The 54,172-nt window shown below is 64.7% G+C and carries 56 protein-coding genes and 2 pseudogenes (1 of these 58 cut by a window edge); 30 read left to right on the top strand and 28 right to left on the bottom strand.

The features are described 5' to 3' along the window. From EVC45_RS32910 to EVC45_RS32900, 3 genes are all read left to right on the top strand, one after another. On the top strand, nt 1–254 hold the end of the coding sequence (locus EVC45_RS32910) for an SDR family NAD(P)-dependent oxidoreductase (protein WP_129962340.1). Its footprint begins 499 nt before the window's first position; 254 of the gene's 753 nt are visible here — the last part of the coding sequence; the start codon falls outside the window, past its left edge; its stop codon occupies nt 252–254. 99 nt (nt 255–353) lie between these two features. Then, nucleotides 354–1,532 (top strand): L-rhamnonate dehydratase, encoded by a 1,179-nt coding sequence (rhmD, locus tag EVC45_RS32905; protein WP_129962339.1) that lies wholly within the window; start codon nt 354–356, stop codon nt 1,530–1,532. Nucleotides 1,533–1,589: 57 nt separating this feature from the next. Further along, the gene (locus tag EVC45_RS32900) at nt 1,590–2,372 is read left to right on the top strand and encodes an SDR family NAD(P)-dependent oxidoreductase (protein WP_129962338.1); all 783 of its coding nucleotides are present in this window, start codon (nt 1,590–1,592) and stop codon (nt 2,370–2,372) included. A gap of 19 nt (nt 2,373–2,391) precedes the next feature. Here EVC45_RS32900 and EVC45_RS32895 read toward each other — a convergent pair whose 3' ends face one another. Beyond that, nucleotides 2,392–3,387 carry a LysR family transcriptional regulator gene (locus EVC45_RS32895; protein WP_129962337.1) on the bottom strand — a complete coding sequence of 332 codons (996 nt, stop codon included), beginning with the start codon at nt 3,385–3,387 and terminating at the stop codon, nt 2,392–2,394. Nucleotides 3,388–3,508: 121 nt separating this feature from the next. Between EVC45_RS32895 and rhaM the strand changes: the two genes are divergently transcribed. From rhaM to EVC45_RS32855, 8 genes are all read left to right on the top strand, one after another. Further along, the gene (rhaM, locus tag EVC45_RS32890) at nt 3,509–3,826 is read left to right on the top strand and encodes an L-rhamnose mutarotase (RefSeq protein WP_129962336.1); all 318 of its coding nucleotides are present in this window, start codon (nt 3,509–3,511) and stop codon (nt 3,824–3,826) included. A gap of 64 nt (nt 3,827–3,890) precedes the next feature. After that, nucleotides 3,891–4,784: an amidohydrolase gene (locus tag EVC45_RS32885; RefSeq protein ID WP_129962335.1), complete on the top strand. Its 894-nt coding sequence runs from the start codon at nt 3,891–3,893 to the stop codon at nt 4,782–4,784. A gap of 76 nt (nt 4,785–4,860) precedes the next feature. Continuing rightward, nucleotides 4,861–6,390, top strand: coding sequence for a sugar ABC transporter ATP-binding protein (locus tag EVC45_RS32880; RefSeq protein ID WP_129962334.1), 1,530 nt, complete (start codon nt 4,861–4,863; stop codon nt 6,388–6,390). Further along, complete coding sequence (locus EVC45_RS32875) at nt 6,387–7,442, top strand: ABC transporter permease (RefSeq protein ID WP_129962333.1); 1,056 nt, start codon at nt 6,387–6,389, stop codon at nt 7,440–7,442. Before EVC45_RS32880 ends, EVC45_RS32875 begins: the two co-directional genes overlap by 4 nt. Continuing rightward, nucleotides 7,435–8,463, top strand: a complete 1,029-nt coding sequence (locus EVC45_RS32870) for an ABC transporter permease (protein ID WP_129962332.1) — start codon at nt 7,435–7,437, stop codon at nt 8,461–8,463. Before EVC45_RS32875 ends, EVC45_RS32870 begins: the two co-directional genes overlap by 8 nt. Nucleotides 8,464–8,542: 79 nt before the next feature. Next, nucleotides 8,543–9,553, top strand: a complete 1,011-nt coding sequence (gene rhaS / locus EVC45_RS32865; protein ID WP_129962331.1) for a rhamnose ABC transporter substrate-binding protein — start codon at nt 8,543–8,545, stop codon at nt 9,551–9,553. 414 nt (nt 9,554–9,967) lie between these two features. Beyond that, nucleotides 9,968–10,216 carry an AbrB/MazE/SpoVT family DNA-binding domain-containing protein gene (locus EVC45_RS32860; RefSeq protein WP_129962330.1) on the top strand — a complete coding sequence of 83 codons (249 nt, stop codon included), beginning with the start codon at nt 9,968–9,970 and terminating at the stop codon, nt 10,214–10,216. Then, nucleotides 10,210–10,530 (top strand): type II toxin-antitoxin system PemK/MazF family toxin, encoded by a 321-nt coding sequence (locus EVC45_RS32855; RefSeq protein WP_129962329.1) that lies wholly within the window; start codon nt 10,210–10,212, stop codon nt 10,528–10,530. Before EVC45_RS32860 ends, EVC45_RS32855 begins: the two co-directional genes overlap by 7 nt. Nucleotides 10,531–10,631: 101 nt before the next feature. On the opposite strand, the gene EVC45_RS32850 is transcribed toward EVC45_RS32855, so the two are convergent. From EVC45_RS32850 to EVC45_RS32840, 3 genes are all read right to left on the bottom strand, one after another. Continuing rightward, nucleotides 10,632–11,783 (bottom strand): CmpA/NrtA family ABC transporter substrate-binding protein, encoded by a 1,152-nt coding sequence (locus EVC45_RS32850; RefSeq protein WP_129962328.1) that lies wholly within the window; start codon nt 11,781–11,783, stop codon nt 10,632–10,634. A gap of 7 nt (nt 11,784–11,790) precedes the next feature. After that, complete coding sequence (locus EVC45_RS32845) at nt 11,791–12,366, bottom strand: ANTAR domain-containing response regulator (RefSeq protein ID WP_129962327.1); 576 nt, start codon at nt 12,364–12,366, stop codon at nt 11,791–11,793. A gap of 287 nt (nt 12,367–12,653) precedes the next feature. After that, on the bottom strand, nt 12,654–13,895 hold the full coding sequence (locus tag EVC45_RS32840) for a cyanate transporter (protein WP_129962326.1): 1,242 nt from the start codon (nt 13,893–13,895) through the stop codon (nt 12,654–12,656). A gap of 204 nt (nt 13,896–14,099) precedes the next feature. Between EVC45_RS32840 and EVC45_RS32835 the strand changes: the two genes are divergently transcribed. After that, complete coding sequence (locus EVC45_RS32835; RefSeq protein WP_129962325.1) at nt 14,100–14,852, top strand: GntR family transcriptional regulator; 753 nt, start codon at nt 14,100–14,102, stop codon at nt 14,850–14,852. Nucleotides 14,853–15,124: 272 nt separating this feature from the next. On the opposite strand, the gene infA is transcribed toward EVC45_RS32835, so the two are convergent. From infA to EVC45_RS32820, 3 genes are all read right to left on the bottom strand, one after another. Continuing rightward, nucleotides 15,125–15,403, bottom strand: a complete 279-nt coding sequence (gene infA / locus EVC45_RS32830; protein ID WP_008924062.1) for a translation initiation factor IF-1 — start codon at nt 15,401–15,403, stop codon at nt 15,125–15,127. 135 nt (nt 15,404–15,538) lie between these two features. Further along, on the bottom strand, nt 15,539–15,820 hold the full coding sequence (locus tag EVC45_RS32825) for a hypothetical protein (RefSeq protein ID WP_129962324.1): 282 nt from the start codon (nt 15,818–15,820) through the stop codon (nt 15,539–15,541). A gap of 584 nt (nt 15,821–16,404) precedes the next feature. Continuing rightward, entirely contained in the window at nt 16,405–16,623 is a 219-nt protein-coding gene (locus EVC45_RS32820) for a hypothetical protein (RefSeq protein WP_129962323.1), read from the bottom strand. A 241-nt stretch (nt 16,624–16,864) separates the two neighbouring features. On the opposite strand from EVC45_RS32820, the gene EVC45_RS32815 reads away from it, so the two are divergent. Genes EVC45_RS32815 through EVC45_RS32805 form a run of 3 tightly spaced genes read left to right on the top strand, consistent with a single transcriptional unit; the run spans nt 16,865 to nt 18,032 of the window. Continuing rightward, on the top strand, nt 16,865–17,509 hold the full coding sequence (locus EVC45_RS32815; RefSeq protein ID WP_129962322.1) for a transcriptional regulator: 645 nt from the start codon (nt 16,865–16,867) through the stop codon (nt 17,507–17,509). Between the two features lie 58 nt (nt 17,510–17,567). Then, nucleotides 17,568–17,795, top strand: coding sequence for a DUF1653 domain-containing protein (locus EVC45_RS32810; RefSeq protein WP_129962321.1), 228 nt, complete (start codon nt 17,568–17,570; stop codon nt 17,793–17,795). A 36-nt stretch (nt 17,796–17,831) separates the two neighbouring features. Beyond that, nucleotides 17,832–18,032 (top strand): YqaE/Pmp3 family membrane protein, encoded by a 201-nt coding sequence (locus tag EVC45_RS32805; RefSeq protein ID WP_129962320.1) that lies wholly within the window; start codon nt 17,832–17,834, stop codon nt 18,030–18,032. Between the two features lie 60 nt (nt 18,033–18,092). Here EVC45_RS32805 and EVC45_RS32800 read toward each other — a convergent pair whose 3' ends face one another. Beyond that, nucleotides 18,093–18,401: a 2Fe-2S iron-sulfur cluster-binding protein gene (locus tag EVC45_RS32800; protein ID WP_129962319.1), complete on the bottom strand. Its 309-nt coding sequence runs from the start codon at nt 18,399–18,401 to the stop codon at nt 18,093–18,095. A 305-nt stretch (nt 18,402–18,706) separates the two neighbouring features. Here EVC45_RS32800 and EVC45_RS32795 point away from each other — a divergent pair, with 305 nt between their 5' ends. Beyond that, entirely contained in the window at nt 18,707–18,997 is a 291-nt protein-coding gene (locus EVC45_RS32795; RefSeq protein ID WP_129962318.1) for a DUF1488 domain-containing protein, read from the top strand. Nucleotides 18,998–19,154: 157 nt separating this feature from the next. On the opposite strand, the gene EVC45_RS32790 is transcribed toward EVC45_RS32795, so the two are convergent. From EVC45_RS32790 to EVC45_RS32760, 7 genes are all read right to left on the bottom strand, one after another. After that, the gene (locus EVC45_RS32790; RefSeq protein ID WP_129962317.1) at nt 19,155–19,688 is read right to left on the bottom strand and encodes a cytochrome b; all 534 of its coding nucleotides are present in this window, start codon (nt 19,686–19,688) and stop codon (nt 19,155–19,157) included. Nucleotides 19,689–19,871: 183 nt separating this feature from the next. Further along, nucleotides 19,872–21,173, bottom strand: coding sequence for an NCS2 family permease (locus EVC45_RS32785; RefSeq protein ID WP_129962316.1), 1,302 nt, complete (start codon nt 21,171–21,173; stop codon nt 19,872–19,874). 163 nt (nt 21,174–21,336) lie between these two features. Further along, on the bottom strand, nt 21,337–21,831 hold the full coding sequence (locus tag EVC45_RS32780) for a YaiI/YqxD family protein (RefSeq protein ID WP_129962315.1): 495 nt from the start codon (nt 21,829–21,831) through the stop codon (nt 21,337–21,339). A 155-nt stretch (nt 21,832–21,986) separates the two neighbouring features. Then, on the bottom strand, nt 21,987–22,253 hold the full coding sequence (locus EVC45_RS32775) for a DUF4148 domain-containing protein (RefSeq protein ID WP_129962314.1): 267 nt from the start codon (nt 22,251–22,253) through the stop codon (nt 21,987–21,989). A 218-nt stretch (nt 22,254–22,471) separates the two neighbouring features. Beyond that, nucleotides 22,472–23,242, bottom strand: a complete 771-nt coding sequence (locus EVC45_RS32770) for a slipin family protein (RefSeq protein WP_129962313.1) — start codon at nt 23,240–23,242, stop codon at nt 22,472–22,474. Next, nucleotides 23,239–24,924, bottom strand: coding sequence for a nodulation protein NfeD (locus tag EVC45_RS32765; protein WP_129962312.1), 1,686 nt, complete (start codon nt 24,922–24,924; stop codon nt 23,239–23,241). Before EVC45_RS32765 ends, EVC45_RS32770 begins: the two co-directional genes overlap by 4 nt. Nucleotides 24,925–25,008: 84 nt before the next feature. After that, nucleotides 25,009–26,055: an AraC family transcriptional regulator gene (locus tag EVC45_RS32760; RefSeq protein WP_129962311.1), complete on the bottom strand. Its 1,047-nt coding sequence runs from the start codon at nt 26,053–26,055 to the stop codon at nt 25,009–25,011. Between the two features lie 221 nt (nt 26,056–26,276). On the opposite strand from EVC45_RS32760, the gene EVC45_RS32755 reads away from it, so the two are divergent. The 10 genes from EVC45_RS32755 (at nt 26,277) to EVC45_RS32710 (ending at nt 38,821) form a co-directional block, all read left to right on the top strand. Then, nucleotides 26,277–27,410, top strand: coding sequence for an acyl-CoA dehydrogenase family protein (locus tag EVC45_RS32755; protein WP_129962310.1), 1,134 nt, complete (start codon nt 26,277–26,279; stop codon nt 27,408–27,410). A gap of 113 nt (nt 27,411–27,523) precedes the next feature. After that, complete coding sequence (locus EVC45_RS32750) at nt 27,524–29,215, top strand: AMP-binding protein (protein WP_129962309.1); 1,692 nt, start codon at nt 27,524–27,526, stop codon at nt 29,213–29,215. Between the two features lie 150 nt (nt 29,216–29,365). After that, nucleotides 29,366–30,907, top strand: a complete 1,542-nt coding sequence (locus tag EVC45_RS32745; protein ID WP_129962308.1) for a CoA-acylating methylmalonate-semialdehyde dehydrogenase — start codon at nt 29,366–29,368, stop codon at nt 30,905–30,907. Between the two features lie 32 nt (nt 30,908–30,939). Continuing rightward, complete coding sequence (gene mmsB, locus EVC45_RS32740) at nt 30,940–31,857, top strand: 3-hydroxyisobutyrate dehydrogenase (RefSeq protein ID WP_129962307.1); 918 nt, start codon at nt 30,940–30,942, stop codon at nt 31,855–31,857. Further along, complete coding sequence (locus EVC45_RS32735; protein WP_129962306.1) at nt 31,854–32,654, top strand: enoyl-CoA hydratase; 801 nt, start codon at nt 31,854–31,856, stop codon at nt 32,652–32,654. The genes mmsB and EVC45_RS32735 overlap by 4 nt, the downstream gene beginning before the upstream one ends. Continuing rightward, on the top strand, nt 32,651–33,814 hold the full coding sequence (locus EVC45_RS32730) for an enoyl-CoA hydratase/isomerase family protein (RefSeq protein ID WP_129962305.1): 1,164 nt from the start codon (nt 32,651–32,653) through the stop codon (nt 33,812–33,814). The genes EVC45_RS32735 and EVC45_RS32730 overlap by 4 nt, the downstream gene beginning before the upstream one ends. 324 nt (nt 33,815–34,138) lie before the next feature. After that, entirely contained in the window at nt 34,139–35,839 is a 1,701-nt protein-coding gene (locus EVC45_RS32725) for a hypothetical protein (protein ID WP_129962304.1), read from the top strand. Then, a complete protein-coding gene (locus EVC45_RS32720) occupies nt 35,839–37,116 on the top strand; it encodes a hypothetical protein (protein ID WP_248295351.1) in 1,278 nt (425 codons plus the stop codon). Before EVC45_RS32725 ends, EVC45_RS32720 begins: the two co-directional genes overlap by 1 nt. Before the next feature lie 179 nt (nt 37,117–37,295). Further along, entirely contained in the window at nt 37,296–37,478 is a 183-nt protein-coding gene (locus EVC45_RS32715; protein WP_129962302.1) for a CsbD family protein, read from the top strand. A 248-nt stretch (nt 37,479–37,726) separates the two neighbouring features. Continuing rightward, nucleotides 37,727–38,821 (top strand): AI-2E family transporter, encoded by a 1,095-nt coding sequence (locus EVC45_RS32710; RefSeq protein ID WP_129962301.1) that lies wholly within the window; start codon nt 37,727–37,729, stop codon nt 38,819–38,821. A 76-nt stretch (nt 38,822–38,897) separates the two neighbouring features. On the opposite strand, the gene EVC45_RS32705 is transcribed toward EVC45_RS32710, so the two are convergent. After that, entirely contained in the window at nt 38,898–39,287 is a 390-nt protein-coding gene (locus EVC45_RS32705; protein WP_248295350.1) for a hypothetical protein, read from the bottom strand. Between the two features lie 32 nt (nt 39,288–39,319). Then, entirely contained in the window at nt 39,320–39,508 is a 189-nt protein-coding gene (locus tag EVC45_RS32700; protein ID WP_129962300.1) for a hypothetical protein, read from the bottom strand. A gap of 143 nt (nt 39,509–39,651) precedes the next feature. Here EVC45_RS32700 and EVC45_RS32695 point away from each other — a divergent pair, with 143 nt between their 5' ends. Beyond that, nucleotides 39,652–40,149, top strand: a complete 498-nt coding sequence (locus tag EVC45_RS32695; RefSeq protein WP_129962299.1) for an aminoacyl-tRNA deacylase — start codon at nt 39,652–39,654, stop codon at nt 40,147–40,149. Nucleotides 40,150–40,276: 127 nt separating this feature from the next. Here EVC45_RS32695 and EVC45_RS32690 read toward each other — a convergent pair whose 3' ends face one another. Genes EVC45_RS32690 through EVC45_RS32680 form a run of 3 tightly spaced genes read right to left on the bottom strand, consistent with a single transcriptional unit; the run spans nt 40,277 to nt 43,040 of the window. After that, a complete protein-coding gene (locus EVC45_RS32690; protein ID WP_129962298.1) occupies nt 40,277–41,818 on the bottom strand; it encodes a CHASE2 domain-containing protein in 1,542 nt (513 codons plus the stop codon). A 38-nt stretch (nt 41,819–41,856) separates the two neighbouring features. Beyond that, entirely contained in the window at nt 41,857–42,474 is a 618-nt protein-coding gene (locus EVC45_RS32685; RefSeq protein ID WP_129962297.1) for an OmpA family protein, read from the bottom strand. Beyond that, nucleotides 42,471–43,040, bottom strand: coding sequence for a FecR domain-containing protein (locus tag EVC45_RS32680; RefSeq protein WP_248295349.1), 570 nt, complete (start codon nt 43,038–43,040; stop codon nt 42,471–42,473). Before EVC45_RS32680 ends, EVC45_RS32685 begins: the two co-directional genes overlap by 4 nt. 365 nt (nt 43,041–43,405) lie before the next feature. Between EVC45_RS32680 and EVC45_RS32675 the strand changes: the two genes are divergently transcribed. After that, a complete protein-coding gene (locus EVC45_RS32675) occupies nt 43,406–45,262 on the top strand; it encodes a beta-galactosidase (RefSeq protein WP_129962296.1) in 1,857 nt (618 codons plus the stop codon). A gap of 19 nt (nt 45,263–45,281) precedes the next feature. Here EVC45_RS32675 and EVC45_RS32670 read toward each other — a convergent pair whose 3' ends face one another. The 5 genes from EVC45_RS32670 to EVC45_RS32650 all read right to left on the bottom strand — a co-directional run bounded on the left by EVC45_RS32670 (nt 45,282) and on the right by EVC45_RS32650 (nt 50,033). After that, nucleotides 45,282–47,246: an enterotoxin gene (locus EVC45_RS32670; protein ID WP_211193512.1), complete on the bottom strand. Its 1,965-nt coding sequence runs from the start codon at nt 47,244–47,246 to the stop codon at nt 45,282–45,284. A gap of 79 nt (nt 47,247–47,325) precedes the next feature. Further along, the gene (locus tag EVC45_RS32665) at nt 47,326–48,519 is read right to left on the bottom strand and encodes an arabinose transporter (protein WP_129962295.1); all 1,194 of its coding nucleotides are present in this window, start codon (nt 48,517–48,519) and stop codon (nt 47,326–47,328) included. Between the two features lie 10 nt (nt 48,520–48,529). Next, nucleotides 48,530–48,757: a tautomerase family protein gene (locus EVC45_RS32660; RefSeq protein ID WP_129962294.1), complete on the bottom strand. Its 228-nt coding sequence runs from the start codon at nt 48,755–48,757 to the stop codon at nt 48,530–48,532. 60 nt (nt 48,758–48,817) lie between these two features. Beyond that, nucleotides 48,818–49,522: a carboxymuconolactone decarboxylase family protein gene (locus tag EVC45_RS32655; RefSeq protein ID WP_373683099.1), complete on the bottom strand. Its 705-nt coding sequence runs from the start codon at nt 49,520–49,522 to the stop codon at nt 48,818–48,820. Nucleotides 49,523–49,622: 100 nt separating this feature from the next. Beyond that, the gene (locus EVC45_RS32650; protein ID WP_129962293.1) at nt 49,623–50,033 is read right to left on the bottom strand and encodes a cupin domain-containing protein; all 411 of its coding nucleotides are present in this window, start codon (nt 50,031–50,033) and stop codon (nt 49,623–49,625) included. A 120-nt stretch (nt 50,034–50,153) separates the two neighbouring features. On the opposite strand from EVC45_RS32650, the gene EVC45_RS32645 reads away from it, so the two are divergent. Next, entirely contained in the window at nt 50,154–51,056 is a 903-nt protein-coding gene (locus EVC45_RS32645; RefSeq protein ID WP_129962292.1) for a LysR family transcriptional regulator, read from the top strand. A gap of 185 nt (nt 51,057–51,241) precedes the next feature. On the opposite strand, the gene EVC45_RS32640 is transcribed toward EVC45_RS32645, so the two are convergent. From EVC45_RS32640 to EVC45_RS32630, 3 genes and pseudogenes are all read right to left on the bottom strand, one after another. Next, nucleotides 51,242–52,078, bottom strand: coding sequence for a siderophore-interacting protein (locus EVC45_RS32640; protein WP_129962291.1), 837 nt, complete (start codon nt 52,076–52,078; stop codon nt 51,242–51,244). Nucleotides 52,079–52,140: 62 nt separating this feature from the next. Beyond that, entirely contained in the window at nt 52,141–52,989 is an 849-nt protein-coding gene (locus EVC45_RS32635; protein ID WP_129962290.1) for a PadR family transcriptional regulator, read from the bottom strand. Nucleotides 52,990–53,390: 401 nt separating this feature from the next. Then, nucleotides 53,391–53,654 (bottom strand): annotated as a pseudogene (locus EVC45_RS32630) (IS3 family transposase); the annotation flags it as partial. A 331-nt stretch (nt 53,655–53,985) separates the two neighbouring features. Here EVC45_RS32630 and EVC45_RS32625 point away from each other — a divergent pair. Further along, nucleotides 53,986–54,102 (top strand): annotated as a pseudogene (locus tag EVC45_RS32625) (DDE-type integrase/transposase/recombinase); the annotation flags it as partial. Between the last annotated feature and the right edge of the window lie 70 nt (nt 54,103–54,172).

The following is a 54,172-nucleotide window of genomic DNA, read 5'->3' as shown; positions in this document are numbered from 1 at the left end:
TCACCAAGTCGCTCGGCAAGGAACTCGCGACTAAAAACATCCTCGTCAATGCGGTCACGCCGGCCGCGGCCAAGACCGAAATCTTCGATTCGATGTCGCAGCAGCACATCGACTACATGCTGTCGAAGATTCCGATGAACCGCTTCCTGCTGCCGGAAGAAGCGGCGTCGCTGATCCTGTGGCTGTCTTCCGAAGACTGCGCATTCAGCACCGGCTCGGTGTTCGACCTGTCCGGCGGCCGCGCCACCTACTGAGCGCGCTGCTCGCGCATTGTTCACGTACCGCGGCGCATTGCACACGCGTCGAACGCGCGTTGTCGAGCCGCTTCGACGCCTCTCTCACGGAGCCCTTTCATGGCCATGCCTACCATCCGGCACGTGCGTGCCTTCATCGTTCGCGGCGGCGGCGCGGACTATCACGACCAGGCCGGCGGACACTGGATCGACGATCACATCGCGACGCCGATGGCGCGTTATCCCGAGTACCGCCAGAGCCGCCAGTCGTTCGGCATCAACGTGCTCGGCACGCTGGTCGTCGAGATCGAGGCGAGCGACGGCACCGTGGGCTTCGCGGTGACGACCGGCGGCGAGATCGGCGCGTTCATCGTCGAGAAGCATCTCGCGCGTTTTCTCGAAGGGCAACTCGTGACCGACATCGAGAAGATGTGGGATCAGATGTACTTCGCGACGCTGTACTACGGGCGCAAGGGCGTCGTGCTCAACACGATTTCCGGGGTCGATCTCGCGCTGTGGGATCTGCTCGCGAAGGTTCGCAAGGAGCCCGTGTATCAACTATTGGGCGGCCCGGTGCGCGACGAACTGGTGTTCTACGCGACCGGCGCGCGGCCCGATCTCGCCAAGGAGATGGGCTTCATCGGCGGCAAGCTGCCATTGCAGCATGGTCCCGCGGAAGGCGAGGACGGCCTCAGGCAAAACCTCGAGAAGCTCGCCGACATGCGTTCGCGCGTCGGCGACGACTTCTGGCTGATGTACGACTGCTGGATGAGTCTCGACGTGCGCTACGCGACGCGGCTCGCGCAAGGCGCGCACGAATACGGCCTCAAATGGCTCGAAGAATGTCTTCCGCCTGACGATTACTGGGGTTACGCCGAACTGCGCCGCAACGTGCCGCGCGGCATGATGGTGTCGACCGGCGAACACGAGGCGACGCGCTGGGGCTTCCGGATGCTGCTTGAAATGGAGTGCTGCGATCTGATCCAGCCGGACGTCGGCTGGTGCGGCGGCATCACCGAGCTGATCAAGATTTCCGCGCTCGCCGATGCGCACAACGTGATGGTGGTGCCGCACGGGTCGTCGGTGTACAGCTATCACTTCGTCGTCACGCGCCATAACTCGCCGTTCTCCGAGTTTCTGATGATGGCGCCGAAAGCCGACCAGGTCGTGCCGATGTTCAACCCGCTGCTGCTCGACGAACCGGTGCCGGTGAACGGGCGCATGAAGGTACCGGACACGCCGGGCTTCGGCGTGCGGCTCAATCCGGAATGCGCGCTGGTGCGGCCTTATCAGCATTGAACGATTTGATCGTTTTGAACGTGTACCGAACGGCGAACCCCGGCAAAGGAGACTAAGGTGCTGCTCAAGGACAAGGTCGTGATCGTCACCGGCGGATCGCGCGGTATCGGACGCGCGATCGCGGTGGCCTGCGCCCGCGAAGGCGCGGACGTGGCGATCAACTACTGGGGTGACAACGACGCATCGTATGGGCGCCGCTCGGCGGTCGCGGAAGTGGTCGGCGAAATCGAGGCGTTGGGGCGGCGCGTGATCGCGGTGGAAGGCAACGTCGCGGCGCACGAGACGGGTCAGGAACTGGTGCGCCGTACGGTCGACGCGTTCGGCAAGGTCGACGTGCTCGCGAGCAATGCCGGCATCTGCCCGTTCCACGCGTTTCTCGACATGCCGGCGGAGGTGCTCGAATCGACGGTCGCGATCAATCTGAACGGCGCGTTCTTCGTCACGCAGGCCGCCGCGCAGCAGATGAAAAAGCAGGGCACCGGCGGCGCGATCGTCGCGACGAGTTCGATCAGCGCGCTGGTGGGCGGCGGCATGCAGACGCATTACACGCCGACCAAGGCCGGCGTGCATTCGCTAATGCAGTCGTGCGCGATCGCGTTGGGGCCGTTCGGTATCCGCTGCAACTCGGTGATGCCGGGCACGATCGCGACCGATCTGAACGCCGAAGATCTCGCCGACGAAGCGAAGAAGGCCTACTTCGAGAAGCGCATTCCGCTCGGCCGCCTCGGGCATCCGGACGACGTCGCCGATTGCGTCGTGTTTCTCGCGTCGGACCGTGCGCGCTATGTGACGGGCGCCGCGCTGCTCGTCGACGGCGGCCTGTTCGTGAACCTGCAATAAGCGACGCGCGATGCGGGCGTCAATTGACCGTGGCGGGCGTACTGAGAGTGCCGGGTGCGGCGGCCGGATTGTCGCGCGCGAGGTTGCGCGAGAAGCCGCGCAACAGCTCGATGAAACGCAGCGCCGGCTCGGCGAGCGGTTCTTCCTTGCGCGTCAGAATGCCGAAACCCGCGAGGCTCTTGCCGATTTCGAGCGGCAGCGCAACGAGCAACCCGCCGCGCACGTGATCGCGCACGACCGACTCCGGCAGCATCGCGACCGCATCGTAATTCTCGAGCAATTGCAGCGTCGCGAAGATCGACGCGCACTCAGTCAGATTGACCGGCGTGGCGAGCCCGGCACGCGCGAGTTCTTCTTCGAACAGCACGCGCGCCGGACTGGTGACCGGCTGCGCGACCCACGGCCACGCAACCAGTTCGCGCAACGTGATGCGCGTGCGCCGCGCGAGCGGATGCACGGCGCGCACGACCAGCAGCAGCGTTTCGCGCGCGAGCGGCTCGAAGCTGAAGTCATTGTGCTGCAAAGGATTGGTCAGGCGCCCCAGAGCGAGATCGACCTCGCGGCGATGCAGCAATTGCACGACCTGGTCGCTCGTTTCACCGAGGATGCGCACGTTGAGCAGCGGGCTTTCGGTCTTCAGCGCGGCGACCGACATCGCCAGCAGATCGGGCGCGGCACCCATGATCGCGCCGACGGTCAACTGTCCGTGACCGCCGCGGCGTTTGACGTCGAGGTCTTCGGCGAAGCGCGTGAGTTCGGCGAGGGCGCGGCGCGCGTAAGCGAGCGTGACGACGCCGAGCGGCGTCGGCGTCATGCCGCGGGCGTTGCGCTCGAACAGCAGGAAGCCGAACGCTTCCTCGATGTCGCCGAGCATGCGGCTCGCGCTCGGTTGCGCGACGTTGACGGCCTCGGCGGCCTGATGCAGGTTGCGGGTGTCGTCGAGCGCGACGAGCAGGGCGAGATGCTTGAACTTGAGACGGTTGACGAGTGCGACGGCGGCTGAATGTTGGCTCATGGTGCCGGTAAGGGTGCCCGTGCGATTCGGTTTGTGGATCGCCCAATCCCAACAACGGATTGAGAGGCTATCGATGCCGGAATTATAGTCGTTCGAAGAGGTCGACAGGAGACAGGCCGCAATGGAGACAATCGCTTTCCGGATGGTGCTCAACCCCGGCATGCGCGAAGAATACGAACGGCGCCACACGGAGATCTGGCCCGAGCTCGTTGACGCATTGCACAACGCCGGCGTGCGCGACTACCGGATTTTCTTCGACCCCGACACGCATCATCTGTTCGCGGTGCTTTCGCGCACCAGCGATCACACGATGGACCAGTTGCCGCAACTCGACGTGATGCGCAAATGGTGGGAATACATGGCCGACATCATGCAGACCGCGCCCGATCATGCGCCGCTGTCGCAAACGCTCGAACCGGTCTTTCATCTCAGTCATTGAGTAGAGCTGAACCCCGCAACGACGCACGAACCTCGAAACGCTTTTCACCGAACGAAGGTGCCGCATGCAGGTTGTCGATTCGCATATCCATCTGTGGGACCTGAAGACGCATCGCTACCCGTGGCTGGAGAACCCGGGCGTGTCGTTCGTCGGCGATGCGCGCGATCTGAAGCACGACTATCTGCTCGACGATCTGCTCGGCGAAGCGGGCGACATCGAGGTGGTGAAGCTCGTGCACGTCGAGGCGAATCACGATCCGGCCGATCCGGTCGAAGAAACACGCTGGCTGCAGTCGATCGCGGATCGCGATGCGTCGCGCGGCATGCCGAACGCGATCGTCGCGGCCGTGGACCTGTCCGCGCAGAACGCACCGGCGTTGCTCGAAGCGCATGCGTCGTTCGCGAATGCGCGCGGCATCCGGCAGATTCTCAACGTGCACGACAACAAGCTGTTCGATTACGTCGGCCGTCATTACATGCGCGAGCCGCAGTGGCGCGAGCATTTCGCGTTGCTGCGCCGGTACGATCTGTCGTTCGATCTGCAACTGTATCCGTCGCAAATGGAAGAGGCGGCCGCGCTCGCGCGTGCGCATGCGGACACGCTGTTGATCGTCAATCATGCGGGCATGTTCGTCGATCGCAATAGCGTGACCGGTTATCGCGCGTGGCGCGATGGCATGCGCTTGCTCGCGGCGTGTCCGAACATCGCGGTGAAGATCAGCGGGCTCGCGATGTTCGATCATCGCTGGACCGTCGAAAGCCTGCGGCCCTACGTGCTGGAAACGATCGATACGTTCGGCGTCGAACGCGCGATGTTCGCATCGAACTTTCCGGTCGACCGGCTATTTGGTTCATATACGGATTTGTGGCGTGCATATGCGGCAATCGTCGCGGATGCGAGCGAGGCTGAGAAAGACGCGCTGTTCAGGCGTAACGCGGAGCGGTATTACCGGATTTGACGCGGCGCGCAGACGGACAACGAATCGCAAAAGAAACCGCAACGAAGTTGCATGGGACCAGAGTAGGAGACACGTAGTGCAGCCATCCCCATCCGCGGTGCCGCGACTCGAACTACGGCACGCGAGCAAATCCTTCGGCCGGGTGCGCGCTTTGTCCGACGGCGACCTGGTGCTGTGGCCCGGCGAGGTGCATGCGCTGCTCGGCGAGAACGGCGCTGGCAAATCCACGCTCGTGAAAATTCTCGCCGGCGTGCATCAGCCCGATGCCGGCGAGCTTCTCGTGAACGGCGAGCCGCGCCGCTTCGCGACACCCGCCGAAGCGCGCGATGCCGGGCTCGCGGTCATCTATCAGGAGCCGACGCTGTTCTTCGATCTGTCGATCGCGGAGAACATCTTCATGGGCCGGCAGCCGGTCGACCGCTTCGGCCGCATCCAGTACGACGCGATGCATCGCGAAGTGGACGGACTGCTCGCGTCGCTCGGCGTCGAGCTGCGCGCGGATCAACTGGTGCGCGGTCTGTCGATCGCGGATCAGCAGGTGATCGAAATCGCGAAGGCGTTGTCGCTGAACGCGAGCGTGCTGATCATGGATGAACCGACGGCCGCGCTGTCGCTGCCCGAAGTCGAGCGGCTCTTCGCGATCGTGCGCAAGCTGCGCGAACGCGACGTCGCGATTCTGTTCATCACGCACCGGCTCGACGAAGTGTTCGCGCTGACGCAGCGCGTGACGATCATGCGCGACGGCGCGAAAGTATTCGACGGATTGACCGCCGATCTGAGCACCGACGCGATCGTCGCAAAGATGGTGGGCCGCGATCTGGAAACGTTCTACCCGAAGGCCGATTGCACGCCCGGCGACGTACGTTTGTCGGTGCGCGGCCTGACGTGCATCGGCGTCTTCAAGGACGTGTCGTTCGACGTGCGTGCGGGCGAGATCGTCGCGCTCGCGGGTCTCGTCGGCGCGGGGCGCAGCGAGGTCGCGCGCGCGATCTTCGGTATCGATCCGCTCGATTCGGGCGAAGTGTGGCTGGCCGGCAAGCGGCTCGCCACCGGCAAGCCCGCGGCCGCGGTGCGCGCCGGGCTCGCGCTGGTGCCGGAAGATCGTCGCCAGCAAGGCCTCGCGCTGGAACTGAGCATCGCGCGCAATGCGTCGATGACGGTGCTCGGACGGCTCGTACGGCATGGCCTCATTTCGACGCGCAGCGAAACGCAGCTTGCGAACAAGTGGGGCACGCGTCTGCGCCTGAAGGCCGGCGACCCGAACGCGCCGGTCGGCACGCTGTCGGGCGGCAACCAGCAGAAGGTCGTGCTCGGCAAGTGGCTCGCGACCGGCCCGAAGGTGCTGATCATCGACGAACCGACACGCGGTATCGACGTCGGCGCGAAAGCCGAGGTGTATGGCGCGCTCGCCGAACTCGTGCGCGACGGCATGGCGGTGCTGATGATTTCGAGCGAGTTGCCCGAGGTGCTCGGCATGGCCGATCGCGTGCTCGTGATGCACGAAGGCCGCATCAGCGCAGAGATCGCGCGCGCCGACGCGAACGAGGAGCGCATCATGGGCGCCGCGCTCGGTCAGGGACTTTCACCATTGGGACGTGCAGCATGATGCGCCATTCGACCCATCCCGCGCCTGTGCGGCAGTCGCTGCCGAAGCGGTCCGCCGCTTCATCGGGCGGTCTCGTCGCCAGCATCGCGAAGAGCCGCGAAACCACGCTGTTCGTCGTGCTGATCCTGCTGATCGCTGGGACCGGGCTCGCGAAGCCGCAGTTCCTGAACATGCAGAATCTGCGCGACGTGCTGCTGAACGTGTCGATCATCGGTCTGCTGACGGCCGGCATGACCGTGGTGATCCTGATGCGGCATATCGATCTGTCGGTTGGCTCGACGGTGGGTATCAGCGCGTACGCGGTGGGCAGCCTGTACGTCGCGTTCCCGCATATGCCGGTGCTAGTCGCATTGGGAGCAGGGCTCGCGATCGGGCTCGTCGCGGGCGGCGTTAATGCGCTCCTCGTCGCGGTGGGGCGCGTGCCTTCGCTCGTGGCGACTTTGTCGACGCTTTACATCTTTCGCGGCGCCGATTACGCATGGGTGCACGGCGGCCAGATCAACGCGACGAGTCTGCCCGACGCGTACTCCCGGCTCGCGACCGGCACGCTGCTCGGTATCCCGACGCTTGCGCTGATCGCGATCGTCGTGCTTGTGGGGCTGTCGGTGTATCTGAAGCAGTTTCGCGGCGGTCGCGAGCACTACGCGATCGGCTCGAATCCGGAAGCCGCGCGGCTCGCGGGCGTCAACGTCGAGCGGCGCGTGATGTCGGGCTTCCTGTTGTCCGGCGCGATTGCGGGCTTTGCGGGCGCGTTGTGGCTCGCGCGCTTCGGCACCGTCGATGCGAGCACCGCGAAGGGCATCGAATTGCAGGTCGTCGCGGCCGCGGTGGTCGGCAGCGTCGCGATTACGGGCGGCGTCGGCACGATCCTCGGCGCGACGCTCGGTGCGCTGGTGCTCGGCGTGATCAGCATCGCGCTCGTCGTGCTGCACGTGTCGCCGTTCTGGGAGCAGGCGATCCAGGGCGCGCTGATCGTCGCCGCGATCGCCGCCGATACGCTGCTGGCCCGCTCCGTCGCCAAACGCATGATGAGGAAACGCGATCATGGCTAAACCCGATTCCGCGCTGCTGACGCGCAAACGCGAAACGCCGCTGCAATGGGAAGTGTTGCTGGTGGTCGTGCTGATCGTGTCGCTGGGGTTGGGACGCTGGCTGTCGCCGGTGTTTCTGACCGGCGCGAACCTGAGCAACGTATTCGCCGATCTGACCGAGATCGCGCTGATGGCGTTGCCGATGACGCTGATCATCGTCGCCGCCGAAATCGATCTGTCGGTCGCGTCGATGCTGGGCGCATCGAGCGCGTTGATGGGCGTGCTGTGGCACATGGGCCTGCCGATGCCGGTCGTGATCGTTCTGGTGCTGATCGCGGGCGCGCTGGCGGGCCTGCTGAACGGCCTCGTGATCGTCAAGCTGAACCTGCCGTCGCTCGCGGTCACGATCGGTACGCTCGCACTGTTTCGCGGTCTCGCGTATGTGCTGCTCGGCGATCAGGCGGTCGCGGATTTTCCGGCCGCATACACGGCGCTCGGCATGGACACGCTTGGGGCCACGTTTATACCGCTTCCGTTCGTGATCGTGATCGTCGCGGCGGTGCTGTTCACCGTGCTGCTGCAAGCCACCGCGTTCGGCCGAAGTCTCTATGCGATCGGCGCGAATCCGACCGCCGCCGCGTTCTCCGGCATCGAGGTCGCGAAGATCCGTTTGCGCCTGTTCGTGATGTCGGGTCTCGTCAGCGCGCTCGCCGGCATCGTCTATACGCTGCGCTTCACGAGTGCGCGCGGTGACAACGGCGAGGGCTTCGAGCTGTCGGTGATCGCGGCGGTGCTGTTCGGCGGCGTCAGCATTTTCGGTGGACGCGGCTCGATGGTCGGCGTGCTGCTGTCGCTGCTGATCATTGGCGTGCTGAAGAACGCGTTGACGCTCGACGACGTATCGAGCGAAACGCTGACCATCGTGACCGGCGTGCTGCTGCTCGCGTCGGTGCTGATTCCGAACCTCGTCGCGCGCTGGCGGGCGGCGCGCGACCGGCGTTTCATCGCGAAGTCCGCCGCCGCGTCTTCATCCGCAACCTAGTCGTCACCGTTTGTCCGAAGCACCCAAGGACCGATAACCCGGACCCTTTTCTTTCCAACAACAACGCAGGAGACACTTCATGTTCAAGCCTCTACGTCACACCGGCACGGCCGCGCTATGCGCCGCGTTGCTCGCGATCAGCTGCAGCGGCGCGTTCGCCGCGGACCTGAAAAGCGGGCTGAAGATCGCATTCGTGCCGAAGCAGATCAACAACCCGTACGAAGTGATCGCCGACGACGGTGGACTCTCGGCGATCAAGGAGTTCGGCGGCATGGGCAAGGCGGTGGGGCCGTCGGATGCGGGCGCGTCGTCGCAGGTGTCGTATATCAACACGCTGATCACGCAGCATCAGGACGCGATCGTGATCGCCGCGAACGATGCGAACGCGGTCGTGCCGTATCTGAAGAAAGCGATGGGCCAGGGCATCAAGGTCGTCACGTTCGACTCCGATACCGCGCCCGAAGGCCGGCAGCTGTTCGTCAATCAGGCGAACGCGGAGGGCATCGGCCGTGGCCAGGTACAACTGGTGGCGAAGCTGATGGGCGGCGAGGGCGAGTTCGCGATCCTGTCGGCGACGCCGAACGCGACGAACCAGAACACGTGGATCAAGTACATGCAGGAGGAACTGAAGAAACCGGAGTACTCGAAGATCAAGCTCGTCAAGATCGCGTACGGCAACGACGACGATCAGAAGTCCTTCGTCGAAACCCAGGGTCTGCTGCAGGCGTATCCGAACCTGAAGGCGATCGTCGCGCCGACGACGGTCGGCATCGCGGCGGCGGCGCGCTATATCTCGTCGTCGTCGAGCAAGGGCAAGGTGGCGGTGACGGGCCTCGGCACGCCGAACCAGATGCGCGCGTTCGTGAAGAACGGCACCGTGACTGCGTTCCAGTTGTGGGATCCGAGCGAGCTCGGTTATCTGGCCGCGTACGCGGCGGCGTCGCTCGCGTCGGGCAAGATCTCGGGTAAGGAGGGCGAGACGTTCGACGCCGGCAAGCTCGGCAAGCGCACGATCGGCGCGCAAGGCGAAATCATTCTCGGACCGCCGACCACGTTCGATGCGAGCAATATCGACAAGTACAACTTCTAAGCTGATTTGAGCGTCGAGAAGGCTGACTGTTCGCATGACCGCCGTCGGCGGTTCGTGCGCAGTCAGCGGATTGTCATGCCCGTTCGGGTGTGGTCCGCTACAGATGCGATTTTCAAGCGCATTCCCTGACAGGAAACTGGAACCCAATCGCGCAGGGTCCTGACCTGTGCCAGATTTCTCCCTCTGCTTCGCGTTACGAAGTCAACAAGCCGATTCCGTCCGGTAGCACGCGGCTACTCTGTCGACACTGTCCGTTGCTGCTCGGTCACTCGCACCTCGACCAGGCGACAACCCTGGATCCCGAAGTCTCGAGCCACGGTAGCCTTCGGCAGGTCGTGACACGCAGCGGCTCATGTAATAACATTGTCTTTACGTGTCGCGCTCGACGGTATAACATTGTGCTTACGGTGAGCTATGAAAACGACGATTCGCAGAATGGGAAATTCTCAGGGCGTGCTGATCCCGAAGCCTGTCCTCGCCCAATTGGGATTGGAGAACGAAGTGGAAATGGAAGTCGAAAACGACACGCTTGTGATACGACGGCCTCGGCATACGGCCCGTGAAGGTTGGGCGGAGGCGAGCAAGGCTATCGCGGACAGCGGCGATGATGCGCTGGTAATGGGTGAATTCGTCAACGCCGACGACGCGGAGCTTAAATGGTAGTGCGCGGGGAAGTCTGGTTAGTCGCGCTCGATCCGACGCTCGGTAGTGAGATTCAAAAGACGCGTCCCTGTGTCGTGATTTCGCCTCCTGAAATGCATGATCATCTGCGGACAGTCCTCATTGCTCCGATGACTTCAAAAGGCCGCCCGGTTCCCTTTCGGATTCCGGTGACATTCAAGCGAAAGCAGGGCTTGATCCTTCTCGATCAGATCCGCGCGGTAGACAAGGTGCGGCTGGTCAAGAAAGAAGGCTCGGTGGCCGATAAAACGCTGTCGGACTCTCTGCGAACCTTGCAGGAAGTCTTTGCGGAATAGCGAACGGGAAACCGCGACATGTCGCCAACGAGCGATGAAATCTCGTTTGTCAGGGTTCCTGCAAAACGTCAGAGGAAGGCGGCTGAATTTGAAGCCGTTTCTCAGCGGCGGATCGCAAAACGCCGCGCATACGCGCCAGACGTTGAACCGCTTCCCCACACCTCCCCATCCATCAATTCCCGTGTCACCTCCTCGCCGGGCACCGCCACGTTCACGCGCGCGGCGGCCTCGCGATACAGCTGCGTCTGGTTGATGCGCGCGGCAATCGCGTCGTAATCGCTGCGCGCATCGATGATCCCCCAGCGCTCGAACTGCGTCAGGAACCACGCGCCTTCGAACGGATGCGGATAGTTGACCGCGCCGTCGTCGAAGAAGCGCATCGGCAGGCGGCGCGGGTTCGTCGTGTCAAGCTGGTCGCCGAGCCGTGCCGCGATCAGCGTTTCGTCGATACCGATGTAGTCGGGCTGCGCGAGCCAGCGCGCGATCTCGTCGCGATGCCCGGCGCCATCGAGCCAGCGGCATGCTTCGAGCACGGTTTGCACGAGCGCGCGCGTCGTGCGCGGATGCGCGTCGACGAAATCGCGTCGGCAGGCGAGCACTTTCTCGGGATGCTCGGGCCACACCTCGCTCGTATAAGCGATCGTTCTGCCGACGCCGTGCGCCTCGGCCATCGCGTTCCAGGGCTCGCCGACGCACAGGCCGTCGAGCCGGTCCTCGGCGAGCGCGGCGACCATCTGTGGCGGCGGAATCGCGACACTGTCGATGTCGCGCAACGGATCGACGCCTTGCGCCGCGAGCCAGTAGTACAGCCACATCGCGTGCGTGCCGGTCGGGAAGGTATGGGCGAACACCGGCTTGCGGCCTAGCGTCGCGAGCGCGTCACGCAACGTGCCGTGCTTCGCCAGCGCATCGGCGAGCCGATTCGACAGCGTGATCGCCTGGCCGTTGCGGTTCAGCACCATCAGCACGGCCATGTCGGTGCGCGGGCTGCCGAGGCCGAGCTGCACGCCATAGACGAGACCGTAAAGCGCGTGGGCGGCGTCGAGGTCGCCCGTTAGCAGCTTGTCGCGCACGGCGGCCCACGACGGCTGGCGGCACAGTTCGAGCGTGAGTCCGTGCGCGTGGCCGAACTCGAGCAGCTTCGCGGCGATCAGCGGTGCCGCATCGGACAACGCGACGAAGCCGAGTCGCAGATGGGTCTTTTCAGGCGGCTTCGCAAAGGCCGCCGCGGTGACGGAAGTGGCTGGATTCATGAGCGCATCATTTGAGCAAGCCGGCCGACGCGACGACCTCGCGTGCGACCTCGGCGAGTTTGACACCCTGGTTCATCGCGCGTTTGCGCAGACTTGCATAGGCCGCCGGTTCGGAGAGTTTCTGCTGATCCATCAGCAGGCGTTTCGCGCGATCGATCAGCTTGCGTTCGGCCAGTTCGTTCTCAGCCTGCGCAAGCCGCTCACGCAATTGCGATTCCTGCGCGAAACGCGCGAGCGCGACTTCGAGAATCGGCGCGAGCCGTTCGCTCGCGAGGCCTTCGACCAGATACGCGGTGACCCCCGCGTTGACCGCTTCGCGGATTAGCTGCTGGTTCGCGTCGTGGCTGAACATCAGCACGGGGCGCGGCGCGGTCGCGTGCATCACGGCCAGCTGTTCGAGCGTATCGCGCGACGGCGACTCCGTATCGATGATGATGACGTCAGGCCGCTCGTCCTGCACCGCGCGATGCAGTGCCTGCGGCGTCGCGGTGCCGGCGAGCATCTCGCAACCTAACAGGGCGAGCGCATCGCGCAGATCGCCGATGGGTTTGTCGGTGTCGGTGACAAGAAGAACGCGCAGCATGGAGTCGGTGGAAGGGACAACTGACTACCTGTAAAGCAACGAGCATGCCAGTGCTCGTGCGACGAGGCCTGGCGAGGTCTTCTTTAAGAGTGTGCGCGCGCGAACGGCACGGATCGATTGGGATTTTTGCGGGCGACGGCTGCGGATCGTCGGTGGAACAGGCGTGCGGTCACGCGGGTCGCGCTGCACCGGCGCGGGGCACGCAAGACCGCGGACGCCTGATGCACCGAAGCGGCGCATCACGTATGAAGGGGCCGAAGCCCTCAAAGGCTCAAGGGCTCAAAGGCTCAAAGCCAGCGCGAATAACTGCGTGGCGATAACAGCAACGTCACCGCCATCATCGCGGCGATGCAGCCGGCAAGCATGATCCACGCGGCGACGAACCCGCCGCTCCAGCTGCGTACGATGCCGGCCACGAGCGGCGCAACGGCCGCGACGATAAAGCCGACGCCCTGCGTGAACGCGACCAGCTGCCCGGCCACGCGATGATCGGCCGAATGATCCATCGCGGTCACGAGCGTCAGCGAAAACACGCCGCCGAGCCCCGCCCCCGCGACACCTACCCACAGCAGCGGCGCGCCGTCGGGCACTACGATCAGGCCGAGCACGCCAGCCAGCTGCGCGGACAGCCCAAGCAGCAGCCACGGGCGACGATCGCGGAACGACGCCGCGGTGAGCGGCAGCAGCAGCGCCGACGCGGCCTGGAAGACCGTCATCGCGGCGAGCAGCGAACCGCTCGCTGCGACGCTCGTGCCGCGCTGCTGATAGAACGCCGGCAGCCACGCGACGAGACTCGTATATCCGCCATTGACGATGCCGAAGTACAGGCCGAGCGTCCACGCGCGCCGGGTGGTCCAAGGCGAGAACGCCGGCGCGGGCGTGGCCTGGCTGTGAATCGCGGCGTGAGCCACGGCATGCCGCCGCGTCAGCAGCCACCAGCACGCGAGCGCGCCGCAGGCCGGCAACGCCCACACCGCGAGCCCCGCATGCCACGTCCGCAGCGCGTGGCTGACCCACGGACTCAGACTCGCGCCGAGGCCGCCGCCGCCCATGATCGACGCGGAGAACACGCCCATCGCGAGCGGCACGCGCGCGGGGAAGCGCTGCTTGATGACCGCGGGCAGCAGCGCCTGAATCGCGGCGACGCCGGCGCCCGCGAGCAGTGCCGTCGCCAGCAGCGTGAAGCCGCTCGACGCCACCCAGCGCGCCGCGCACGCAAGCGCGATCGCGACGAGGCCGAGCGCGACGCCGCGCGTTTCGCCGACTCCGCGCGTCAATGCCGCCGCGCCGAATGCGCCGATACCCATCGCGACGACCGGCAGACTGGTCAGCAATGACGCGCCGTAGAAGCTCAGGCCGGTCGCGTCGCGAATCGTCGTCATCAATGGGCTGATCGACGTCAGCAGCGGGCGCAGATTGATGCCGATCACGACGATCGCGCCGAGCCACGCGAGCTCGTGCCATGTCAGCGCCGAGCGGGCGCGGTTCGCGGAGTTACTGTGAGGAGTGGCGCTGGTGGGCAAATTCATGGCGAGCCTGAGAACTGGACTGCGGAAAAACGTTGCGGTCTCCGTTTTGGTCAACCATAGTACATTAAAATGGTTAACCATTCTAGCGAATGTCCGGTATAAGCGGCAGCGTAGTCGGGCAGATTGGCGTCGTGAGCGGACCATCGCTAGAATGCTGCGGCGTTGTTCCGTTGTTGTTTTTCACCGTCTACGGTCACTGAAATCATGGCTACGCGTTCCCCGCGTTCTTCCTCCGCGCAATCCGCTCCACCCGCATCCCCTGTTTCCGCCGCGAGCGACGACGCCTCGCCGAGCGTCGAAGAGCGCATTTACGCGTCGATTACCGCGGCCTTGCTGCAGGGGCGTTTGCGGCCGGGCGCGCAACTGGTGGAGCGCGATCTCGCGGCCGCGTTCGGCTGCACCCGCGGCGCGCTGCGCAAGGTGCTCGCCCGGCTGGGCTTCGAGGGCAAGCTCGTGCTTGAGGCGAATCGCGGCGCGTTCGTGCCGTCGCCGTCGGAGGAGGACATTCGCCAGGTGTACCGGGCACGGCAGATCGTCGAGGCGGGCATCGTTGCGTCGTTGTGCGGGGCGCTGAGCGCCGCGCACAAGCGGCGCTTGCGCGCGCATGTGCGCGGCGAGGAAAAGGCGCTGCGCGCTGGCGCCATCGATGAATCCGTGCGCCTGGCCGGCCAGTTTCACGTACTGCTGACCGAACTGGCGGGGGGTACCGAGTTGCTGGGACTGGTCGGGCAACTGGTCGCGAAGACCGAACTGTACAAGGCGCTGTTCGATCCGTCGAAGGGATCGAGCTGTTCCGCCGACGAGCACGCGCGGATCATCGACGCGCTCGATGCCGGCGACCTGCAGGCCGCGTTGACGGCGATGCGCGAGCATCTGTCGGAGTTGGAGGAGCGGGTGGTGGAGCAGGTGCGCAAAAGCGCGGGTGGGGAGGATCTGGGGACGGTGTTTGGGGTTTAGCGGGAAGCGCTGCGACATGCGTGGCCGCCGAAGCAGCGTGCCGCGAGATTCCGGTCAGGGCGCGGTGCATGTCGCGGCTTGCCGCAATCGGGACGCCGATTTCCCGCCCCAAGGCGGCGATGCCGACGCTTCGGGCTGATGCGGAAAGCGTAGCCGGAAGGGTATGGCGCGAGTCTGTACGGCCTCGCGCTTTCACACGACGTTCGGGCGGCCTGCCCGCGTCACCCGCACAGCATCGCTGGAGGTGCGCAGGGCGGCGCCGTCATCACCGCCTAGCGACGCCGCGCGCCTTGCGATGCCGGCCGCGGCGCACCGCCGCCGCTCGGGCGTTCGTCCTTGTGACGGAAATTGATCCGCCCCTTGGTCAGGTCGTAGACGGACATTTCGAGCGTCACGCGATCGCCCGCGAGAATACGGATATGGTTCTTGCGCATGCGTCCGGACGCATAAGCGCCGACCACGACGCCGTTGTCGAGCGTCACGCGGTAGCGGCTATCCGGAAGCACTTCGTCGACGATGCCGTCAAGTTCAATCAGTTCTTCTTTCGCCATGCATAACTCCTGGTCGATGGGATAAAGGGGAAATCGGCCGCGCGCATTGCGGGCGCCGCGGCTGAGGATTCGTTGGAAAAGCAGCGACGCCCGAAAGCACGCTGCGCGACGTGAGTGACGCGCCGATGACGCCGCTCAAAGATCGGTGACCGACTGACCGCTCACCTGGCCGTCGATCAGCCGTTCCGCATGCGCCATGCACGCGATGCGCGCTTTGCCCATGCCGTCGAACGGAAACAGATACTGCAGGCGGAACACCCGGCCGTCGGCCGCCGGATTGGCGCCGACGCGGCAGATGCGCACCGACGCGTCGTAACCGGCGCGAGGATCGCGGGTCGCTTGGGCGCCCGCGGGGCGGCGCGGATAAACGAGGGGGTGAATTTCGTAACCCTTGTAGGTCTTGACTGCTGGATTCATGAAAAAAGTGTCCTGTATTGCGTGGTCCGCGCGCCGCGTGCAGGGCGCCGCTTGCGGCTGAGCCCTTTGACGCGTCGCGACGCGGACCGGCGGCGCAGCACCGATGGGCGCGCCGCGATAAAAAATGGTTGGCACAGGCCTGCTAGACCCGGCGGGCTCAATGACAATGGCTCGAGCGGTCGCGCGAAAACGCGGATTCGACCGAAAAAACGCTGAAGCGGCGCGCCAATTCGTGCGCCGGACGCATGATGCTGAACCGCTCGGTGTACTTCTCGCGACGGCGAATGCAGGCGGCGCATTGCCGGAATGACGGGATCGCCGATAAGCGGCGGTCGAACAGTCGGGGGTGGTGCGGAGATGCCGGGTTGAGACTGCCTGGTGCTGCCAGTGCTATATGGGTGCGAGGTGCAACTAATGCAATATTTTGCCTGAAATAGGGCTGATTGGATAGTGCAAACTTCAGCGTAAAGCCGGAACGCCCGCCTGGCGGGGCTTAGCGGGCGGTTGGCGAAGTCGTGTCGGAGGCGTGACGGCTGACGGTCGCGCGAGTTGCGCGCGCGAGGTCCGGAATTCGAATGCGCGCGTTAGCGCGACGTCTCGGCGACGCGCTTCTGCAATTCGCGCGCGGCCGCCAGCGGCAGGCGCGCATCGTTCCAGCCGGCGAGCCATTCGATTTCCTTCGCCGTGAAGACCTGACCGTAGTTGCGCAGCGCGTACTGCAGCGAATCGATGATGTGGTTGCGAATGATCTCCGGCGTGCGCTCGTCGTCGAGCACGGCGCGAAGCGCTTCGAGTGTGGCCATCGGTTGGCTCCGTTCGATTGGATGTCGGTGGATCGGTGTTTATCGCATGAAAAAAATGCGCTCGCGAGGTCGACAAAATTGCCGTCGGCGCCGCTTCGCGGCACCGGCGCGAGGCCGCTACAATGGCGGCTTCCTGAAATTGCGGACCGAAGCGTGCGCGTCGAATTTCGCTGCTGGCTGCCGGCAGCGTCGTCATCTGCTAGCGCGGCGCGCCGCCTCCTTCGAACCTCGCGTTTTTTCCATGCGCAACCCGAACGTGTCTCCTGTCAAAGACCTGCTGCTGAAGCGCTACGCGCCGATCGCCGACGGCATCGCGGCGCTGCTTTATCCGTGCGCCGAAGTGGTGATTCATGATCTGCGCGATCAGACCATCGCGTATCTGGTGAACAATCTGTCGCGGCTCGAAGTGGGCGCGCCGTCGGTGCTCGACGACGCGCACTTCGCGGCGCGCGGCCAGACCATCGGTCCCTACGAGAAACTGAACTGGGACGGCCGCCGCATGCGCTGCGTGAGCAACATCCTGCTCGACGACGACGGCAAGCCCGCCGGCATCCTGTGCGTGAATTTCAACATCGCGGTGTTCGAGGATGTGCGCTCGACGCTCGATCTGTTCATCAAGGGCGGCTCGATGACGGGCGCGCCCGCCGACGATCTGTTCCGCGACGACTGGCAGGACCGCATCAACACGTATCTGCACACGTGGCTGCGCGACCGGCAGATCGGCATCAATGCGCTGACGCGCGAGCACAAGCGTGAAATCGTCGAAGCACTGCACGCGCAGGGCGCGTTTCGCGGCCGCAGCTCGGCGAATTACGTGGCGGCGGTTCTGACGATGGGCCGAGCGACCGTCTACAAGATCCTGAAGCAGATGAAAGAGGGCGGCTGAGCTCAGGCGCGCCGTACTTGAAAATGCTTCGATGACGCCCAAAATAAGGACATATGCGATGCGCTACCGACACTACAAAGGCGGCATTTACGAACTGGTCTGCGAGGCCACGCTCGAATCGGATCCGACGGTCACGATGATCGTCTACAAGGCGGCCAATGGTACGATCTGGACCCGTCCAGCGACGGTGTTTTTCGAGCTGGTCGAGCGCGACGGCGTCAAGGTGCCGCGCTTTGCGCCGGTCGATGAGTTCAACAACGAGGCAGATGCGTCCCCCGCGGACTAACGCCTGCTGCCTTAACGACAGGAACAGGAAAACCGAATGCGTCTCTTGCTTGCCATCCTTCTGCCGTGGTTGCAGTTTTTTACGATCGGCCGTCCGTTTGCGGGCATCATCTGCCTGATTCTGCAGATCACGCTGATCGGCTGGGTGCCGGCAGCCATCTGGTCCGTGTATGCGCTGAGCCAGTACAACACGGACAAGAAAATTGCCCGCGCAATGGGCAACGGCAACGGGCGGTAAGACGCTGCGCCCGAAGTCGTCGGCGAGCGGGGCGCGTCACTCTCACGCTCGCGCCACCACTTAGCCCGCCGCTATCACGACCGCGTCCGGCACTTCGATCACCACGTCGGTTTCCGCGATCGCCACGCACGGCAGGATATAACCTTCCGCCTTTTCCTCGCGGCTCACCCCGGGCCACTCAATCGCGTAGCGCACACGCCCGGACGTCATCCGGCACAAGCAGGTTCGGCACGTGCCGTTGCGGCACGAACGCGGCAAACGCAGATTCGCGAAAGCGGCGGCTTCGAGAATCGTCAGCGAATCGGGCGCCTCGAAGCTCTGGCCGAGCGGTTCGACGCGAACCACAGGGGGGCGGGTGGGGGTGGACATCGTGCTGATCGGTGGATGGGTGCGCGACACTTTACACGGGATCGAACGCGGCTCTATACCGCGCTGCAACATAGGTTCATCAGTCGCGCATTCAAGAAAATGTCATCGAAATCTTGCGCCTTGCCCGAACTCGTCTAAAGTGAATCAATTCACCTCCGCGTGGCGCGAACTGACGATGCCGGGTCGAGGTGACGGCCCGCGTCAACTGCATGGGACAAGGAGGAACGAGCGGCAGACGCGATAGCAAGCAATCCGCGCGCGCATTACCCAAGTGCATCGTGCGCGCACTCTTCCAGGTGACTCCCATGCAGATCCAATTTCCGAACGAAGCCCCTGAATATTCAGGGCGTGAACTTACGCTGGCGTTTCCGGCAATGATCGATGGGCAGAGGGTGGAGTGCATGATCACCGCGGAAGCGCTCGAAGATCACTTCGGTGCGGCGTCGCCCCGGCTCGAGGACATGATCGTCGCATTCGACGCGCACCGGCCGCGCATCGAGGCCGCCACCCGCCGGCTGTTGTCGGAAACGCGCGCGCAATGCCTCGTGCTCAGAAGCGGTTACGTGCGGTTTTATGAGGCGAACTGGCGTAACTGACTGACCGGGACTTCCCGACTGGCTGCCGGCATTGAAGCTTCGGCAAGCACTATTGCTGCCGAAGCGCGAAGTTCGGATTCACCCGAGCCGCAATCGCTCGCGCGCAAGCCGCGACCGCGTCAAACGCAGCGGCGGCACGTAGCCAACTCCATCGCGATCAAATGATCCGCCGCAGCGCCCGATCCTTGAACACCACATGGTGCGCGATCGCCGCGAGCGCGTGCAGTCCGATCACCCAATAGAACACGTTGCCGAGCCACTCGTGCGCGTCCTTCAAGAGCGGCCGCGCGATCGAATCCGCATGCACCAGCGTGAAGCTGATGTCCGTCCAGGCGAGCGACACCGGCCGTCCGCCCGCGTTGACCATCAGGATACCGAGCAGTGGCTGCGCAAAGATGAACACATACAGCACGAGGTGCGCGGCGCGCGCCAGAAAAGCGAGCAGCCGGTTGCTTTCGAGTTCCTCCGGCGCGCCGGCCCACAGTCTCCACAGCAACCGCAACACGGCCAGCCCGAGCACCAGCGTGCCCGCCCAGAAATGCACGCCGGTCCAGAACGTGCGGCTGTCGGAGCCGCGTGGGCCGCGGATTTCGATGGACAGATAGGCCAGCGCGACCAGCAGAAAAATCACCCAGTGAAAAAAGATCGCGGGCTTCGTGTAACGGTCCGTCGTGCGGTTATATGAGGACATCGCGGCTCCTGGGGGCGACCCGTGTAGCTGCGACCCGGTCGATCGCGGCCCGGTCGATCGCGACCCGGTCGATCGCGACCCGGTCGATCATCATTCGAAACATCAGATGATAAATGGTCCCCCAACCCTACGACACATTCACCCATTCCACCGCCGCGCTTCAGCACGTCGCAGCCCGCGTCCTCACTCGCTGCCGAGATAGAAATAGCGGAACAGGAAGATCGCCGCGATGATCCACACCACCAGCTTTACCTGGCGCGCCTGACCCGTCAGCAGCTTGAGCCCCGCGTACGAGATGAAGCCGAACGCGACACCGTTCGCGATCGAGTAGGTGAACGGCATCAGCAGCGCGGTCAACGCGGCCGGCACGACTTCGGTCGCGTCGTCCCACGGCAGGTCGACCAGTTCGCGCAGCATCAGGCACGACACGTACAGCAGCGCGGGCGCGGTCGCATACGGCGGCACCACTTCGGCGAGCGGCGCGAAAAACAGCGCAGCGACGAACAGCACGGCAACCGTGATCGCGGTCATGCCGGTACGGCCGCCGGCCTGCACGCCCGACGCGCTTTCGATGTAAGCCGTCGTCGACGACGTGCCGAGCATCGAGCCGGCGAGGATCGCGGTGCTGTCCGCGAGCAACGCCCGGTTCAGCCGATGCATCTTGCCTTCGACGAGCAGCCCCGCGCGGTTCGCGACGCCCATCAGCGTGCCGGTCGCGTCGAACAGCTCGACGAGGAAGAACACCAGCACCACGTTCAGCACGCCGCTCGACAGCGCGCTGCGGATATCGAGCTGGAACAGCGTCGGCGCGATCGAGGGCGGCATGGACAAGATGCCGTGAAACTGGTTGCCGCCAAAGAAAAAGCTCAGGATCGTCACGCCGACGATACCGATCAGGATCGACCCGCGCACGCGCAGATGATCGAGCGTGACGATGCCGAAGAAGCCGATTGCGGCGAGCACGACATGCGGGTCATGCAGATTGCCGAGCGTGACGAGCGTGGCCGGGTTGCCGACCACGACCCCGGCCGACTTCAGCGAAATGATCGCGAGAAAGAGGCCGATACCGCCGGTGATCGCGATCCGGATCGAATGCGGGATGCCTTTGACGATCACCTCGCGCACGCGGAACAGCGTGACGATCAGGAACAGGCAGCCGGAGATGAACACCGCGCCGAGCGCGGCCTGCCACGTGTAGCCCATGCCCTTGACGACCGTGTACGCGAAGTACGCGTTCAGGCCCATGCCCGGCGCGAGCGCGATCGGGTAGTTCGCGTACAAACCCATGATCAGCGACGCGAGCGCGGCCACGATGCAGGTCGCGACGAACACCGCGCTCTTCGGCATGCCGGCGTCGCCGAGGATCGCCGGGTTCACGAAGATGATGTAGGCCATCGTCAGGAAGGTGGTGACGCCGGCTAGCACTTCGGTGCGCAGGTTGGTGTCGACGGCGTCGAAGCCGAAGTAGCGTTTGATCGAGTCCATGGGGCGGATTTTTTCTCTCTCGTCGTTCAGAACGTGATTTTGTGGTTAAGACGGCCCGTGTGCGGGCCCGTCAAAGCGGGCCGCACAGGGCGTTAGGGCGGATTGTAAACACGAATGCCCGCGCCCCGGCACTGCGGCGCCGTCGGCGGGTCGCTCAGGCCCGTCAGGCGGGCGGTTTGCCGCCGGAGTGTGGCGCCGGCGCATCACCGCGCGGTGCGTGGCGGGCGAGCCAGCGATCGAGTTCGCCCGCAAACGTCTTGCCGTCGCGTGCGCTGTAGGCCGCCGGGCCGCCCGTGTCGACGCCGCTTGCGCGCAACTGGTCGAGCATCGAGCGCATGCGCAGGCGTTCCTCGATCGTGCCGGGGGTGTACCAGTTGCCGCGCGGATCGAGCGCGTGGGCATGTTTCGCCAGCACGGCGGCGGCGAGCGGAATGTCGGCGGTGATCACGAGGTCGCCCGCGACGACGCGCTCGACGATCAGCTGATCGGCGGCGTCGAAGCCGGCCGGCACCTGGATCGCGCGGATCAGCGGCGACGGCGGCACGCGCAGGAATGCATTGGCGACCAGCGTCAGCGGCATGCCGGTTCGGCGCGCCGCGCGATAAAGCATGTCCTTGACGACGGCCGGGCAGGCGTCGGCATCGACCCAGATTGGCATGGTGCGGGTTCCTGCTGAGTGCGGCGGGTTTGCTGCGTGGGGTTGGAGGGACGGGATGATACCTTGCCGCGGCGCAAGCCGTGCCCCTGCCGCCCGCGCCGGGCGGCATTCAGGCTGCGACTTCGCAAGCCGCGGCTACGCAAGCCGCGACCGCTTTACTGCACCGTCGTCGGCGCGATGCCTTGCTGCTGCGCGCGATGTTCCGCGACGATGCGGCCCGCGCGCTGCGCGTTCTCCGGATAGTTGATCCAGTCGAACGGGTCGTAGCCGGCGGCGAGCCATTCCTTGAGGTCGGCGCGGACCTGGGCGCGCGTTTTCGGCGCCGACGGATCGGTGGGCTGCATCACTGCTTGCGCGTAGACGGTGCTGATGCCTGCGGCGGCCAACAGCGCGCCGAGTCCAATGCGGGAGAACAGTTTCATGGCGGGCTCCTACGGAGCAGAAAAACAGCCGGGCTTTGTGGTTTATCGGTGCGCGCCGGGTAAGGCGGTTGAAAGCGGCGCACCATTTCTGCCGGCAGATCGAACCCGCCGCAAGCCTCGTTCGCCACGTAAGCTCTGCCAACGTGGAAGCGGGCGGGTAGGCTGAAACTTCGACGCTAATCCGTACTGAATGGGTGTCCTGACAAAATATCGTCCTATCACGCCGAAGGCTTGTTGAACCTTTCCATCACCGCGCTCACCAGGTCGATCGGCAACGGAAATACGATCGTCGAGTTCTTGTCGGCGGCGATCGTCGTCAGCGTCTGCAGATAGCGCAGCTGCATCGCCTGCGGCTGCCGCGCGAGCGTTTGGGCCGCTTCGAGCAACTGCTTGGACGCCTGCAACTCGCCTTCCGCGTGAATCACCTTGGCGCGTCGTTCGCGCTCGGCTTCAGCCTGACGCGCGATCGCGCGGATCATCGTTTCGTTGATATCGACGTGCTTGATCTCGACGATCGATACCTTGATGCCCCACGCATCGGTTTGCGCGTCGAGCACCTTCTGGATGTCGGTGTTCAGCTGCTCGCGCTCCGACAGCAGCTGGTCGAGGTCGTGCTTGCCGAGCACCGCGCGCAGCGTCGTCTGCGCCAGCTGGCTGGTCGCCTCGAAGTAGCGCGCGACCTGGATCACCGCCTTCTCCGGATCGACGACGCGGAAATACACGACCGCGTTGACCTTCACCGACACGTTGTCGCGGGTGATCACGTCCTGGGTCGGCACGTCGAACACGACGGTGCGCAGATCCATGCGCACCGCCTGCTGCACGATTGGAATGATCAGCACGAGCCCGGGTCCCTTGACCTTCCAGAAGCGGCCGAGCATGAACACGACGCCGCGCTCGTACTCGCGAAAAATCCGCACCGACGACGCGATCAGCGCGGCCACCAGCAGGATCAGGATGCTGCCGAAGCCGAATGTGAAGCCGATCATGAGCGTTCTCCTTGTAATGGGGCGGCTGACGTAACGGGTACGACGGTCAGCGTAAGGCCGTTGCGTGCCGTGACGCGCACGCTTTGGCCCGGCGCGGCCGGCGTCGTGCTCGACACCCGCCAGCGCTCGCCGTGCACGCGGGCCCAGCCGGCCAGCGGGCCGCCCGCCGTGTGTTCGGGTTCGGGCAGCAAACCGCCGTCCAGCACCACGCCGACGCAGCCGATCAACGCCTCCGAGCCTGTCACGACCGGCCGCCGGCGCGCGCGTAGCGCGAGCTGCGACACGCCCAGCACGAACGCGACGCTGAACACGACGACCGCGGCGATCAGCGGCAGCGGGATGCCGTAGCCTGGCACGTCGGTATCCATCAGCATCAAGGCGCCGACCACGAACGCGACCACGCCGCCGAAACCGAGCGAGCCGAAGGTCGGCAGGAACGCTTCGCCGATCAGAAAGGCGATGCCGAGAAAGATCAGCCCGAGGCCGACGTAGCTGACCGGCAGCATCTGCATCGCGAACAGGCCGAGCAGCAGGCTGATCGCGCCGACCACGCCGGGCAGCACGAAGCCCGGATTGGCGAACTCGAAGAACAGGCCGTACATGCCGAGCATCAGCAGAATCAGCGCGACGCTCGGATCGGTGATCACGGCGAGGAAGCGGTTGCGCCAGTCGGGTTCGAGCGTGATCAGCGGCGCATGCGCGGTGTGCAGCGTGACGCTGCCGGCGCTGGTGACGATCGTGCGGCCGTTCAGCTGGCGCAGCAGGTCGGGCACGTCGCGCGCGACGATATCGACGACGTGCTGCGCGAGCGCTTCCTCATCGGACAGGCTCACCGCCTCGCGGACCGCGCGCTCGGCCCAGTCGGCGTTGCGGCCGCGCATCTGGGCGAGGCCGCGGATGTAGGCGGCGGCATCGTGGACCTGCTTGCGCAGTTCGGTCGATTGGCTGTCGAGCGGCAACGCGCCGGCGGCTTCAGATGACGCGCTGGATGACGCAGGCGCAGCCGCGGACGCGCCGCCAGGCAGCGTGCGCATGTCCGGCAGTCCCGGCGAGCCTGGGGTGCCGGGCGTGCCCGGTGTTCCCGGTGTTCCCGGTGTTCCCGGTGTTCCCGGTGTTCCGGGCATTCCCGGTGGCCCGCCGCCCGCGGGCGGCTCGTTGCCGCCGATGCCCATCTGGATCGGCGTCGCGGCGCCGAGGTTGGTGCCCGGCGCCATTGCCGCGATATGGCTCGCGTAGACGATGTAGGTGCCGGCGCTGGCGGCGCGCGCGCCGCTCGGCGCGATGAAGGTCGCGACCGGCACCGGCGAGGCGAGGATCGCCTTGATAATCTGCCGCATCGAGGTATCGAGGCCGCCGGGCGTATCGAGTTGCAGCACCGCGAGCTGCGCGTGCTGGCTGGCCGCGCGCTCCAAACCCCGCACGATGAAATCGGCGCTGGCCGGCCCGATCGCGCCGTTCACCGGAATCACTTCGACGCTGTTGGCGGCCACGGCGGCGACGTTGGCCGCGCTCGCCGCATGGGCCGCCTGCAGCGGCGCCAGCGCTTCGCGCGTCGCGAAGCCGAACGCGCATAGCACGCCGAGCACGGCGATGCCGCGCATCAAACGGCCCACGATGCCGCCGCGGATAAGCGGCCTGCGCGGACCGGACTGCCGGAGCGGGAGACGCGGAGTCGTGTTCATCGCTGACGGCCGTCGCGCCAGCCGGTGCGAACCGGCGGCGCGGACCGATACCTCGATCAAGGCTGGCCTGTTGCCGCTTAAAGCTTAGTCCGATTCGGCGCGTCGCGTGAGATCGGGCCCCGCGGCCCGGGCCGGCCGATAGTCGGTCGGCCGCATGCCGGTCCATTTGCGGAACGCGCGATGAAACGCGCTCGGCTCCGCGAAACCGACGGCGTTCGCGATATCGGCGATGGTGCGCTGCGTGCGCTGCAGTTCGGCGATCGCGATGTCGCGCCGCAGCGCGTCCTTGATCGACTGATACGTGTGGCCCTCCTGCTTCAGATGCCGCCGCATCGTCGCCTCGGCGACGTGCAGGCGGGCGGCCATCTGATCGGCCGCGGGCCAGCCCGCCATCGGTAGCGCGCGCAGCGTCTTGCGCACGCGCGCGGCGAGCGAACCCGGATTGCGGTACTTGACGATGAAGCTGCCCGGCGCATCGCGCAGAAACGGGCGCGCCGAGCGCGAAGTCTGGATCACCGGCAGTTCCAGAAACGCCGGGTCGAGATCGACGTACGACTCGGGCTCGTCGAAATACATGTCTTCGCAGAACATCAGCCGGTATTCGTGCGCGGCCGGCGGCGCGGCGCAGCGAAAGCGCGCTTCGAGCAATGGAATGCGCCGGCCGACGAGCCAGCACACGAGCCCGTACACGAGGATGAAATACGTCGCGTAGGCGAACATCGCCGGCTTCCGTATGCCGGCGCGTTCGACGAACTTCAGGCGCACGCGCTCGGCGTCGGTGTCGATCGTCGCGCCGAGGTCGTCGAGCACGAGCCGCATGAAGCCGACCGCACGCGCGAGCGCCAGCGCGCCATTGCGCGCGCCGAGCGCCATCTGCGTCATTGCGATGAAGCTGCCGCTTTTCATCGGATGCGAATCCTGGCCGAAGAACTCGTCGTCGAGCGCGCGTGCGATGCCGGCCCACAGCGCGCCGTATTGCGCCGACGACACACGGCTTTTCGGGGACGCGAGCATCGGCGCGGCGATGCCGGCCGCCTCGGCGAACGCGCGCGCATCGAGACCGCGCGCCGTCGCGAGCGCGAGGGTTTCCTCGACGAGACTGACGGAGATCGTGCCTTTGTCGCTTTTCATCAGGATCCGGTTTTTCTGGCAAAAGCGCTCAGCTTGAGCTGGTGCGTCATTTGTGAAGCCCTTGAAATGGCGAGGCCCCGTACATGCGCATGGCAGCAGTATGGCAAAAGCGCTCAGCAAATGTGAGCGGAGCGAGCATCGAGCGGCGCGGGCCGCTTGCCTACACTTGCCGCATCACCGAGATCGCCAGCACGGCCGTCAGCACCAACGAGGACGCAGTCATGGACAGTTTCTACACCGACGAACAACGGATGATCCGCGACGCCGCGCGCGACTTCGCGACCGACTGCCTCGCGCCGCACGCGGCGCAATGGGATCGCGACGCGCAACTGCCGGCCGAGGTCGTCGCGCAGATGGGCGAGCTCGGCTTTCTGGGCATGATGGTGCCGGCCGAGTGGGGCGGCTCCTACACCGATTACGTCGCCTATGCGCTCGCGCTCGAAGAGATCGCCGCCGGCTGCGCCGCCTGCGCGACGCTGATGAGCGTGCACAACTCGGTCGGCTGCGCGCCGATCCTGAACTTCGGCAGTGCCGCACAGAAAGACCGCTATCTGCGCGAGCTCGCCCTCGGCCGCACGATCGGCGCGTTCTGCCTGACCGAGCCGCAGGCGGGCTCCGAGGCGAACAATCTGCGCACCCGCGCGGAGCTGCGCGATGGCCAATGGATTCTGAACGGCAGCAAGCAGTTCGTGACCAACGGCGCGCGCGCCGGTCTCGCGATCGTGTTCGCCGTCACCGATCCCGAGCGCGGCAAGCGCGGCCTGTCCGCGTTCATCGTGCCGACCTCGACGCCGGGCTTCGACGTCGGCCGGCCGGAGCACAAGCTCGGCATTCGCGCGTCCGACACCTGTCCGATCTCGCTCGATCAGTGCGCCGTGCCCGAGGCCAATCTGCTCGGCGAGCCTGGCGAGGGTTTGCGCATCGCGCTGTCGAATCTCGAAGGCGGGCGCATCGGCATCGCCGCGCAGGCGGTCGGCATCGCGCGCGCCGCGTTCGATGCCGCGCGCCGCTACGCGAGCGAGCGCGAGCAGTTCGGCAAGCCGCTGAAGGATCACCAGACGATCGCCAACATGCTCGCCGACATGGCGACGCGCCTGAACGCCGCGCGCCTGCTCGTGCATCACGCGGCGCGGCTGCGCTCGGCGGGGCGGCCGTGTCTGTCGGAGGCGTCGCAGGCGAAGCTGTTCGCGTCGGAACTGGCCGAGGAGATCTGCTCGAACGCGATCCAGATTCATGGCGGCTATGGGTATCTGGAGGACTATGCGGTCGAGCGTCACTATCGCGACGCGCGGATCACGCAGATCTACGAAGGGACGAGTGAAGTGCAGCGGATGGTGATCGCGCGCCATGTTTGAGCATGGTGTTTGAGCGCACAATAGGTTCGCCGCCGAGGCTTCATTGAGCGCAACGGCGGATAACACCAGAGACAACAAGACCGAGCGCACCTAGCGCCAAACCGGAGACGACGATGACAGCAGCGAAAGCCTTTCTCGAAGCGCGCGATCTGCTGGTGCGCCATCGCACCGACTACGAACGCGCCTACCGCGAATTCGCGTGGCCCGCGCTCGGCGAGTTCAACTGGGCGCTCGACTACTTCGACGCGATCGCACGTGACAACGACAACCCGGCGCTGTGGATCGTCGACGATCCTTCGAGCGAGGGCCTGCGTCTGTCGTACGCGCAGATGTCGGAGCGCTCGTCGCGGATGGCGAACTTTCTGCGCGGCGCGGGCGTCGGCCGCGGCGACCGCGTGCTGCTGATGCTGCCCAACCGTGTCGAGCTATGGGACGTGATGCTCGGCGCGATGAAGCTCGGCGCGATCGTGCTGCCCGCCACCACGCAGCTATCGGCCGACGACGTGCGCGACCGCGTGCAGATCGGCGGCGCGAAGTTCGCCGTGGTCGATAGCGCGGAGCTCGGCAAATTCGATGCGCTCGAGGTGCCGCTCACCCGCTTGTCGGTCGGCGCGCCGCGCGACGGCTGGATCGATATCGCCGCCGCATACGAGGCCTCGCCGGTTTTCACGCCTGACGGCGTCACGCGCGCCAGCGATACGCTGCTGCTGTACTTCACGTCCGGCACCACGTCGAAGCCGAAGCTCGTCGAGCATACGCACCAGAGCTATCCGGTCGGGCATCTGTCGACGATGTACTGGATCGGCCTGCAACCCGGCGACATCCATTGGAACATCAGCTCGCCGGGCTGGGCCAAGCACGCGTGGAGCTGCTTCTTCGCGCCGTGGAACGCGCAGGCCTGCGTGTTCGTGTTCAACTTCGCGCGCTTCGTGCCGCAAGACACGCTCGCCGCGCTCGTGCGCTTCAACGTCACCACGCTGTGCGCGCCGCCGACCGTCTGGCGCATGCTCGTGCAGGAGCCGCTCGGCGACTATCCGGTGAAGCTGCGCGAGATCGTCGGCGCGGGCGAGCCGCTGAATCCGGAGGTCATCGAGCGTGTCAGGCACGCGTGGGGCATCACGATTCGCGACGGCTACGGCCAGACCGAAACAACCTTGCAGATCGGCAATTCACCGGGCCAGCCGGTCGTACCCGGCTCGATGGGACGACCGATGCCGGGCTACCAGATCGAGCTGATCGACGCCGACGACCACCCGGTGACCGAAGGCGAAATCGCGCTGCGGCTCGCCGAACGGCCGCTCGGCCTGATGACCGGCTACGCGAACAACGCGAACGCGACCGTGCAGGCGATGCGTAACGGCTTCTATCGCACGTCGGACGTCGCGTTGCGTCGCGACGACGGCTACTACGTATACGTCGGCCGCTCGGACGACGTGTTCAAGTCGTCCGACTATCGTCTGAGTCCGTTCGAACTCGAAAGCGTGCTGATCGAGCACGAGGCGATCGGCGAGGCGGCCGTCGTGCCGAGCGCGGACGCGTTGCGTCTGTCGGTGCCGAAGGCGTTCGTCACCGTGCGCCACGGCTACGAAGCCGGTCCCGAACTCGCGCGCGCGGTGTTCGCGTTCTCGCGCGAAAAACTCGCGCCGTACAAGCGGATTCGCCGTCTGCAATTCAGCGAACTGCCGAAGACGATCTCCGGCAAGATCCGCCGCGTCGAGTTGCGGCGCCGTGAAATGGAGCGCGCGGCCGAGCCCGCGCGTTTGCCCGACGAGTACTGGGAAGAGGATTTTCCCGAGTTGCGTTGACTGTCTTTTTTCCTCGCTGTTACCGGATTTGCCGCCCCGGTCTGAATCGCACGCGTCGAATCCGAGCTTCGGATTCGACGCGTCGGGGCACCGCTTTTTCTACCCTATCGCTGTCCGGCCGCCGCGCGGCCATCGCACAGGAGTTTCAGCATGAGCACCCTTGCTTCGAAAGAGACCAGCCGCGACGTTGCCGGCGCCGTCCATACCGTCAAACTGCTGATCAACGGCGAGTACGTCGAATCGAAGACGGCCGAATGGCGCGACATCGTGAACCCGGCCACCCAGGCGGTCCTCGCGCGCGTGCCGTTCGCGACCGTCGCTGAAGTCGACGCGGCGGTGCGTAGCGCTCACGCCGCGTTCAACACGTGGAAGGACACGCCGATCGGCGCGCGCATGCGCATCATGCTGAAGTACCAGGCGCTGATTCGCGAGCATATGGCGCGCATCGCGAAGACGCTGTCCGCCGAACAAGGCAAGACGATTCCCGATGCCGAGGGCGACATCTTCCGCGGTCTGGAAGTGGTCGAGCACGCGTGCTCGATCGGCACGCTGCAGCAGGGCGAATTCGCCGAAAACGTCGCCGGCGGCGTGGACACCTATACGCTGCGTCAGCCGCTCGGCGCATGCGTCGGCATCACGCCGTTCAATTTTCCCGCGATGATCCCGCTGTGGATGTTCCCGATGGCGCTCGTGTGCGGCAACACCTTCGTGCTGAAGCCGTCCGAGCAGGACCCGCTGTCGACGATGCAACTCGTCGAACTCGCGCTCGAAGCCGGCGTGCCGAAGGGCGTGCTGAACGTCGTGCACGGCGGCAAGGAAGTGGTCGACGCGCTGTGCACGCATGAACTGGTGAAGGCGATTTCGTTCGTCGGCTCGACGGCGGTCGGCACGCACGTGTACCGCCTCGGCAGCGAGCACGGCAAGCGCGTGCAATCGATGATGGGCGCGAAGAACCACGCGGTCGTGCTGCCGGACGCGAATCGCGAGCAGACGCTCAATGCGCTCGCCGGCGCCGCGTTCGGCGCCGCCGGTCAACGCTGCATGGCGACTTCGGTGGCGGTGCTGGTCGGCGCCGCGCGCGAGTGGCTGCCCGAACTCGTCGCGAAGGCGAAGACCTTGAAGGTCAACGCGGGTCACGAGCCGGGCACCGATGTCGGGCCGGTCGTGTCGCGCGCGGCGAAACAGCGTGTGCTCGGTCTGATCGACGCCGCCGTGAAGGAAGGCGCGACGCTCGCGCTCGACGGCCGCGACGTGAAGGTGCACGGCTACGAGCAGGGCAACTTCATCGGCCCGACGGTATTCAACGACGTCACGACCGACATGGAGATCTACCGCACCGAAATCTTCGGGCCGGTGCTCGCGGTGGTGAACGTCGCGACGCTCGACGACGCGATCGCGCTCGTCAACGCCAACCCGTTCGGCAACGGCGTGGGCCTATTCACGCAAAGCGGCGCGGCGGCGCGCAAGTTCCAGAGCGAGATCGATATCGGCCAGGTCGGCATCAACATTCCGATTCCGGTGCCGGTGCCGTTTTTCAGCTTCACCGGCTCACGCGGCTCGAAGCTCGGCGATCTCGGTCCGTACGGCAAGCAGGTCGTGCAGTTCTACACGCAGACGAAGACGGTCACCGCGCGCTGGTTCGACGACGACACCAGCAACGATGGCGTCAACACGACGATTCGCCTGCGTTGAATTGCGCTGAACGCACACACGGAGACGACATCATGAAAATTGGCTTTATCGGACTCGGCAACATGGGCGCGCCGATGGCGTTGAACCTGCTGAAGGCGGGCCACGCGCTCAACGTGTTCGACCTTAGCGTAGAGGCCGTGCGCACGCTCGTCGCCGCCGGTGCCCAGGCGGCCGGCTCGCCGAAGGCCGCCGCGAGCGACGTCGAATGCGTGATCACGATGCTGCCGGCAGCGGCGCACGTGCGCAGCGTGTTGAGCGCCGACGACGGCATCCTCGCCGGCATCGCGGCGGGCGTGCCGATCATCGATTCGAGCACGATCGACCCCGCCAGCGTGAAAGCGTTGGCCGAACTGGCCGCGGCGCATGGCAACGGTTTCGTCGACGCGCCGGTGTCGGGCGGCACGGGCGGCGCGGCGGCCGGTACGCTGACCTTCATGGTCGGCGGCAGCGCGCAAGTGTACGAGCAGGTCAAGCCGGTGCTGTCGGCGATGGGAAAGAACATCGTGCATTGCGGCGACACCGGCACGGGTCAGGTCGCGAAGATCTGCAACAACCTCGTGCTCGGCATCTCGATGGCCGGCGTCGCGGAGGCGATGTCGCTCGGCGAGGCGCTCGGCATCGACACGAAGGTGCTCGGCAGCATCATCAATACGTCGACCGGGCGCTGCTGGAGTTCCGACACGTATAACCCGATGCCGGGCGTGATCGAGACCGCGCCGTCGTCGCGCGGCTATACCGGCGGCTTCGGCACCGACCTGATGCTGAAAGACCTCGGCCTCGCCACCGATGCCGCGCGCGGCGTGCGTCAACCGGTCTATCTCGGCGCGCTCGCGCAGCAGCTTTACCAAACGATGAGCACGAACGGCGCGGGACGTCTGGACTTTTCGGCGGTGATCAAGCTGTATCGCTCGCGCGATCGCGGCGATGACGGCCACGGAGGCACGCAATGATCGAGCTCGATTACGCACACGACGGCGCGGTCGCCGTGATCACGCTGACACGGCCGCCCGCGAACGCGTTCACGCCCGACGGTCTGCTGCAACTGCAACGCACCGTCGAGCAACTGAACGACGATGCGCGCGTGCGCGCGCTGGTGATCACCGGCGACGGCCCGAAGTTCTTCAGCGCGGGCGCCGATCTGAACACGTTCGCCGACGGCGATCGCGAAGTCGCGCGCACCGCGGCGGCGCGTTTCGGCGCGGCGTTCGAAACGCTGCAGAATGCGCGGCCCGTCGTGATTGCGGCGCTCAACGGCTTTGCGATGGGCGGCGGTCTCGAATGCGCGCTCGCCTGCGATATCCGCATCGCCGAGCAGCACGCGGTGCTGGCGCTGCCCGAGACCGCGGTGGGCCTGCTGCCGTGCGGCTGCGGCACGCAGACGCTGCCGTGGCTCGTCGGCGAAGGCTGGGCCAAGCGGATGATTCTGACCGGCGAGCGTATCGATGCGGAGACCGCGCTGCGCATCGGTCTCGTCGAAGAAGTGGTGGAGCGCGGCGCCGCGCGTGAAGCCGCGCTGAAGACGGCGCAGCGCGTCACCGGTTTAAGCCCGCAGGCGGTGAGCTTCAGCAAGGAGCTGATCCATCAGGCGCGGGATGGCGTGCCGCGCAGCGCCGCGCTCGCGCTCGAACGCGAGCGCTTCGTCGATCTGTTCGATGGCGCCGATCAGCGCGAGGGCGTCAACGCGTTCCTGGAAAAACGCGCGCCGCGCTGGCAGACCAGCGCTGCACCACGGGGGACGCAGCGATGAGCGCCCTGCAAAGCGTCGTGGCCGAAGCGCGTCATGCGACGAACGCGCCAGCCGAACCCGATGTGCTGTTTCGCGTCGTCAACCGCGTAGCGATCATCACGCTGAACCGGCCGGCCGCGCTGAATGCGCTGTCACATGCGATGGTGCGCGAGCTCGCGGTTCTGGTCGAGCATTGCCGCGGCGATCCCGCGATCGTCGCGCTGGTGCTGAAGGGCGCCGGCGACAAGGGCTTTTGCGCGGGCGGCGATGTGCGCGAGGTGCATCGGCTCGCGACGCAGGGCGATCCGCGCTGGCTCGCGTTCTTCGTCGACGAATACCGGCTCGACTACGCGCTGCACACGTTTCCAAAGCCGGTGGTCGCGCTGCTCGACGGTATCGCGATGGGCGGCGGCATGGGCCTCGGCCAGGCGGCACGGCTGCGCATCGTGACCGAACGCAGCCGCATCGCGATGCCGGAGACGCGCATCGGCTTCGTGCCGGACGTCGGCGCGAGCCGCTTTCTGAGCGTGATGCCGGCCGAGCTCGCGCTGTATGTCGGGCTGACCGGCGCGACGCTATCGGGTGCCGATGCGATGCGCCTGCAACTGGCCGACCTGTGCGTGCCGGCCGACTGGCTGGCGAGCTTCGAGGAACGTTTGCAGCGCATGTCGCATGACGGGGAGCCCATCGCCGCGCTGCGCGCCGTGTTCGAGCCGCCGTGCAATATCGTGCCGCACGCACCGCTCGGCGCGCTGACGCAACTGATACTGCGCCACTTCGACCGGCGCTCGGGCGTCGAGCGTATCGTCGCGACGCTGCGCCAGGATCTCGAACGCGAACCCCCGCGCGAGTTGCGGCAATGGTTGCAAGCGACCTACGACGCACTGACCGCCCATTCGCCGACGATGCTGCAGGTGACGCGCGAAGCGCTGCTGCGCGGCCGTCAGATGACGCTTGCCGAATGCTTCCGCATGGAGCTGGGCATCGTCAAGCGCGCGATCGAGGAAGGCGATTTCCGCGAGGGCGTGCGCGCGCAACTGATCGACAGGGACCGTCGGCCGCGCTGGTCGCCGGCGACGCTCGCCGAGGTGCGGCCCGAGCGCGTGCGGCATTTCCTGAGTTCGCCGTGGCACGGCGACACGCATCCGCTGGCGGCGCTGGGCGCGGAGCACGGCGACTGACTCGCGTGGCGCGGCGCGTGGGGCGTGGGGCACGCCCAGCGCCCACGCGCCCGGCTTGAACGCGGCCGCCCTTAGGTCTGCCTGGCATCGTGCCCCCCACGTCCCCCGGTCAGCAGGCCCGGTGCCAATTGTGGTCTGGCGCACAGAGACTACGTATGCCAATTGACATCTTTCCGGGCGCAATCTTAGATAGATAGTCCAGCCCCGTCCCGACCGGCAAAGCCTGCTCACAGCCCTCATCACGGGCGCTCGTCCGACCTGCGGTGTGTTCACGCCACCGTTTCCCGCATTCCAGTGCTCTTGATCGATCAGGAGGCAATGCGTATGGAAAAGCCGTCAGATGAGAATCGCCGCTCGCACGCTGCGTCGAGCGGCAACGGTCAGCCGCACAAAAGAAAAAAGCCGTCTGCCAACGACCAACCCGGTTCCCATGTCGAGCAAGGCCCGCATGGAAAGAAACTCGTCCTCACCGCGCTGGGCGGCATTGCGGTTCTGGTGGGGAGCTATGTCTACTGGATCATGACCTTTTCGCATCGCGTGCCGGATGCGGATTGCTTGCCTCCCGGCATCGAGTGCATCAAAAAGATCGCCGCGGTGATGAAGCAGGTCAGCGAGGAAGAGCGCGCACCCAGCATGGGCGAGAGCTGGCTGCTTGCGTTGCTGGTCACGGCCTTCACGTTCCTCGTGTTCTATGTGCACATTTGCCGTGGCGAAGAAGAGCGGGCGAGAACGATCGAGGAACGTGAGTTCGAAGAGAAGAAGCGGATCGCGGAAGAGGAAGGCGAGCCCGCGCCCGATGTAATCTCCCGCTCGAAGGGTGTGATCGGCGCGCTGCGAAAGTGGTTCGTGTCGCGCTGGTGCATTCCCGTGTTCTGCTATGTCCCCGCGGTATTGCTGTTCGGCGGCGAGATATGGGAAGGCTATACCGATGCGGTCGTGCTCGCATTGGCGCTCGCCGCCATCTACGTGGCCGCCGAACACTACTCCGCGCTCGAACAGCAACGCAAGCTCGTCGATGAGCAGGAGGCGGTGCTCGAGACCATCCGCAAAGAACTCAGCGACAAGGTGGCGAGCATCGATAACGCGATGGGTACCCGCTATGGTCTTCGCGTGATTTACGACGCCTATCGCGACCCGAACCGGGACCCAAATCGCGACCAGTCCCGCGCGGAGGAGAGAAAGCGCCTGCAGCCGGGCGCGGCGCAACAGGCTCACGGCGGCGCGGCGAATCCTCACGAGTCGGAAAAAGGCATCTATTCGATCTATCGTTTCTTCGATATCGACAAGCAATGGTGGGCGCGCGAGTCCTGGGACGGCTATTGCAGCAGCCCCGCGGCGACGCTCTATCGGACCTTGAAGGAAGGCGCGCGCACGAAGATGACGCTGGTGACGCCGCTCGAATATCCCGAGTTCGACGACGAATCGATGCAGGACAAAGCACTCTTCTTCGGCAAGTTCATTGGGCTCGTCTGGCATTACGTCGTGTTGTGGCAGGTGCGGCGCGCGCTCGAGGCCGATTCGAAAGACGTCGTGTGCGAACACAGGATCCGCATTGCGCAGACCTCGCTGTGGCTGCATGTCGTCGACCGGACCGTGTTTCAGATTCTCGGCGACGATCGCGGCAAGGACGTCAAGGTGCGCAACCTGACGCACGACATGGATGAGATCTCGGTGTCGCTCGCCCGCTGGGCGAAGCGCGAGATTCAAACGCTGGCGGCGCGTGGCCCGACCGTCGAGGAGTACATCTGCACCTGCCTGACCGACGCCCATCAGACGATACCCGCGGACGGCGCGGCCGCCTTCGGACAGAACGAGGATCACGTACTGGAAAGACTCGGATTCAAGGAATGGGCGAACGAAGGAGACGCGCCATCGGGAATTCGCAAGAGAGTGTTGGCGGCGCGCTGCAAGGGCTTGATTCGGGATGCGCTGGCGATCATCGCCACGTCCGAGCCGCGGAAGACGGCGACGATCGACGGCCAGTACGATCCGTCGATCGAAGAGATAGCGGCGGAGGTCGAGTGATGAGCACGTCCATCGATGCGATGCTGGCCGACCTGGAGATGATCAGCGACCTGGTGATGTCCATCGTGGTGCCGACGAAAAATACCGACCGGTCGAATTTCACGACGCCGATCTCGCTGATGGTCAGGCACCATCTGGTCGGCGGGCAGTCGCCGCTTGCCGATCGCGACGTGCGCGGTCTCGTCGACCGGCTCAAGCACTGCGCCGGCGCGCTGTGCAAGGTCGGATCGGGCAAAAGGCTGCTCGCCGACCCGCAGTTGATGCGGGGCATTCCAGCGGCGCCTTATCAGGCGAATCAGTTCTATGTCGAGTTGCTGACCGCGGTGTCGCTCGGCCTTTACTTTCTCGGCGTGCCGATCGGCGAGCCGTGGGATCTCGTGCAGACCTGGGCCGACGAGGAGGGCGGCGGACTGCCGAACGGCATCTGCGTGGCGAAGGCGATCGGCGACATCGTGCGCTCGTCGCGCAAATGGCATCCCACGCTACCCGCTGAAGCCGATACGAACGAGCGCGCCAAACGCAGGGCGTCGACGGATCTGATCGTCCACTCGTTCCTGCCGATGATCCTGTTTCGCGATCTGATCCTGTGGGGCGGCGGGCAGCCGGAACCACGGAATTCGGGGCTGCCGGAGCATCCGTCGATCCGCAGCCAGACGGCGACTGGACCCACCGAAGGCGACGAATCGGATGAACGGTCCCTGCTCGTACCGTCGATCCATGCATTGGGGCGCTGTTACGAAGTGTTGCAACTGCAGCTTTACCTGAGGGCCGGTTATCCGATTTACTATGCCGTTCCAGAGGACATTCTGAAGACCGAAATTCTGCGGTCCTGCGCGGCGGGAAAATCGACCGAGCAATGCTGGGAAGAAATGTGCACGTTCCTGCGGGACAAGATCTTCCGCGGCAGGCTGCCCGACGCCGGCAATCTGCAAAAGCAGTGCGTCTACGTAATCGACCGGACCAAGCCTCCTGCGTGCTTCATCAATCACGATGCGGGGCTGCTGACCTTCGAAGGCATCGATCTCGACGTGGGAAGCCGGGAACTGCCGCTGCCGGCGAGTTACATGCTCGATGAACGCAGGGAGCGTTATCGCAAGAGAGTGCTGTCGTTCAAGCCGGCGGATGACGAAGCCGCGCTGCGAAACCTTTTGAACGGCGCAAAGAACAACGAACTTTTCAAGCATATCTTTCACGGCGCGAAAGATGGTCCTCCTGATCCGGCTCACGGCAAGGATGCCGCCAGCGACGCCGCGAAGGACGTCGCCACGCACAGGTGACCACGCGCGGCGCACCGGGTATCGGGAACGCCGGATGCTAGGACTTTTCAGGTTGCTCCGACGCGGATCGCCTCTGGCGAAGCGATCCGCGCCATCACGCGGCGCGTCGCGCCTTACGTTGGCTGTTTCGTTGCAACGCCAGCAGGCAACTCCACAGTCACAATTTGCAGGAAGGCATCATGAACAGGAATCTTGTGGAAGGTACGGCAAAGGAGCTCAAGGGCTCCGTGAAGGAAGCGATCGGTAAGGTCACCCGCAATCGCGCGAAGCAGGCCGAAGGGGCGGCCGAAAAAATAGCCGGCAGGATCCAGGCGAGAATCGGCGAAGAGGCGCAAGAGGTACAAGAGCGCGTGAAGAGTTAGCGCGCCGCAGTTTCACGTACCCGCAGCGACATTTACCCGGACTGCCCGGTTTCGGGCGCATCAAATCAGGCACGCAGGCCGTGCATCGACGCACCACGCGCGTAGCGTCTCGCACGCCGTCGGTGCTCGCCGCGTCGCGTCCCGCGGCGCGGCGTTCGTCACACGTATCGTGTAAATTTCTGTTACGGTCCAGAGTTGGCCGGCGTACTCGTCACGCCGGCGACGCATCGCCCATATGAGGACGCTTCATGCTGGGATTCGACGTCGGCACGGCCAGAAAAGTCTGGACCGCGTTTCTGCTCGCGCTGCTGTTTTTCGTCATCTATATCGCGTCGACGACGGTGCTCGTCGTCGTGTTCGCGGTGTTTTTCAGCTATCTGATCTACCCGATGGTGGTGCTGGTCGAACGCGTGAGGCCGCGCCGCGTACCGCGCGTCGCGTCGATCGCGGTCGTGTTCGTCGTGGTGGTTGCGCTGCTCGCGGTGGTCGGCTCGCTGTTCGGCGTGGAATTACAGGATCAGGCGACGCGCCTGTTCACGCAGTTGCCCACGCTGCTGCGCACCGACGTGCCAAACCGTTTGCCGCTGCCGCATTTTCTCGAACCATTGCGCGAGCGGATCGTCGATTTCGTGCGCAGCCAGATCGAGACCGGCTCTGACAAGGCCGTGCCGTTGGCGCGCAGCCTCGGCCTCGGTGTCGTCCATGCGGCGAGCAACCTGATCTATCTGGTGCTGGTTCCGATCCTGAGCTTTCTGCTGATCAAGGACGGCGAACGCATGCGCGACGCGTTTCTCGCGTTGCTGGACAGGCGGCATCGCGTGCTGTGGAGCGAGATCGTCGACGATGTGAACGTGCTGCTGTCGAAGTACGTGCGCGCGCTGCTATTTCTGTCGCTCGCCACGCTGTTTTCCTACGGCATCGGGTTCTCGCTGTTCGGCGTGCCGTACGCGTTTCTGCTCGCGGTCAGCGCCGGGCTGCTCGAATTCGTGCCGTTCGCGGGGCCGCTTGCCGCGGTTGCGATCACGCTCGTGGTCGCGGTGTTCAGCGGCTATCCGCACCTGTTGTGGCTGGTGATTTTTATTGCGCTGTACCGGCTGTTTCAGGACTACGTGCTCAATCCGTATCTGATGAGCGAGGGCGTCGAGGTCAGTCCGTTTCTGGTGATCGTCGGACTGCTCGCGGGCGACCAGCTTGGCGGCGTCGCGGGGATTTTTCTCGCGGTGCCCGTGATTGCGACGCTGAAAATCGTGATCGGCCGGGCACGGGTGTTTTACTCGGCGTCGCACGAGCAGGGCGAGGCCGCGCGGCGCGCGTTGACGGGCAGCACCGACGACGAGGCGTAGTGCGCGGCGCGCGAGGCGTCGTCGCGCCAGCGGCGCTGGCCGCCGCTCAGCCGATCATTCCATTCCCGGCGATGCCTTAGAGGTCACCGTCGTCAATCTCGACGACGAATGGTTCGACGACGTCGACTGGACCAGAAGCCACGAAGTGAGCGCCGCGCTGCTGCACGATTTCGCGGATTCGCGACGCCATTCGCGCCTGCTCCGACGGGTTGCTGTTGTCGTAGCGGTCGATCGCTTTCGTATCGATCACGATGACGAACGGCGCGTTGCACCTCGGCGCGTCATCCGGTCCGACTCCCGGCCATTCGACTACGACATGGTTGGGCCCACTTCCTTCGAGAAATTCGACGTCGGATGGGAATTCCTCACGAAGCAGGAGCTTGACCCATTCGGACACGCGGGACATGGCGATCTCCTCGATAACAGTTTCAGAAGCCGGGAGGCGGCGATTAAGCGCCTGATTCATTGTCGGGACGCGCATATAGGGCGCGCACAGACCTACTTGTCACTGCTCCTGCCGCCGACGCCGACCTTGCCGCGCCCGAGCTTGCGATGCGCCGCACAGGGGCGCTGCCTTCTCCTGGAACCCGCTGTCAACGTGACGTGCTCCGCAGGGTAGCGGGTGGTCCTGTGCAGTGCCGCCTGATAGGCGGGATGGCACGGATCGATGCGCCTGGTAGCTGACATGACTGGCACCTCCTCAGGCGATTCTAGGCCGAAACCTCACGGCCGTTATGCCGCCTTGGGACGTGCGTATTACCAGTCCGTGAACTATTCTGAATAGACCTCAAACGTTCATTCCTTTTCACGTATTCGACAGGAGGTGTGTCATGTCGATTTCGCCAACCTTGCAGGAGCGTCTGCGCAGCAAGGGCTCCCAATACGAAGTCGTGCGTCACCCATACAGCCACTCGAGTATCGAAACGGCTGCTGCGGCGCACATATCGGGTGACCGGCTCGCAAAAACCGTGCTCCTCGAAGACGAACACGGCTATGTGGCCGCCGTGTTGCCGTCGACGTACGCCGTGCAACTCTCCGAGTTCTGGAGCAAGACAGGGCGCCGGCTCACTCTCGCCACGGAAGTCGAGCTGCGCGAATTGTTCAAGGACTGCGATGTGGGAGCGCTGCCGCCGATCTGTATGGCGTATGGCATGAAGACTTACCTGGAATCGAGCCTGGCCGGCCAGCCTGACGTCTACTTCGAGGCGGGCGATCACGAAGAACTGATTCATATGGAAGCGGATCAGTTCCTGATGCTGATGGACGACGCAGAGCGCGCGCATTTCGCGCGGCGGATGCGAGGGTCGGGCGGGCGAGCTTGGGCGTAGCCTGCGGTGCCCAGTGAGGACCAGGTAAGCAATGAGCAAACAATGATTCGTTGAGCGTATCAATCCATTAGCCGGCAACGCTTGCCGGCTTTTTTTATGGGGAAGGGGCGGCGAAAGGGTGGCTGCGTCATGACCTCGGCGCCTCGCCCGCACCGCCTTCGCTTTTTTCACCAGGGCGGCTGGCTTGGGCTTGAGCCTGTATCTGCGCCTGAACCTGAACCGGAGGCACCGCCCGCGCAAGCGCAGCTTCCGCAGTCGCCAACCGCTGCAGATGAAGCAACGACGGCGACAGAAAGCAGCCCATCACGGCCGACAGAATGATAAAGATCGCCGCGGCGTCGACCAGCAACCCGAAGTGGATGAAGATGTAAAAGCAGCACAGCACATTCAGCAGATGCAGCGACACGCCGACCAGCGCGATGCCCTTCGGCACGGCCGTCATGAACGTCGCGAGCCGGGTGTTCTTGCGCGGCACGTACCAGACGATCAGCAGCCCGAACACCATGATGAAGGCGGTCTCCGCCCATTTCAGCCACGTGGGGCGAAGCAGGAAACGTCCCTCGAAGATCGTCTCGATCACCTGAGCCTGGATCTCGATCCCCGGTACCAGTTCGCCGAGCGGCGTCGTGCGCATGTCCGTCACGCCGGCGCCGGTCAGGCCGACCAGCACGAGTTTGTCGCGAAAGCGCTGCGGATCGAGCTTGCCTTGCAGGACGTCGCGGGCTGACACGTAGCGGGCCAGCGTCGAGCGGATCGACGCGAAATGCAGCCAGATGTCGCCACCGGGTTGCGTGGGCACCTGTACATCCGCCACGCCGACAGCCTGCACGCCCGAGCGGTCGGCATAGACGTCGAGGGCCGGCGAACCGGTTGCGACGCGCAGCATTTCCATCGGCAGGCTCGGCACGAGTTTGTCGCCGAGTCCCATGACGAGCGGCAAGTGCCGGACCACACCCTGTTCGAGCGCGACACTCAGCAGCGCCTGGCCATGCGCCGCCGCCTGCAGCACCGGCAGGCTCGCGAGCACATACTCGAAGCGCCGCACGCGATCGAGCGGATCGCTGCCGTGCAGCACGATCGGCGCGTTGCGCATCGAGGTCCGGGTGGCGAGCGCGGGGTGATCGAGCGCGGCCGCGCCGAGGACGGTCGGCGCCGCCCGCAATGACCGCGCGAGGATCTCGTCGTGCATCGGCAGCGCGCGCAGCGCGGCGGCGAGCGTCGTGGCGCTGGGCGGCAGATTGTCGGCGACGCGCTCGGGAGACGTTTGGTCCGGCTCCGGCATGTAGATGTCGAGTCCGATCGCCAGCGGTTGCTGCGCCGCGATCGCGTCGACCAAACCGGCGAGCCGGTCCCGCGGCCACGGCCACTGGCCGACGCTCGCGAGCGTCTCCTCGTCGATCTCGACGATGAGCACCGGTTGCGTGGCCGGCACGCGCGGGTAGTGGCGCTGGAACTGATCGAACAGGAGTTGCCGCGCCGATTTAAAGGAGTCCGGCAGCGTGTCGTCGACCGTATCGACAAAAGACGGACGCGGGATGTCGCTCGGCCATTCGCTGATCAGGTTCAGCAGGCTCAGGCCGAACAGTATGATCAATGCAACCGGCCGCCCCTGACACGCCTTCAGTAGTTTGCGGATCCGCGCGCGCCAGAGGTCGAAGAAGCGTTTCATCGCGGGCAAGGGTCGTCAGCTGCGCCGGGCTGTATGCGTCATTGAATGGTGATCACGACCCGCCGGTTCATGCGGTTGGGCACGCCGTCCGGCGTCGGGACGAGTGGCTCGCGCTTGCCGCGCCCGGCGGTTTCGATCTGCTTCGCGGGAATTCCCTGCTTGATCAGAAACGCCGCGGCGCTTTGGGCCCGCCGCATCGACAAGCGGTCGTTGAACTCCTGCGAGCCGGCCAGATCCGTGTGGCCGATCACGACTACCTGCGGCGCAGGCCAGGTCGCCAGCACCACTTTCATCTTTTCGACCGTGGCGGGCGACTCCGGCGCCAGCTCGGTCGCGGAGTCGAACAGGAAGAACAGCGTGAAGGTCACCGGGCGAGGCGGGCGCGCCGCGAGCAGATCGCCATAACGGGTTTGCACGGCCTGCTGGCTGTCCATGGTCGTTTCGATCCTGCCGTTCTGCGCGACGTCGACGCCGGCGTAAGCCTTGTCGATGGTCTGCTCGGCGCGCGCGCTGCGAACCACGACCGCGCCGACCTTCCCATCGGGATCGGGCAACAGGATGATCTTGTCCGGCGGCGTGCTGCACCCGGCGAGCCATCCCAGTGTGACGAACGCGGCCGCTGATGCGACGCGCGCAGATCGGATCGCGGCTTTCAATGCGAAGTCTCCCCTTTGTCGCCGACTTCGATGATGAACTGCGTGCCGCGCACACCCAGCGTGGTGGTCGGCGTGCTGAAGCGGACCGAGTCGGGATTCGCCTTGGCCAGCTTGCCGGAGATCACGGCGAGCGATCCGCGTTGCACGCGCGCATTGAGCACGCCGCCATGGGTCGTGCTGTCGAACGCGAACTGGTCGAGTTCGAGTGTGGTGTTGGCGCCGGCCGAAAGCTGGGTCGTATCGCGCAGCGTGATGCCGACCGACGATTCCGGGCCGGTGACGACACGGTCTTTGCTGTACACGTCGCTGCCGATCGCCGCCGGCGAACTGCCTGCCGCCCGCTCGAGCCGCACCGTTCCCTTGACGGTCTTGACGACGCCGGCGACATCGGACGCGACGGCGGGCGCGCTCGTCGACGTGGCAGCGGCGTCGGAAGCGGACGCGGTGGACGCGGCAGGGCCAGCGGCAAAAGTGGCAGTGGCGGCGAGAGCGCTAAAGGCGATGACGGCAGTGCTCGCCAGGCCGCACGCGAAAGTCATGACACGGGTGATGGAGGGAGCATGCATCGGCGGCACCTGCTGGCGAAAACGCTAATTTCACGCGACAGCGCGGCTTGCCGATGTCGACGTGGGGTTGTGACCGATCTTGACCGACTGCTCATGGCGTTGAGACAGGTGCCAGGCACGCGCAAACAGCGGCCTTTCATACTCGCGCTCCGTGGGTGCGGCATCGAGCAGAATAGGGTGGCCGGCGCGCGTCGCTCTGTGCGATTCCGCGCATATCGTGCTGTGCGCCACACGAATAAACCAATCGCTTCGGGCCGATCCGTCAGCACTTCGCGCTTTCCGGACATTGGATGAACGCGGTACGCCGTCCCGCCATAATGCGCCAAAACAGGTAGCCTGTATTAGCCAATTCGACAACGCCCATCGTGAACCTCGAACGCAGCCACAGCTTCTCCTTCAGCCCCGACGGCGAACATTTCCTGCTCGACGGCCTGCCGTTCCAGATTCGCAGCGGCGAGATGCATCCAGCCCGCATCCCGCGCGAGTACTGGCAACACCGAATCCGCATGGCAAGGGCGATGGGAATGAACTGCATAGCGTTGTACATCATGTGGAATTACCACGAGACACGTAGAGGCGTGTTCGACTTCCACAGCGGCAATCGCGATATCGAGACCTTCATCCGTCTATGCCAATCCGAGCAGATGTGGGTGTTGTTGCGCCCCGGTCCTTACGTTTGCGCAGAGTGGGATCTGGGTGGCCTGCCGTCCTGGCTGTTGCGCGATCCGGACATCCGGTTGCGCACGGACTCGGCCACCGATCCTCGCTACATGGCGGCGGTGGCTCGCTATATCGACGAACTGGTTCCGCGTGTCAAGCCATTGATGTGCGAGCACGGCGGACCGATCCTGATGATCCAGATCGAGAACGAATTCGGTTCGTATGCGAGCAATCCGGCTTACCTCGAAGAGCTCCGGCAGCTTTGGCTCGACGGAGGAATAACGGGGCCGTTCTACACCGAAGACGGTCTGCTTCAACTCGAACGCCATCACACCACGGTAACGGGCGGCGCGATCGCGCTGAGCAATGGGGACGCAGCGCAAATCGCAACGGTGCGCCGCGAATTCCCGTCGGTGCCCGCGATGGCTGGCGAGGTGTACCCAGGGTGGCTCACGCATTGGGGCGAAGCGGGGTTCGCGGGGGTGGACTACGACCTCTCCAGCACCTTGGCCGCGTTCATGCAGGCGCGGCTGTCATTCAACCTGTATGTCATTCACGGCGGCACGAGCTTTGGCTTTTTTGCCGGGGCGAACGTGGACGATTCAGGCAACTATCAGCCCGACATCACGAGCTATGACTACTCGGCGCCGATCAATGAGCAAGGCACGGCGACGCCGAAGTACATGAAGTATCGAGACCTGATCGCCAGCTATCTGCCCGAACCGTTGCCAGCCATACCCGACGCCATCGGCACGCTCGACTGCGCAGGCGTTGCGCCCTTGATGCCAACGCTCTACGCGTCGATCTGGGACAACCTGCCCGCGGCACTGCCGCAAGAGCATGGCGTCGGTCTGCAGTCGTTTGAAGGCTACGGTCAGGCGTTCGGCTTCGTGCTGTATCGCAAGCGGTTGCCGGAGCACGCGTGCGGCGTGCTGGATATCAGCGGCGTTCATGACTATGCAACCGTCTTTCTCGGTGAACGGTACGCGGGCGGCGTATCGAGGGCGCAACTGCCGCAGAAGTACGCGCAGTCGCTCCACATGACGCATCGCGCGCCGCTTAAGCTGGCTTCGGCGCGGCGGAACCGCGAGTCGAACCCGGGCGGCCCGGTAGCGCTGGAGATACTCGTCGAGGCCATGGGGCGCGTCAACTTCGGACCCGCGATCGTCGACCGCAAAGGTCTGCTCGAGCCGGTCACGATGAAACACATGGACGGCTCGCTCTCGTTGCTCGATGAATGGGATGTCTACCTGCTGCCGATGGATGAAACGTTCGTCGCCAACCTCAACGAAGCGTGCACGAACCCGCGGAAGCCCGGCCTCTTTTACAGGGCGAATGTGCTGCTGACTGAAGTCGGCGATACCTGGCTCGACCTGAGCAACTGGACCAAGGGCATCGTCTGGGTCAATGGCCACAACCTCGGACGCTACTGGAACATCGGCCCGCAAAGGCGCCTGTATTGCCCCGCGCCGTGGCTCGTGCAAGGTAACAACGAGGTGCTGGTCTTCGACCTTCATCAGATCGAGGCAAAGCCGGTTCGACTTGCCGACAGCTTGTACTAGCTCATACGTCGCATCGCCTTCATCGCTTCGCGGCCGCAACCGGCAGCAGTTCGAGCGTCAGTACTTCGAACGGCGCGAGTTGCAGTGCTTGCCGCCGATCCGCGTCGAGGTGAGCAGGAATACCGGAAGCCCCTGCACGCCCGACGCTGCGCGTTTCGAATCGTCCCGCCGCCCCATCCGGCAGTTCAAGTTGGCGCCGCAGGTCGAGTGTGAAGCGTTGCGTGCGGCTGTGAGGATTGCGCAGCGTCACGATCGCCTTGTGCGGCGCCCACGCTGCCCAACCGTAGACCGCCTGTTCGTCCGGCGCTGCGCCGATCCAATGGCTGTCGCGCAGTATGTGGCCGTTTTCGCGCGCCCATCGGGCCGCGCGCGCAAGCACATCCCAGTCGTGCTCGCCCAGCAGCGCCGGCGTGATGTATAGCTCCTGCAATTGCGTGCCGGTCCCGAAGTACGACCACACTTCGTTCGAGAAGGCGTCGCCCGCCGACGTATCGAGGCGTGGATTGCACTGCGCGTAAAGGATGCCGTGCAGCATCAGCGAATTGAGTGGAAAGAGCGGACTGCGCTCCACGACGTTGTGATACGTCTGCGTGTCGCGGTATGTGATCCAGCGCTCGCGGTTGGTGCCGCTGCCCGCCAGGCCATCGTCGCTGCCGCCGCGCCAGATGGAGTCGACATGGCGCAGCCAGAACGGCGACGGATGTGTGCCTGTGGTGAGATTGACGAAGGTTTCGGGTTTCGCCGCGCGGATGTCCTCGATCAGTTGAATCGCCGCGTCCCAATCGCTATCGAACAGGCTGCCGGGGAACACTCTGTCGGCATTGCCTGTGCCGTCGAACTTGAACTGGTTGACGCCGCCCCTGTCGAGCAAGTCCATCACGACTTCATGAAAGCGCCGGTAGTACGTCGGCCCCGATAGCGCCAGACCGTCGTCGATGACCTCGTAACCGGCGCCACGGCCTCGCGTCACGCGTTCCTGCTTCGGCGTACCGTAGCCGCCCCACGGGGAAAGCCATATACCGGGAGCGGCGCCGAATTGCGCGGCCGCGTCGCGCAGCGGAACGAAGCCCTGTGGAAATGCGTTGCTGAATCGCCAGCCGCCGCCAAGGTCGTCCCAGCCATCGTCGAACAGGAACGAGTCGATCTGCACCCCGCGCGCTGTGTGCAACTCGTGGCCGATCGTTTCGATGCGCTCGAGTGCCTGCTCCTGCGTGTACGGCGTGAGGTAGCCGATGTCGCCCCAACTGTTGTAGTGCAGAAACGGGCGATAGGGGCGGGCCCGTTCCCGCTCCAGATAGATGCCGAAGTCGCGTCGGATCTGGCCGTCACTGGCTACGCCTGCCACGGCGGAGTAGAGCAGCGTCCTGTCTTTCTCCAGCGGCAACGCGCGATGCAGCACAAAGCTGAGGCTGTGGCCCTCCACCTGACTGGTCGCCAGCGGGTGCTCGAAGCCCAGATAGAAGTCACCCGCGATGACCGGCGTGCCCTTGCGCTCACTACTGGCCTTGGCGCCAGCGGCGCGCGTCTGCAGCAATGACACGGCGGAGATCGCTTCGTCCTGAAGAAGCGCCGTAATCGCCAGCTGGGCGCGCAGATATCGCGAACCTTCGCGCTGCTCCACGCTCCATTGCACCTTCAGGCGCCCATGAGCATCGACCAGGGAGACGCTTACACGTCGCCCTGCGATTCGTTCGCCCAGGCGGGACGCAAGCGGGTTGGGTTCGAGCGCAGCGTCGCTCGCGGGCGCAATGACCTTCAGCTCGGCCAGGCCCATGGTGGTTCCGTCAGCAAGCGTGAGCGCGAACGGCGCGACGATGGGCAGCGTGAGTTTCCGCTCGCAATCGATCAGCGAGAAACCGGCGAGACGTTCATCCTCTTTCGTCCAGCGCAATGCGATCGCGTCGTTGCCGAACGAGGAGATGCGGCCCGTGGTCTGGAACACGGGCACGCCAGTTTGCGTAGGCAAAGCAGGGTTGGCGCACATGGAGAAACCTGTCTCGGGCCGGAGCAGCTTCAATAGCGTAGCGGCAACGGTCCACGTGCTCAAGACGCAGCGCGCTGATTCATCGCGTTACGCGGTGCTGACGAAGCAGTTGGACAGCGACGCCGGCGGTGCAAACGACGGTCATCGCACTCACCAGGAAGACGGCACGCAAGCCCGCGTGCCCGCCCACCCATCCGAGCGCCGGACTGCCCGCAGCCATCGCGAGATCGAGGAAGGCTGTATAGAGGCCCATCACCATCCCGCGATGTCTGGCCGACGCACCCCTCACTGCCTCGACGCCGAGTCCTGGATAGACGAGTGAATAGCCGAGGCCGGCAAGCGCGGCTCCTGCGGACGCGAGGAAAGCCGTCCCGGCTAGACCCATCAGCAGCAGACCGGTCGCCTGGACTATCACAAATACTAAGGCGACTCTCGCACCCCCGAACCGGTCAGGAAGATGACCCGCAATCGCGCGCGCAGCGATCAGGGCAACACCGAAGGCAGTGAAAGCCATCCAAACCGGCTGCCACTGCCTCTCGGTATAGAGCAGCGAGCTGAACGCCAGGATCGCGCAGTAGCCGATACTGGCCAGCGCCGCGCCCAGCCCCGGTAGCCAGACGGCTCCGACGATCGTGCGGAAGGACGCATGCTCCGTGTGGGCGTGCGGCGCCACTGCGGGTATCCGGAACAGGAGAGCGAGTACGACCAGGGGCAGCAACACCGTGATCAACGCTATCGCGACAAATCCGAACGACGCGTACAGCGTAGCCCCAATCGGGCCACCCAGCGCCAATGCCGCGAACATCGCTGTGCCCACCCAGGCGATCACTTTCCCGGCGTGTTGCCCGTCGACGAGGCCGAGGCACCACGCGACGGCACCGGTGATGATGAAGCTTTCAGCGCCACCGAGCACCGCGCGCCCGGTCAGCAGGATAGCGACGGATAGCACCGGGACCGCTACGAAGGCGAGCGACAACAAATAGAGCAGCCCTGCCGCGGACGCAGCAATCAGACCGGCGAGCACGCCGCGCTTCGCGCCGCGTTTATCGGAATAGGACCCGGCCCAGACACGCGAGATGAGCGAAGCGGCGAACTGCGCGCCTGCCACGAGGCCGACTACGAAGGTCCCGAAGCCAAGACGGTGGCTGACGTGTAAAGGAAGAACCGGAAGCGCTAGACCAATGATCGCGAAGCCGGCGAGCACGGCGGTCATGACCGGCATCAGCGTAGCGACAACAGATTCTGCCGCGCTCGCCAGAGGTGAATCGGACATGGAGGTGCCTTTACATCTTGTATCCGGGTTCTTTGTAAAGCGTGTCTGAACGTGCCTCGATATCCGGACGATAGACATCCTGCTTCCATCGGTCCGGCGTGACTTCCTCAAAAGCAACCGAGACAGACTCAGCCCCGTATCCCAGGACATCCATCACATCACGAGTGATCGCCTCGGCGAGGCGTCGCTTCTGTTCCTCGGTCTTCCCGGGCCATGCTTTGACGATGACATGCGGCATGAGGTTGATCCTCCATTGATTGAGTGCGACGCGCAAAGTCCTGGATGCGTGGTTCGATGGTTACGCGGCTCGCTTCGAAATCACGTCCTTGAACACAGGCAATGCCGAAAAGACATTTGGCCAACCTGCATAAAAGGCGAGTTGGGTGAGCATCTCGGATGCCTCGTCCCTGGTCAGGCCGTTGTTCATGGCGCGATTCAGGTGATACGGAATTTGTGCGACCTGACCGTTCGCAACGAGGGCGCTCACCGTGACCAGACTCCGGTCGCGTGGCGCGAGTCCCGGGCGCCACCACAGGTCGCGGAAGAGCACGTCGGTCGTGTATTGAACGACGCCCGGCGCGACAGCGCCGAAGTTCTCCTCGACCGTTTGTGCGCGCTGCTTTTCCGCAACTTCATTTAGCGGCAGCAAGTCTACTTCGGCGGCCGGAAGCTGGTCTGCACCGATCCCGCGTTCGTCGAAAACAGGTTTGACGATGGCCGAAGCCGCTGTCGCGTTGGCCCATCCCGAGTAGAAGGCCAGATGTGTGATGATTTCGGATATCTCCGCGGGCTTTACGCCGTTATCGAGCGCGAGCCGGATCTGGAACGGCATTTCCACGGTCTGGCCGCGGGCAATCAGCACCGAAAGGGTCACGATGCTACGGTCACGTAGCGGCAACTGCGGCCGCTTCCACAAGCCGTTGAGGACGGTCTCGGTCGTGTAGCGTTCGAAGGCCGGAGAAACCGACTTCAAGTCGGTGAGCGATGACGGTTCTTGCATCATTTCAGTCCTTTGTGGGTGCGCGCAGGCGAGGAACCTGGCGGCGAATGCGGTCAGGGAATCTGAATCACTTCCGCGATGATCACAGCTGCGATGAGTCTGATCAGCTTTCCTCGCCGCTGCGCAGATATTGCTCATCGGTCACCTTCTCCAGCCATTCGACATTCTTGCCGTCGAGCGCTTCCTGGATGGCGATATGCGTCATTGCCGTGGTTGCCGTGGCGCCATGCCAGTGCTTATGACCCGGCGGGCACCACACGACGTCGCCGGCGCGAATTTCGACGCGCGGCTCGCCTTCACACTGAGTCCAGCCGCAGCCGGCCGTCACGATCAGCGTCTGGCCGAGCGGATGGGTGTGCCACGCGGTGCGCGCGCCCGGCTCGAATGTGACGCTCGCGCACGAGACGCGTGACGGCGGCGGCGGAGCGTTGAGCGGATCGAGTCGTACGGTGCCGGTGAACCACTCTTCCGGGCCTTTCTTCGAGGGCTGCGAGCCTGCGCGTTTCAGTTCCATGCTTGATCCTGTCAATGTGCTTTAGTGGCGTTAGAGCCGATGCCGTCAATCTAACGGCTATCCATTCATGCGACTAGATGGCAATATCGGCATGCCCTTATGCTGTGGAGCATTAATCGAATGGAAGATTTCAACGATCTGGTGGGTTTCATGACCGTCGGGCGCGAGCGGAGTTTCACACGGGCTGCCGCGCAGCTGGGCGTCTCGCAATCCGCATTGAGCCGGACGGTGCGCGGCCTCGAGGAGCGAATGGGCCTGCAACTGCTGACGCGCACGACGCGCAGCGTTTCGCTGACAGAAGCGGGGCAACGGTTGCTCACGTCGATCGGGCCACGATTCGAAGAGATCGAGGTGGAGCTCGAGTCGCTTCGTGCGATGACGGACAGGCCGGCGGGAACGGTGCGGATCACGACGACGGATTACGCGGCGAACACTTACGTCTGGCCGCGACTGCAAACCATTTTGCGCGAGTATCCCGAGCTGAAGATCGAACTGGTGAACGACTACGGCCTGACGGATATCGTCGCGGATCGCTATGACATCGGCGTGCGGCTCGGCGACCAGGTGGCCAAAGACATGGTCGCTGTACGCATCGCGCCGGACATGACGATGGCGATCGTAGGTTCTCCGGACTATTTGCGGTCAAGACCTCTTGCGAAGACGCCGCAAGATCTGACCTTGCACAACTGCATCAACCTGCGACTGCCGACGAGGGATTCGCTGCTTCCCTGGGAGCTCAGTAAAGGACAGCGTGAATTGCAGGTTCGGGTCGAGGGACAGCTCACGTTCAACAACGTGTATCAGATGATGGACGCGGCGCTAGGCGGCTTCGGGCTCGCCTATGTGCCGAAGGATCTCGCCGCCCCCCACGTGAAGGCTGGCCGGCTGGGTTGGGTTCTCGCAGACTGGTTTCCGACCTTTATCGGACACCATGTCTACTATACGAGTCGGCGCAAATCGTCCCGGGCGGTGCAACTCGTCGTCGATGCGCTGAAGGCTGGATACAGGCGTCGAGCGCGGTAACGATTCACTGCGCTGCCGTGACATAGGGAGGGGCCGTGAATGGAAGCGCGTTACGCGCAGCCGGGACGTTGACGAGCGCATAGCGCGATAACCCGCTGTCACCGCCAGAGTCTTCCATCGTGCATGGTGGCCGCATGAGCGTCGAAGTACGCCGCTCATGCCGCGCGCGCCACGCGAGCGCAAGCTCAGTCGTCGATCGTTTCGTGGACCGCCACCGCGCCCTGTTTCCAGTAGCTTGCCGCGCGAATCCGCGTCTTGTCGACGCCGCGCTCGCCGCACAGATGCTGACGTACCGCGCGGATCGTCGCCGCTTCGCCTGCGGCCCATACGTAACCTTCGCCGTTCTCCGGCAGCCAGGTATCGCGCACCGCTTGCAGCAGCGCTTCGCCGCGCGTGCGCGTCTGCGTGTCGGCTTCGTTGCGATAGCACCAGACGAGGTGCAGCTCGGCTCGCGTCGTGAACTCGATGCGTGCCGACGGATCGGCGACCTCGATCACCGCGGCGGCGCGCGTGCCGGCCGGCAACTCTTCGAGACGGCGTGCGATCGCGGGCAGCGCGGTGTCGTCGCCGATCAGCAGGTGCCAGTCGAAGCCGGTCGGAATCACCAGCGAGCCGCGCGGGCCGCCGACGCCCAGATACTGGCCCACCTGCGCCTGCGCGGCCCATGTCGCCGCGGGACCCGCGTCGTGCATCGCGAACTCGATGTCGAGCTCGCGAGCGTCGCGATCGAAACGGCGCGGCGTGAAATCGCGCGCGGTCGGCCGCTTGCCTTCCGGGAACACCGGGCCATCGGGGCCGGCTTGCGGCAGCGTCGGTTTGTCGGCGCCGGGTTCGGGGAAAAAGACCTTCATGTGGTCGTCGAACGACGCGGACACGAAGTCGTGCAGATCGTCGCCGGTGAAGGTCACGCGAATCAGGTGCGGCGTCAGCGCGCGCACCTGCTTGACCTGCAGCAGACGAAACTTCAACGGATGCCGCACGCGATGCACGGCGAGATCGGGTCGATGGTGTTGCTCTTGCATTAGGGTGGTGCTCCTATTCGGTTCTGGAGGACGCGCGGGTCGTCTCGTGGACGAGCGCGCGCTCAAACGGTCGGCTCGATGTCGTTGCCGGCCTTTGCGTCGTCGCCGACGTTGCCGCCTTCGATTTCCCTGGCGGCGCGCATCAGGATCGCGGCGATGCGGCGCTGCTCGTCGGCCGGCGCGTTATCGCGGCGCAGCAGCGCATGCTTCAGCGTGCGGCGCGCTTCGTTCAGCTCGGGCACCCAGCCGCCTTCGCTGACGTCGGCCGGCTCTTCGCCGGCAAACGCGCGGCGCACCGAATCCATCTTGCGTGCGATATGCGAGAGTCGCGCGAACATCAGCTCGACGCGTTCGCGGTTCGCGGCCAGATATTCGCGGCCCGCATCGGCCAGCTCATAGCGCTTGCGGTTGCCTTCGAGCTGCACGGTGACGTAGCCGAGTTCTTCGAGATAGGTCAGCGCCGGGTAGACCATGCCGGGGCTCGGGCTGTAGAAACCGTTCGAGCGTGTTTCGAGCGCCTTGATCAACTCGTAGCCGTGACTCGGCTGCGCGTCGATCAGCGACAGCAGCAGCAGTTGCAGATCGTCGGAGCTGAATTTGCGGCCACGCGGGAAACCCTCGCCGTCGCCGCCGAAGCCGCCGCGGCCGGCGCCGAAACCACCGTGTCCGCCCAGGCCGCCGGGGCCGCCATGACCGCCGTGACCACGGCTGCCGAAGCGCCTCTCGTGATGGCGGCCGAAGCCGTGAAGCAAAACGTGGAACAGGAAGCGGTGACGGGCGTCGGGCGAAGTGGCGGTGCCAGGGGCGCCGCGGCCGGCGACGTCGCCGGCATGCAGCGACGGATGGCCGAAGCCCGCGTGAAAACGGTCGTGCGCGCCGCGCGGACCGGAAAAGCGATGAGGATGACGCATTTGGGAGACTCCCATGAGTGTCGTAAGATGTATCTTAAGATATATATCTTAAGATAGTCTGTCAAACTGTTTTTTTGCAAGTATCGGGACACAACAAAGTCTGCGGGCTCCCGAGAAGCGGCTTTCAGATACAACAAAGTCCGCTGCAAAACGAAAATGCTTTGTGCGGCACAGCATTTTTCGGTGGGTTAGTGCCAGCGTTTTGAACGCCTGAGAAGTAGGGCGGGAGTGAGGGCGATTATCGAGATCAACCAGCGTAGATTGACGTTGCTCTGATGCCCTTGGATCGAGCTCGCGTCAACTGTTTTGGCGCTCTTGCTCACGCGGGAAATGGCATGCGCCGAAGTGGAACTTCGATACATTGAGGTTCCCCCGGTTTTTCGCCTTCCAGAGGCGCCGGGTTATGCAGCCGCATCCTTTGTCCGCTGAGCCACAAGCCAGTCTTGCATGAACTGGGTTGGCGACATGAAGCCAAGCGATGAATGACGACGACTGCGGTTATAAAGCACTTCGATGTATTCAAACAAGTCCGCGACGGCTTCGCGATGCGTGCGATACCTCGTGCCATGCACCCGTTTGTTCTTCAGGCTGTTGAAGAAGCTTTCCGTCGGCGCGTTATCCCAGCAACTGCCTTTGCGGCTCATCGAGCAAGTGCGGCCGCCTGACTCTCGAGTACTTTCAATCGTTACATTTGCCGCAGCGATCTATCTCATCGATAACGGGCTGGCAGCTGCCTGAGGCTCGACGTGGCGCGCGAAATGTCTGAAAAGAGCGCTGCCTGTCCTGTCAACGGGATGGGGCTCGCGCAGAACCTTTCATTGAGGAAACCAAGGTGAACGACAGCGAAGAATCAAAGGGGCTAACGCACGCGCACGGTGCCACGGTGTTATCAACCCAAGAGAACAGCCCGGCTGGCGAAAGCGGTTACGCCCGCTCGCGCCAGTCCTCGAACTGGGCGTGAAAATGAAGGCCGATGGGATCTTGCCCAAAGAGACGACGTTGCGATCCTCGAAATACTTGAACAATCTGACCGAGCAAGATCATCGCAACATCAAGTTCAGGGTCAACGCGATGCCTGGCTTCAAACGCTTCAGAAACGCGACCGTGAGTTAATGTCAATTCTGGTGTATGCGGGGGCAGAGCATGATCAAGCGGCAAGCGGTTGCTGAGCCGGTGCGCTTTC

The sequence above is a fragment of the Paraburkholderia sp. UYCP14C genome (assembly GCF_004197395.1).
Taxonomy (GTDB): Bacteria; Pseudomonadota; Gammaproteobacteria; order Burkholderiales; family Burkholderiaceae; genus Paraburkholderia.
Note: the sequence above shows the minus strand (reverse complement) of the source record. Positions and strands in the feature narration are given on the sequence as shown.

What these genes read in the sequence shown, in the direction of transcription:
- EVC45_RS32725 (WP_129962304.1), top strand. Translation starts at nt 34,139, where the DNA reads ATGGAAAAGCCGTCAGATGAGAATCGCCGCTCGCACGCTGCGTCGAGC.
- EVC45_RS32825 (WP_129962324.1), bottom strand. Translation starts at nt 15,820, where the DNA reads ATGAATCCAGCAGTCAAGACCTACAAGGGTTACGAAATTCACCCCCTC.
- EVC45_RS32690 (WP_129962298.1), bottom strand. Translation starts at nt 41,818, where the DNA reads ATGAAACGCTTCTTCGACCTCTGGCGCGCGCGGATCCGCAAACTACTG.
- EVC45_RS32735 (WP_129962306.1), top strand. Translation starts at nt 31,854, where the DNA reads ATGATCGAGCTCGATTACGCACACGACGGCGCGGTCGCCGTGATCACG.
- rhaS (WP_129962331.1), top strand. Translation starts at nt 8,543, where the DNA reads ATGTTCAAGCCTCTACGTCACACCGGCACGGCCGCGCTATGCGCCGCG.
- EVC45_RS32670 (WP_211193512.1), bottom strand. Translation starts at nt 47,246, where the DNA reads ATGTGCGCCAACCCTGCTTTGCCTACGCAAACTGGCGTGCCCGTGTTC.
- infA (WP_008924062.1), bottom strand. Translation starts at nt 15,403, where the DNA reads ATGGCGAAAGAAGAACTGATTGAACTTGACGGCATCGTCGACGAAGTG.
- EVC45_RS32745 (WP_129962308.1), top strand. Translation starts at nt 29,366, where the DNA reads ATGAGCACCCTTGCTTCGAAAGAGACCAGCCGCGACGTTGCCGGCGCC.
- EVC45_RS32850 (WP_129962328.1), bottom strand. Translation starts at nt 11,783, where the DNA reads ATGAATCCAGCCACTTCCGTCACCGCGGCGGCCTTTGCGAAGCCGCCT.
- EVC45_RS32785 (WP_129962316.1), bottom strand. Translation starts at nt 21,173, where the DNA reads ATGGACTCGATCAAACGCTACTTCGGCTTCGACGCCGTCGACACCAAC.
- EVC45_RS32655 (WP_373683099.1), bottom strand. Translation starts at nt 49,522, where the DNA reads ATGATGCAAGAACCGTCATCGCTCACCGACTTGAAGTCGGTTTCTCCG.
- EVC45_RS32640 (WP_129962291.1), bottom strand. Translation starts at nt 52,078, where the DNA reads ATGCAAGAGCAACACCATCGACCCGATCTCGCCGTGCATCGCGTGCGG.
- EVC45_RS32895 (WP_129962337.1), bottom strand. Translation starts at nt 3,387, where the DNA reads ATGAGCCAACATTCAGCCGCCGTCGCACTCGTCAACCGTCTCAAGTTC.
- EVC45_RS32660 (WP_129962294.1), bottom strand. Translation starts at nt 48,757, where the DNA reads ATGCCGCATGTCATCGTCAAAGCATGGCCCGGGAAGACCGAGGAACAG.
- EVC45_RS32665 (WP_129962295.1), bottom strand. Translation starts at nt 48,519, where the DNA reads ATGTCCGATTCACCTCTGGCGAGCGCGGCAGAATCTGTTGTCGCTACG.
- EVC45_RS32715 (WP_129962302.1), top strand. Translation starts at nt 37,296, where the DNA reads ATGAACAGGAATCTTGTGGAAGGTACGGCAAAGGAGCTCAAGGGCTCC.
- EVC45_RS32870 (WP_129962332.1), top strand. Translation starts at nt 7,435, where the DNA reads ATGGCTAAACCCGATTCCGCGCTGCTGACGCGCAAACGCGAAACGCCG.
- EVC45_RS32790 (WP_129962317.1), bottom strand. Translation starts at nt 19,688, where the DNA reads ATGTCCTCATATAACCGCACGACGGACCGTTACACGAAGCCCGCGATC.
- EVC45_RS32710 (WP_129962301.1), top strand. Translation starts at nt 37,727, where the DNA reads ATGCTGGGATTCGACGTCGGCACGGCCAGAAAAGTCTGGACCGCGTTT.
- EVC45_RS32730 (WP_129962305.1), top strand. Translation starts at nt 32,651, where the DNA reads ATGAGCGCCCTGCAAAGCGTCGTGGCCGAAGCGCGTCATGCGACGAAC.
- EVC45_RS32775 (WP_129962314.1), bottom strand. Translation starts at nt 22,253, where the DNA reads ATGAAACTGTTCTCCCGCATTGGACTCGGCGCGCTGTTGGCCGCCGCA.
- EVC45_RS32820 (WP_129962323.1), bottom strand. Translation starts at nt 16,623, where the DNA reads ATGGCCACACTCGAAGCGCTTCGCGCCGTGCTCGACGACGAGCGCACG.
- EVC45_RS32840 (WP_129962326.1), bottom strand. Translation starts at nt 13,895, where the DNA reads ATGAATTTGCCCACCAGCGCCACTCCTCACAGTAACTCCGCGAACCGC.
- EVC45_RS32695 (WP_129962299.1), top strand. Translation starts at nt 39,652, where the DNA reads ATGTCGATTTCGCCAACCTTGCAGGAGCGTCTGCGCAGCAAGGGCTCC.
- EVC45_RS32680 (WP_248295349.1), bottom strand. Translation starts at nt 43,040, where the DNA reads ATGCATGCTCCCTCCATCACCCGTGTCATGACTTTCGCGTGCGGCCTG.
- rhaM (WP_129962336.1), top strand. Translation starts at nt 3,509, where the DNA reads ATGGAGACAATCGCTTTCCGGATGGTGCTCAACCCCGGCATGCGCGAA.
- rhmD (WP_129962339.1), top strand. Translation starts at nt 354, where the DNA reads ATGGCCATGCCTACCATCCGGCACGTGCGTGCCTTCATCGTTCGCGGC.
- EVC45_RS32800 (WP_129962319.1), bottom strand. Translation starts at nt 18,401, where the DNA reads ATGTCCACCCCCACCCGCCCCCCTGTGGTTCGCGTCGAACCGCTCGGC.
- EVC45_RS32645 (WP_129962292.1), top strand. Translation starts at nt 50,154, where the DNA reads ATGGAAGATTTCAACGATCTGGTGGGTTTCATGACCGTCGGGCGCGAG.
- EVC45_RS32700 (WP_129962300.1), bottom strand. Translation starts at nt 39,508, where the DNA reads ATGTCAGCTACCAGGCGCATCGATCCGTGCCATCCCGCCTATCAGGCG.
- EVC45_RS32720 (WP_248295351.1), top strand. Translation starts at nt 35,839, where the DNA reads ATGAGCACGTCCATCGATGCGATGCTGGCCGACCTGGAGATGATCAGC.
- EVC45_RS32810 (WP_129962321.1), top strand. Translation starts at nt 17,568, where the DNA reads ATGCGCTACCGACACTACAAAGGCGGCATTTACGAACTGGTCTGCGAG.
- EVC45_RS32650 (WP_129962293.1), bottom strand. Translation starts at nt 50,033, where the DNA reads ATGGAACTGAAACGCGCAGGCTCGCAGCCCTCGAAGAAAGGCCCGGAA.
- EVC45_RS32835 (WP_129962325.1), top strand. Translation starts at nt 14,100, where the DNA reads ATGGCTACGCGTTCCCCGCGTTCTTCCTCCGCGCAATCCGCTCCACCC.
- EVC45_RS32885 (WP_129962335.1), top strand. Translation starts at nt 3,891, where the DNA reads ATGCAGGTTGTCGATTCGCATATCCATCTGTGGGACCTGAAGACGCAT.
- EVC45_RS32750 (WP_129962309.1), top strand. Translation starts at nt 27,524, where the DNA reads ATGACAGCAGCGAAAGCCTTTCTCGAAGCGCGCGATCTGCTGGTGCGC.
- EVC45_RS32635 (WP_129962290.1), bottom strand. Translation starts at nt 52,989, where the DNA reads ATGCGTCATCCTCATCGCTTTTCCGGTCCGCGCGGCGCGCACGACCGT.
- EVC45_RS32705 (WP_248295350.1), bottom strand. Translation starts at nt 39,287, where the DNA reads ATGAATCAGGCGCTTAATCGCCGCCTCCCGGCTTCTGAAACTGTTATC.
- EVC45_RS32770 (WP_129962313.1), bottom strand. Translation starts at nt 23,242, where the DNA reads ATGATCGGCTTCACATTCGGCTTCGGCAGCATCCTGATCCTGCTGGTG.
- EVC45_RS32855 (WP_129962329.1), top strand. Translation starts at nt 10,210, where the DNA reads ATGGTAGTGCGCGGGGAAGTCTGGTTAGTCGCGCTCGATCCGACGCTC.
- EVC45_RS32860 (WP_129962330.1), top strand. Translation starts at nt 9,968, where the DNA reads ATGAAAACGACGATTCGCAGAATGGGAAATTCTCAGGGCGTGCTGATC.
- EVC45_RS32845 (WP_129962327.1), bottom strand. Translation starts at nt 12,366, where the DNA reads ATGCTGCGCGTTCTTCTTGTCACCGACACCGACAAACCCATCGGCGAT.
- EVC45_RS32760 (WP_129962311.1), bottom strand. Translation starts at nt 26,055, where the DNA reads ATGAAAAGCGACAAAGGCACGATCTCCGTCAGTCTCGTCGAGGAAACC.
- EVC45_RS32780 (WP_129962315.1), bottom strand. Translation starts at nt 21,831, where the DNA reads ATGCCAATCTGGGTCGATGCCGACGCCTGCCCGGCCGTCGTCAAGGAC.
- EVC45_RS32795 (WP_129962318.1), top strand. Translation starts at nt 18,707, where the DNA reads ATGCAGATCCAATTTCCGAACGAAGCCCCTGAATATTCAGGGCGTGAA.
- EVC45_RS32755 (WP_129962310.1), top strand. Translation starts at nt 26,277, where the DNA reads ATGGACAGTTTCTACACCGACGAACAACGGATGATCCGCGACGCCGCG.
- mmsB (WP_129962307.1), top strand. Translation starts at nt 30,940, where the DNA reads ATGAAAATTGGCTTTATCGGACTCGGCAACATGGGCGCGCCGATGGCG.
- EVC45_RS32875 (WP_129962333.1), top strand. Translation starts at nt 6,387, where the DNA reads ATGATGCGCCATTCGACCCATCCCGCGCCTGTGCGGCAGTCGCTGCCG.
- EVC45_RS32805 (WP_129962320.1), top strand. Translation starts at nt 17,832, where the DNA reads ATGCGTCTCTTGCTTGCCATCCTTCTGCCGTGGTTGCAGTTTTTTACG.
- EVC45_RS32765 (WP_129962312.1), bottom strand. Translation starts at nt 24,924, where the DNA reads ATGAACACGACTCCGCGTCTCCCGCTCCGGCAGTCCGGTCCGCGCAGG.
- EVC45_RS32815 (WP_129962322.1), top strand. Translation starts at nt 16,865, where the DNA reads ATGCGCAACCCGAACGTGTCTCCTGTCAAAGACCTGCTGCTGAAGCGC.